Source organism: Streptomyces sp. NPDC023157 (assembly GCF_055560575.1).
Map to the genome: position 1 here is coordinate 1 of NZ_JBVHIL010000005.1, position 54,916 is coordinate 54,916.

Sequence of the window (54,916 nt, forward strand, 5' to 3'; positions counted from 1 at the left end):
GGCCTGACTCCCAGTCAGCGGGTTTTGTCTTCTCGGCTGTTGGGCCGTTCCGACGAGTGAGACTTTAGCGGATTCCTTGCCCCCGAAGCCAATCGGGGGGCTCGCGCTCAATCCTTCGAACGCGGATTCCTCATTTCGCAAAAACGCACGGAAAGCAATGACGGCGTCGACGAATCGACACCGTCTGGTGCTCAAGTGGTTCTTGCGGAATCGCTGTCCGGGGCCGACCGGGGTCGGTGCTCACGTCGGACAACTCGGAGAACACTACGGACCGGGTAATCCCGTGTCAACCCGGGTCCTCGGGCGTACCCTCCCCGTATGACGCATGCGCACACCACCCAGTGGTGGGCCGCCTGACCCGGCGGCCCTGACCTGACGCATGCAGACACACGGCCGCCGCCTCGGCGGCCGTTCGCGTATCCCTCCCGGGAGCCCGGCCGACGAGCCGGCGGCCCTCCTGAGAGAGAGGGACGGACGCGATGACGCGGATCTTCAGTGGGATCAAGCCGACCGGGCACCTGACGCTGGGCAACTACCTCGGGGCCGTACGGCGGTGGGTCGAGGTCGACCAGCACCGGGCCGACGCGCTGTTCAGCGTGGTGGACCTGCACGCGCTGACCGTGGAGCACGATCCGGCGCGGGTGCGGCGGCTCAGCCGGCAGGCGGCGACGCTGCTGCTCGCCTCGGGGCTCGATCCCGAGCGGTGCACCCTCTTCGTACAGAGTCATGTGGACGAGCACGCGCGGCTCTCGTACCTGATGGAGTGCACGGCCACCGACGGCGAGATGCGGCGGATGGTCCAGTACAAGGAGAAGAGCGTCCGGGCTCGGGCGGCCGGGCAGAGCGTGCGGCTGTCGCTGCTGACGTATCCGGCGCTGATGGCGGCGGACATCCTGGCGTACGGGACGGACGAGGTGCCGGTCGGTGAGGACCAGACGCAGCACGTGGAGCTGACCCGGGATCTCGCGGTGCGGTTCAACCAGCGGTACGGGCAGGTGTTCACCGTGCCCAAGGCGACGCACCCGGAGGTGGCCGCGCGGGTCATGGATCTGCAGGACCCCACGTCGAAGATGGGGAAGTCGCACGAGAACGGGGCCGGGATCGTCTATCTGCTCGACGAGGCGGAGACCGTGCGGCGGAAGGTCATGCGGGCCGTGACCGACAGCGGGCGTGAGGTCGTGTACGACCGGGCGGCGAGTCCGGGGGTGGCGAACCTGCTCGATCTGCTGGCCGCGGCGACCGGGGCGAGTCCGGCCGGGCTGGCCGGTGCGTACGACTCGTACGGGGCGCTGAAGAAGGACACGGCGGAGGCGGTCGTCGAGCTGCTGCGGCCGGTGCGGGAGCGGCATGCCGAGCTCGCGGCCGATCCCGGGTACGTCGACGGGGTGCTGCGCGCGGGCGCCGAGCGGGCGCGCGGGATGGCGCGGCCGCGGGTCGACGCGGCCTATCGGGCGGTCGGGCTGCTGCCGGCCGTGTGACGGAAGGCGTTGCGGTAGTCGCGCGGGCTGGTGCCGAGGTGCGAGGCGAAGTGCTGGCGCATCGTGACCTCGCTGCCGAAGCCCGCGCGGCGGGCCACCTCGGGGAGGGGGTGGTCGGTGCGTTCGAGGAGCTTCTGGGCGGCGGCCACCCGGCGGCCGATGAGCCAGTGGAGCGGGGTGGTGCCCGTGGTGGCCTGGAAGTGGCGGGCGAAGGAGCGCGGGGACATGCCGGCGTGGGCGGCGAGGCTCGCGACGGTGTGCGGCTGGTCGAGGTGGGCGAGCACGTGGGCGCGGACGGCGGCGAGGGCGTCGGCGTCGCGGTCGGCGCGCGGGGTGGGGTGCTCGATGAACTGGGCCTGGGTGCCGGTGCGGAAGGGGGCGGTGACCATGGAGCGGGCGATGGTGGCGGCGGTCTCGGCGCCGTGGGCGGTGCGGACGAGGTGGAGGCAGAGGTCGATGCCGGCGGCGGTGCCGGCGGAGGTCCAGATGCCGGTGTCCTCTACGTAGAGGGCCTCGGGTTCGACCCGGACCTCGGGGTGGCGGGCGGCCAGCTCCGGGGCGAGCTGCCAGTGGGTGACGGCGCGGCGGCCGTCGAGGAGGCCGGCGCGGGCGAGGACGAAGGCGCCGGCGCAGAGGGCGGCGACGGGGACGCCGGCGGCGTGGGCGTCGCGCAGGGCGTCGAGGACGGGGGCGGGGAGGTCGGCGTGCGGGTCCTCGATGCCGGGGACGACGACGAGGTCCGTGGGGGTGAGCCCGGTCAGCCAGGTGAGCGGGCGGTCGGGGGTGAGGGTGAGGCCGCCGCGCAGCGGGACGGGGACGGCGGGGTCGGCGGCGGCGCGGTGGAGGGCGAAGGGCGGGACGCCGCGGGTGGTGCGGTCGGTGCCCCAGACCTCGGTGATGACGGAGACGTCGAAGGCGCGGATGCCGGGGAAGGCGAGGAGGGCGACGCGCTGGGGGACCGTGGCTGTCATGGCTGGCAGTTAACCATCGATCGCTGGCTTTCCTCCCTCTGGGGTGGGAGGCGCGGGCGGGCCAGGATCGTCGGTATGGAGATCGAGGAGAACGCGGCGCTGGTGGTCATCGACGTACAGAAGGGGTTCGAGGACGAGGGGTTCTGGGGGCGGCGGGACAACCCGGACGCGGAGGAGAACATCGCGGCCCTGATCGACCTGTGGCAGGAGACGGGGCGGCCGGTGGTGTTCGTGCGGCACGACTCGGCGCGGGAGGGTTCGCCGCTGGCGGCGGGGTCCGCGGGCAACGCCTTCAAGGACTTCGTGGAGGAGCGGCGGGGGAAGGGGCGAGGGGCCGAGCTGCTGGTGACGAAGCACGTGAACTCGGCGTTCTACGGGGAGCCCTCGCTCGACGTCTGGCTCACCGGGGAGGACGTGGCGCAGATCGTGATCGTCGGGATCCAGACCAACATGTGCAACGAGACGACCGCGCGGATGGGCGGCAACCTGGGCTACGACGTGCTGTTCCCGCTGGACGCGATGCACACGTTCGACCTGGCGGGACCGTTCGGCTGGACGAGCACGGCGGAGGAGCTGACCCGGGCGACGGCGGTGTCGCTGCACGGCGGGCAGTTCGCCCGGGTGGTGCGCACGGAGGACGTGCTGAAGGGGGCGGCCGGCTGACCGCCCCCTGAGCGGGGCCGGTCAGCCGTTGCCGGAGGCGAGCTCGCGGCTGCGGTCGCGGGCGGCTTCCAGGGCGGCGATGAGGGCGGCGCGTACGCCGTGGTTCTCCAGCTCGCGGATGGCGCTGATGGTGGTGCCGGCCGGGGAGGTGACGGCCTCGCGCAGCTTGACCGGGTGCTCGCCGCTGTCGCGGAGCATCACGGCGGCGCCGATCGCGGCCTGGACGATGAGGTCGTGGGCCTGGGCGCGGGGCAGACCGAGGAGGATGCCGGCGTCGGTCATGGCCTCGACGAGGTAGTAGAAGTACGCCGGGCCGGAGCCGGACAGCGCGGTGGCGGCGTCCTGCTGGGACTCGGGGACGCGCAGGGTCTTGCCGACGCCGCCGAAGATCTCCTCGGTGTGGACGAGGTGGGCGTGGGTCGCGTGGCTGCCCGCGGAGATCACGGACATGCCCTCGTCGACGAGGACGGGCGTGTTGGGCATGACCCGGACGACCGGGGTGCCCGCGGCGAGGCGCTCCTCGATGAAGGCGGTGGGGATGCCGGCCGCGGCGCTGATGACCAGGCGGTCGGCGGCGACGTGGGGGGCGAGCTCGTCGAGGAGGCGGCCCATGTCCTGGGGCTTCACGGCGAGGATGAGGATGTCGGCGCGCTTGGCGGCGTCCGCGTTGCTGACGGCGTCGACGCCGTAGCGGGCGTGGAGCTCCTCGGCGCGTTCGGTGCGGCGGGCGGTGACCAGGAGGTTGGCGGGGCGCCAGCCGGCGCGGATCATCCCGCTGAGGAGTGCCTCGCCGATCTTGCCGGTACCGAGGACTGCGACGGTCTGGGTCATGGGTCTCTCACCTCGCCGGAGGGGCCTGTGCGTGCGTCTGCGGGACATCCTCGCACCGGGGGCGGGGTGGTGCGGCGGCTGTCCGAGGGGCGGTCACGCGGTGGCGGTCACGCCGTGCCCGTCACGCGGTGCGGCGGCGGAGGGTGGCCGCGCCGAGTCCGAGCACGAGGACGGCGCAGCCCGCGACGACCAGGGCGTCGCGGACGAAGGTGCCGGTGACGTCGGTGTGGCGCAGGACCTCGTTCATGCCGTCGACGGCGTACGACATCGGCAGGACGTCCGAGACCGCTTCGAGGGCGGGGGCCATGCGGTCGCGCGGGGTGAACAGGCCGCACAGCAGCAGCTGCGGGAAGATCACGGCCGGCATGAACTGGACGGCCTGGAACTCCGAGGCGGCGAACGCCGAGACGAAGAGGCCGAGGGCGGTGCCGAGCAGGGCGTCGAGCAGCGCGACCAGGAGCAGCAGCCAGGGCGAGCCGACGACGTCGAGGCCGAGGAACCAGACGGCGAGGCCGGTGGCGAGGACGGACTGGACGACGGCGACGAGGCCGAAGGCCAGCGCGTAGCCGGCGATGAGGTCGCCCTTGCCGAGGGGCATCGCGAGGAGGCGTTCCAGGGTGCCGGAGGTGCGTTCGCGCAGGGTGGCGATGGAGGTCACCAGGAACATGGTGATGAGCGGGAAGATGCCGAGCAGCGAGGCGCCGATGCCGTCGAACGTCGAAGGGCACGGGGTCTCCCCGCCGCAGGAGGGGGAAGCGTCGAAGACGTAGCGCAGCAGGAAGAGCATCACGCACGGCACGAGCAGCATGAGCGCGATCGAACGCGGGTCGTGGCGGAGCTGGCGCAGGACGCGGGCGGCGGTGGCGAGGGTGCGGGCGCTGCTCATGGGCGGGGCTCCTCGGCGGAGGCGGTGACGGTTCCCGCGGCTGCGGGGGCGGGGTGGTCGGCGGCGGTATCGCGGGCGGCGGCCGCGTCCACCAGGTGGAGGAAGGCCTCCTCGACCGTCGCCGTGTCGTTGCGGTGGCGGAGGGCCTCGGGGGTGTCCTCGGCCAGCAGTTCGCCCTCGCGGAGGAGGAGCAGCCGGTGGCAGCGTTCGGCCTCGTCCATGACGTGGGAGGAGACCAGGATCGTGGTGCCCCGGTCGTCGGCGATGTGGTGGAAGAGCTCCCACAGGTCGCGGCGCAGGACGGGGTCGAGGCCGACGGTGGGTTCGTCGAGGACGAGCAGGTCGGGCGTGCCGAGGAGGGCGACGGCGAGCGAGACGCGGCTGCGCTGGCCGCCGGAGAGGCGTCCGGCGAGGGCGTCGGCGTGTCCGGTGAGGGCGACGTCGGCGAGGGCCCGGTCGACGGCGGTGCGGCGGGCGGCGCGGTGGGCGCGGCCGGGCGTCAGGACGGCGGCGAAGTAGTCGAGGTTCTGCCGGACGGTGAGGTCGTCGTAGACGGAGGGCGCCTGGGTGACGTAGCCGATGCGGGGGCGCAGGGCGGGGTCTCCGGCGGGGTGGCCGAGGACGTCGAGGGTGCCGGTGACCTTGGCCTGGGTGCCGACGATCGCGCGCATCAGGGTGGTCTTGCCGCAGCCGGAGGGGCCGAGGAGGCCGGTGATACGGCCGGGCGGGACGGTGAAGTCGAGTCCGCGCAGGACGGTGCGGTCGCCGCGTACGACGGTGAGGCCGGAGGCGGTGATCGCACCGGTGCCGGTGGGGTCGCCGGCACCACCCGTCTTATTCATCATGTGATGAATAATGCGCCTGGGGCGGCCCCGTGGCCAGTCCCGTGGCGGACTTGGCGGCTAGCCCTTCTTCTTCTTGCGCGCGGACGGGTTGCCCGCGCTCCGCGAGCGGCGCTTCTCGAAGCGGGCGAGGGCCGTCTCGTACTCCGTGCGGCGCAGCTTCTCGCCGGGGGCCTCCGTGAAGGAGCGGAAGAAGTACGCGAGGAGGGAGCCGATGAAGCCGATGGCCTTCAGGCTGCGCAGCGACTGCTCGCGGGCCGGGTCGGCGGGGCGGCTGCCGAAGCCCTCCCAGGTCTTGCGGAAGGCGATGGCGCTGCAGACCGCGAACATCACGACGACCAGCAGGTTGACGAAGCCGCCGACCTGCGCGACCTCCAGGCCCTGGTACGCGAAGCGCAGCACGAAGCAGCCCGCGGCGGCGGCCAGCAGCGAGCCGGCGGCCACGCCGACGCGGCGCAGCGCGTACGGGCCGCTGTGGTCGACCCAGCTCGTGCCGAAGAAACGGATCTCCTCGGGCTGCGGTCCTGCGGGGGTGCGGTTCTCGTCGCTCACGGGATCGATTATCCCCGGTGGGCGACGAGAACCGGTGAGGCCGTACGCCCCTGATGGCCCCGGGAAAGCCCCGAGCCGGGTCCGGAAAGGCCCTGAGCCCGGCCCCGAAGGCCCTCGGCCTAGCCGCAGCGGCGGGTCACATAGCCGTCGGTGCCGGTGTGGACGTACGCGTCGGACGCGTACTCGCCCGGTGCGATGTTGTCCCAGAGGTTGGTGGTGCCGTACGGGCCGGTGACCCAGGTGCCCGGGGTCTGGCAGTAGATCGCCACCGTGCTGCCCGCGGCGAGCGAGCGGATGATCGGATACTGGGTGCCCGGGCCCGAACGGACGTTGAGCCGGGTGCCCGGGGCGACCGAGTAGCGGGTGGTGGCCGTCGTGGCCGATTCGGTGCTCATCGCAAACTCCCCGTTGACGCGAAAGCGCTCCGCCGAGATTCACTCTCCGCGACGCGCAGGCTAGCAAGCCCCACCGACTTCGGCCGCACCATCGACTAGGCTCCGTGCGTCGCGCACGCGCGCGATTCGGACGGGCAACCCACGGGGGTCGGCGATGCCGCCGTTGCGCAGTACCGGTGCGGACCGGGAAGCGGAAGGTCCCGAGTACGCGGGCGAGTACCGGCTCCAGGCCTGTCTCGGCGCCGGTGGCATGGGCGTGGTCCATCTCGCCACCTCCGCCTCCGGGCTGCGGCTCGCGGTCAAGGTGGTGCACGCACAGTACGCGGAGGACCCCGAGTTCAGGGCGCGTTTCCGCCAGGAGGTCGCCGCCGCGCGGCGGGTCAGTGGCGCGTTCACCGCGCCCGTCGTGGACGCCGACCCCGACGCCGTGCGCCCCTGGATGGCGACCCTCTACGTGCCCGGGCCCACGCTCGCCGACCAGGTGAAGCGGAGCGGCCCGCTGTCCCCCGCCGAGCTGCGGCGCCTGACCGCCGGGCTCGCCGAGGCGCTGCGCGACATCCACCGGGCCGGCGTGGTGCACCGGGACCTGAAGCCGAGCAACGTGCTGCTCACCGACTCCGGGCCCAAGGTCATCGACTTCGGGATCTCGCGGCCCGTCGACAGCGATCTGCGCACGGAGACCGGGAAGCTGATCGGCTCGCCGCCGTTCATGGCGCCCGAGCAGTTCCAACGCCCCCGGGAGGTCGGGCCCTCGGCGGACGTCTTCGCCCTCGGCTCGGTGCTCGTGCACGCGTCGACCGGGCACGGGCCGTTCGACTCGGACAGCCCGTACATCGTGGCGTACCAGGTCGTCCACGACGAGCCCGACCTGACCGGCGTCCCCGAGGAGCTCGCGCCGCTGGTGGCCCGCTGCCTCGCCAAGGAGCCGGCCGAGCGGCCCACTCCCGCCGAGATCATGGCGGCGCTCAAACCCCCCTCGTACGACGCCACCGCCTTCATACCGGCCCAGCGCCGCGCCGCCGCGCCACCCCTGCCGCCCGGGCCCGCCCCCTCCTGGGACGCCGCGACCCCCGTACGGGTCCCCGCTCCCCCGCGCCGCCGCCGCAAGCGGCTGCCGGTCGCCCTCGGGGTCGCGCTGCTGCTCGCCGCGGGCGGCACCGCCGTCGCCCTGTCGCAGGGGGATCCGGCCGCGCCCCGGCACCCGGCCGAGGCCGCCCAGACCTTCAGCGGCTGGCAGACCGTCCTGTGGAAGGGCACCGACCCCTCCGCGCCGTCCTGCACCCACAGCGCGGGCGCCCTGTACTGCGCGGGCCGCGGGGTCGCCGCCGCCCGGCTCGACCCCGCCACCGGCAAGGTCGCCTGGTCGCGGCCCGGCCCGGCCGACATGATCGGCCCGCAGGCCCCGGCGCCGCTCGCCGGCGGCCCGCTCGCCGCCGCCACCGCCACCGGCGAACTGCGCACGTACGCGGCCGCCGACGGCACCCCTGGCTGGCACCGCGAGGCCGCCGCCCGCCCCGAACGGTTCACCGCCGCCGGCGACGCCCTGGTGCTCTCCGACGGCAGCCCCACCCTGCGCGGCCTCGACGGCGCCGGCGGGCGGGAGCTGTGGCACCGGGCGCTGCCCGGCCACGCCTTCCCCGTACCGGGTCCGTACGACGCCGCCACCGGTCTGCTCACCGTCTCCGAGACGCTCGCCGACGGCACCCACACCCGGGTCAGCGCCGTCCGGCCGCGCACCGGCGAGGTCGTCTGGCAGAAGCGCCTGGCCGGGGTGCTGACCCCGGTCGGCACCGCGCCCGGCGGCACCGTGGTCCTGCTCTCCACCGACCGGGCCGGGCGCGCCGACGCCCTGGTCCGCTACGAACCCGCGCGGCAGGCCGTACGGCGGGTGCCCCTGGAGTACGTCCTCAACGAGCCGTTCCTCGTCCTGCACGGCGACACCGCCTATCTGCTGACCCCCGCCGGGCGGCTCACCGCCGTCGACACGTCCGCCGCGCGCGGGCGGGTGCTGTGGGAGCTGGAGACGGGCACCTCCAACGTCTCCCCGCCCGTCGTCGACGCCGACGGACGCCGGCTGTACCTGTCCTCCTCCGACGGGCGGCTGCTCGCCGTCGACGCCGTGCGCGGCACGCTGCTCGGCACGACCGCGCCCCGGCTGCGGAACGGGCGGCTCACCTACGCCCCGTCCGTCCCGGCGCCGGTCCCCGCCGGCGGCCGGGTCTTCGGGACGGCGCCCGACGGGTCGGTCTTCGCGGTCGACGCGAGGGACCCGGGGACGTGGTGACCCGGGCCCGCGGGGCGTACGGCCCGGCATGACGAAAGGGCGGGACCCCCTCGGGTCCCGCCCTTCCTCATGGGGTCGTTCAGCCCAGCTTCGACACGTCCCGGACCGCGCCCTTGTCCGCGCTCGTCGCCATCGCCGCGTACGCCCGCAGCGCCGCCGTGACCTTGCGCTCGCGGTTCTTCGGCGCGTACACGCCGTTCAAGGCCTCGCGGCGGGCGGCGAGGGTGGCCTCGTCGACGAGCAGGTCGATCGAGCGGCCGGGGATGTCGATGCGGATCCGGTCGCCGTCCTCGACGAGGGCGATCGTGCCGCCCGAGGCCGCCTCCGGGGAGGCGTGGCCGATGGACAGGCCCGAGGTGCCGCCGGAGAAGCGCCCGTCCGTCACCAGGGCGCAGGTCTTGCCCAGGCCGCGGCCCTTGAGGAAGGAGGTCGGGTAGAGCATCTCCTGCATGCCGGGGCCGCCCTTGGGGCCCTCGTAGCGGATGACGACGACGTCGCCGTCCTTGACCTGCTTGTTGAGGATCTTCTCGACGGCCTCCTCCTGCGACTCGCAGACGACCGCCGGGCCCTCGAAGGTCCAGATCGACTCGTCGACGCCGGCCGTCTTCACGACGCAGCCGTCGACGGCGATGTTGCCGCGCAGGACGGCGAGGCCGCCGTCCTTCGAGTACGCGTGGGCGGCGTCGCGGATGCAGCCGGCGGCCGCGTCCAGGTCGAGGGTGTCCCAGCGCTCGGACTGCGAGAAGGCCTCGGCGGAGCGCACGCAGCCGGGGGCCGCGTGGAACAGCTCGACGGCCTCCTCGGAGGCGGAGCCGCCGCGGACGTCCCAGGTGTCCAGCCACTCCTTGATGGAGCGGGAGTGGACCGAGTGGACGTCCTCGTCGAGCAGCCCGGCGCGGTACAGCTCGCCCAGGATCGCGGGGATGCCGCCGGCGCGGTGCACGTCCTCCATGTAGTACGTGCCGCCCGGGGCGACGTTCGGGGCGACCTTGGCCAGGCAGGGCACCCGGCGCGAGACCTCGTTCATGTCGCTCAGGCCGTACTCCAGCTCGGCCTCCTGGGCGGCGGCGAGCAGGTGCAGGATCGTGTTGGTGGAGCCGCCCATGGCGATGTCGAGGGCCATGGCGTTCTCGAAGGCCGCGCGGGTGGCGATGTTGCGCGGCAGGACCGAGGCGTCGTCCTCGTCGTAGTAGCGACGGGTGATGTCGACGACCGTGCGGGCCGCGTTCTCGTAGAGGGCGCGGCGGGCGGTGTGGGTGGCGAGGACGGAGCCGTTGCCGGGGAGGGAGAGGCCGATGGCCTCGGTCAGGCAGTTCATCGAGTTGGCGGTGAACATGCCGGAACAGGACCCGCAGGTCGGGCAGGCGTTCTCCTCGATGCGGAGGATGTCCTCGTCGGAGACCTTGTCGTTGACGGCCTCGGAGATCGCGTCGACCAGGTCGAGGGTGCGGACCGTGCCGTCGACGAGGGTCGCCCGGCCGGACTCCATGGGGCCGCCGGAGACGAAGACGGTCGGGATGTTGAGGCGCAGGGCGGCCATCAGCATGCCGGGGGTGATCTTGTCGCAGTTGGAGATGCAGATCAGGGCGTCGGCGCAGTGCGCCTCGACCATGTACTCCACGCTGTCGGCGATCAGGTCGCGGGAGGGCAGGCTGTAGAGCATGCCGCCGTGACCCATGGCGATGCCGTCGTCGACGGCGATCGTGTTGAACTCGCGGGCGATGCCGCCGGCGGCGGTGATGGCCTCGGAGACGATCCGGCCGACCGGCTGGAGGTGGGTGTGGCCGGGGACGAACTCGGTGAACGAGTTGGCGACGGCGATGATCGGCTTCCGGCCGATGTCGGCGCCCGGTACACCGGAGGCGCGCATAAGGGCACGTGCGCCCGCCATGTTGCGGCCGTGGGTGACTGTGCGGGACCTCAGCTCGGGCATCGTCGCTCGTTCCTCCGGTGACGGGTGTGCTTGCAGTCGAGCGTACGCTTCGACTCCAAGATCTGGACACGAGGTCCGGTATGCGAGACAGGTGTTCAGCCTTCGGGCGGGTGGAGCCCGGGCCGGGCCGGGGGCCCCGCGGGGCGCCGAACCCGGGCCGGGCCGGGCCGGGGTGCCCTGCGGGGGGCGCGCCTCACGCCTCCGTCAGATAGCGCTGGAGCGTCGGCGCCACCTGGGCCACGATCTCCTCCGGGTCCGCCGAGGCCAGCGGCTCGACCTGGATCACGTACCGCAGGATCGCGATCCCGATCATGTGCGAGGCCGCCAGCTCCGCCCGCAGCTTCGGCTCCGGTACGTCCAGGTCGGCGGCGATCCGCTCCAGGAGCCGCCGCAGCACGAAGCCGCGCAGTACCTTCGCCGCCGCCTCGTGGGTCAGCGCGGAGCGCACCACGGCGAGGAGCGGGGCGCGGGTCGCCGGGTTCTCCCACACCGAGAGGAAGAAGCGGGCGAGGCGCTCGCCGATCGCCTCGCGCGGGCCGCCGACGATCAGCGGGATCGCCGTCGCCGGCTCGAAGGAGACCTCGATCGCCGCGGCGAAGACCTCGTCCTTCGTACCGAAGTAGTGGTGCACGAGCGCCGGGTCGACCCCCGCCTCCTTGGCGATCCCGCGCACGGACGTCTTGTCGTAGCCGCGCTCGGCGAACCGGCTCCGGGCCGCCTCCAGGATCCGCTCGCGCGCGCCCGGCACGGAGTCGGCGGCGGTACGGGACGGGCGGCCGCGCCGCCGGGGGGAGGGCTCGGTCACGGGCCGGGGGCCTTGCCGCTCCGGGCGGCGGCCAGGTGGAGCCGGGTGAAGGCGAGGGCCTCGGCGAGGTCGGCCTCGCGTTCGGCGGAGGACATCGCGCGGCGGGTGTTGACCTCGATGACGACGTGCCCGTCGTAGCCGCGGCGCGCCAGGCCCTCCAGGAGTTCCGCGCACGGCTGGGTGCCGCGGCCCGGCACCAGGTGCTCGTCCTTGGCGGAGCCGCGCCCGTCGGCGAGGTGGACGTGGCCCAGCCGGTCGCCCATGCGGTCGACCATGGCGAGGGCGTCGGCGCGGGCGGTCGCCGTGTGCGAGAGGTCGACGGTGAAGTGCCGGTAGTCGTCCTTGGTGACGTCCCACTCGGGGGCGTACGCGAGCATCTCGCGGTCCTTGTACCGCCACGGGTACATGTTCTCGACGGCGAAGCGGACGTCGGTCTCGTCGGCCATGCGCCAGATGCCGGTCACGAAGTCGCGCGCGTACTGGCGCTGCCAGCGGAACGGCGGGTGGACGACGACCGTCGAGGCGCCCAGCTTCTCCGCGGCGGCGCGGGCGCGCTGCAGCTTGACCCACGGGTCGGTGGACCAGACCCGCTGGGTGATCAGCAGACAGGGGGCGTGGACGGCGAGGATCGGGACCTGGTGGTAGTCCGACAGGCGCCGCAGCGCCTCTATGTCCTGGCTGACCGGATCGGTCCACACCATGACCTCGACCCCGTCGTAACCGAGGCGCGCGGCGACCTCGAAGGCCGTCGCCGTCGACTCCGGATACACCGAGGCCGTCGACAGGGCGACCTTCGCATCCGGGACGCGCACCGCTGGTTCTGCCACGGGGACAGGGTACGGGGCGGGCCGCGGGGCCGGGGGGTGGTTCCGGTCACGCCCCGGCCCGGCGGCCGGCCCCGGCGCGGGTGCTACAGCTCGTCCGGCAGGTGGTCCAGGCGGCGCAGGATCACGCCCTCGCGCAGCGCCCAGGGGCAGATCTCCAGCTCCTCGACGCCGAACAGGTCCATCGCGCCCTCGGCGACCATGGCGCCCGCCAGGAGCTGGGCGGCCCGGCCCTCGGAGACGCCGGGGAGGGCGGACCGTTCGCCGACGGTCATGGCGGCGAGCCGCGGCACCCACTCCTCCAGGGACTTGCGGGACAGCGTCCGCTGCACGTACAGGCCGAAGCCCGAGCCGGGGGCGCCGGCGATCCGGGCCAGCTGCTTGAAGGTCTTCGAGGTGGCGACCACGTGGTCGGGGCGGCCGAAGCGGCTGAACTCGCCGACCGTCCGGGCGATCTGCGCCCGCACATGGCGGCGCAGCGCCTTCACGTCGGCCGCGTCCGCCGGGTCGCCCGGCAGCCAGCCCGAGGTGAGGCGGCCCGCGCCGAGCGGCAGGGAGACCGCCGTGTCGGGCTCCTCGTCGATGCCGAAGGCGACCTCCAGGGAGCCGCCGCCGATGTCCAGGAGGAACAGCTTGCCCGCGGACCAGCCGAACCAGCGGCGGGCCGCCAGGAAGGTGAGCCGGGCCTCCTCCTCGCCGGTGAGGACCTGGAGCGCGATCCCGGTCTCCGCTTCGACGCGGGCGAGGACGTCGTCGGCGTTGCTGGCCTCGCGCACCGCCGAGGTCGCGAACGGCAGCACCTCCTCGCAGCCCTTGTCCTCCGCGGCCACGAGCGCGTCGCGGACGGTGGCGACGAGCCGCTCGACGCCCGCGTCCGCGATGGCGCCGCGCTCGTCGAGGAGCTCGGCCAGGCGCAGCTCCGCCTTGTGGGAGTGGGCGGGCAGCGGGCGGGCGCCGGGGTGGGCGTCCACCACCAGCAGGTGCACTGTGTTCGAACCGACGTCGAGGACTCCGAGTCTCATGGACGGAACGCTACTGCGCGGACCCGCATACGCTTGTCGTTGTGCCAAAGACGAAAAAGGCGAAGCCGGGCAAAGACAGCACCGGGGACCACGCCAGCCGGGGCGACGACGCCGTGAAGTCGGCCAGGACCGCGCACGCGGCCAAGGCCGTGAAAGCCGTGAAGGCCGGGAAGTCCGGCAAGAAGGGCGCCAAGGACGACGAGCCCGACGAGAAGGGCCTCGACTTCCCGCGCGCCTGGGTGGAGTTCCCTGACCCGGACGACGAGGAGCAGGTCTACCGCTGTGACCTGACCTGGCTCACCTCCCGCTGGACCTGCATCTTCGGCAACGGCTGCCAGGGCATCCAGGAAGGCCGGGCCGACGACGGCTGCTGCACGCTCGGCGCGCACTTCTCCGACGAGGACGACGAGAAGCGGGTCGCCGGGTTCGTGGACCGGCTGACGCCCGACGTGTGGCAGTTCCACGACGTCGGCGCGGAGACGGGCTGGGTGCAGCTCGACGACGACGGCGACCGGCAGACCCGCCGCTGGCAGGGGTCCTGCATCTTCCAGAACCGTCCCGGCTTCGCCGGCGGCGCCGGCTGCTCGCTGCACATCCTGGCCCTGAAGGAGGGCCGGGAGCCGCTGGAGACCAAGCCGGACGTGTGCTGGCAGCTGCCGGTGCGGCGGACGTACGACTGGATCGAGCGCCCCGACGACACCAAGGTCCTCCAGGTGTCGATCGGCGAGTACGACCGGCGCGGCTGGGGCCCGGGCGGCCACGACCTGCACTGGTACTGCACGACGGCCAGCTCCGCGCACGTCGGTGGTGAGCCGGTCTACGTCTCGTACCGGCCGGAGCTCGTCGAGATGATGGGCGAGGCGGCGTACGAGGTCCTCGTCGGCCTGTGCGAGGCGCGGCTGGCCTCCCAGCTGCCGCTGGTGGCGCCGCACCCCGCCGACCCGGCCGGCTAGCGCGCGCGGACGGAAACCGCTCAGGACGGGCCCGGGCCCGGGTCCTGGCTCGGGGTCCCGCCGTCCGAGGCGGTGGGCCCGGGCGTGGGCTCCGTCGTCGGCTCCGTCGTCGGGGGCGTGGTGGTCGGCTCGGCCGTGGGCTCCGTCGTCGGGGGTGTGGTGGTCGGCTCCGTCGTCGGCGTGGTCGGCTCGGGCGTGGCCGGGGTGCCGGGTCCGGTCGTGGTGGGCGGGGTCGCGCCGTAGCCGTCGATGCGCAGCACCGCGCCCGAGGGGTCGACGCCGACCCGGGCGCTCCAGGCGCCGGCCGGTTCGCGGGAGCGGTCGACGGAGATCCGGACCGTGACCGACCCGCCCGGGCGCAGGGTGCCGGAGGCCTGGCTCACGTACAGCCAGGGGGCGTCCGACCACAGCGACCAGACGGCGGGCGAGCCGCCCTCGTTGGTGAGGGTGAGCAGGGTCGTCGCCCCGCTGCCCCGTGCGGCGACCGTGATCCGCGCGGGCGCCGGCTGCCCGGGCAGCGTCGGGGTGGCGGGCGCGCCGGGGCTGATCACCTCGACGGAGACGTCCGGGGAGCGGCTGCCGTGGGTGAAGCGGGGGTCGGGGGTGGTGCGGGCGTTGCCCGCGTTCTCGTAGCGCTCGTACGGGCGGCCGCCGGTGCCCGCGCCCTGCGAGCCCTCCGGCCCGTCCGCCTCGCGCGCGCTGATCCTGGCCCCGTCCTGGCCCTCCCCCACCTCGGGCGTGCCGCGGTACGACGCCCACAGGGCGAGCACCGGGGCGGCGACGACCGCGGCGACCACCGTGGTGGTGACGGCGCGGGCGCGCATCCGGTCGCGGCGGGCCGCGTGGTCCTTGGGGTCCATGGGGAATCCGGTCGGCCCGAAGCGCGGGGCGCCGGCCCGGGCGCGCGGCACGTGCAGCATCGCCACGTACGCGGCGGCCCGCGGCGCCTCCACCAGCGGCAGGCGGCCCGGCGGGCCGGCCGTCGCGCCCGGCCACGGCCCGCCCGCGCCCGCCCGCTCGGCGGCCCGGCGGCAGCGCGGGCAGTCGTCTACGTGCCGGACCAGCTCCGCGCGCAGCGCCGCGGAGAGCAGCACCTGGTGGTCGCCGGTCAGCCCGGCCACGGTCGGGCAGTCGCCCGTCTCGACGACGGCGAGGGCGGCCCGGGTGCGTTCCACCTCGCAGGCGGCGGAGGAGAGCAGGTCGCGGGCGGCGGACGGGTCGAGCGAGAGCACGGCGGCCAGCTCCCGGTGGCCGAGCCCGTGCCGGACGGCCAGCTCCAGGGCCTCGCGCTGCTCCGGGGTGGTGCCGGCGGCCTCGGGCCAGGCGAGCGCGGCCAGTTCGAGCCGGCGGCGCTCGGCGACCTCAGGGGAGAGCCGGGGCGGCGCGGGCGCGGCGACCGCGGGCCGCCCGGTGTGGGCGCCCTGCCGCCTGCGCCGCTGCTCGCCGAGGCTGCGCAGACAGGCCCAGCGGGCCAGGGCGTAGAGCCAGGCCCGGCGCCCGCCCTCGTCGGAGGGGCAGCGGCCGTGGTGGCGCTCGGCGATGGCGAGGACGTCGCCGAGGACGGCGGTGGCCGTGTCGTGGTCGCACAGCACCGAGAGGCAGTAGGTGAACAGCCCGTCCAGGTACTCCTCGTAGCGCGCGGGCGGGCGCTGACCGAGGGTGCGGGGGCCGTCGGTGGTTCGGGCGGAGGAATCCAGCCTGCTGCTCGTCACTGGGTGACCGTAGGCAAGGGGACGGGGGCTCTTCGTACCGCTTGCACACTTTTAATCCGTACGGGTGAAGCTATCGCTCGAAGGGGGACAGGAAACCGGCCGCTTGACCGGGTTCCGAGTGGTCCCCGCTGTGCTGTCGGGCCCGTTGTCAGTGGCGGCCGATACGGTGTGGCGCATGGCTGCCCGTACGAAAACCGCCAAGGACCGTCCGTCCTACCGCTGCACCGAGTGCGGCTGGCAGACGGCCAAGTGGCTCGGCCGCTGCCCCGAATGCCAGGCCTGGGGGACGGTCGAGGAGTACGGCGCGCCCGCCGTGCGGACCACCGCCGCCGGGCGGGTGTCCACCTCGGCGCTGCCCATCGCCCAGGTCGACGGCCGGCAGGCCACCGCCCGCACCACCGGCGTCGACGAACTGGACCGGGTGCTCGGCGGCGGGCTCGTGCCCGGGGCGGTCGTGCTGCTCGCCGGGGAGCCGGGCGTCGGCAAGTCCACGCTGCTGCTCGACGTCGCCGCCAAGGCCGCCAGCGAGGAGCACCGCACGCTGTACGTGACGGGCGAGGAGTCGGCGAGCCAGGTCCGGCTCCGCGCGGACCGGATCCACGCCCTCAGCGACCATCTGTACCTGACGGCCGAGACCGACCTCTCCGCCGTCCTCGGGCACCTGGACGAGGTCAAGCCCTCGCTGCTGGTCCTCGACTCGGTGCAGACCGTCGCCTCCCCCGAGATCGACGGCGCCCCCGGCGGCATGGCGCAGGTCCGCGAGGTCGCCGGGGCGCTGATCCGGGCGTCCAAGGAGCGGGGCATGTCCACCCTGCTCGTCGGCCACGTCACCAAGGACGGCGCCATCGCCGGACCCCGCCTCCTGGAGCACCTGGTCGACGTGGTGCTGCACTTCGAGGGCGACCGGCACGCCCGGCTCCGCCTGGTCCGCGGCGTGAAGAACCGGTACGGGGCGACCGACGAGGTCGGCTGCTTCGAGCTGCACGACGAGGGCATCACCGGCCTCACCGACCCCTCGGGCCTCTTCCTGACCCGCCGTGACGTCGCCGTCCCCGGCACCTGCCTGACCGTCACCCTGGAGGGCCGCAGGCCGCTGGTCGCCGAGGTGCAGGCGCTGACCGTGGACTCCCAGATCCCCTCGCCGCGCCGCACCACCTCCGGCCTGGAGACCTCCCGCGTCTCGATGATGCTGGCGGTCCTGGAGCAGCGGGGCCGGATCAGCGCCCTGGGCAAGCGGGACATCTACAGCGCGACCGTGGGCGGCGTGAAGCTGTCCGAGCCCGCCGCCGACCTGGCCATCGCCCTCGCGCTGGCCTCCGCCGCCAGCGACACCCCGCTGCCGAAGAACCTGGTCGCGATCGGCGAGGTCGGACTCGCGGGCGAGGTCCGCCGGGTCACCGGCGTCCAGCGCCGACTCGCCGAGGCGCACCGGTTGGGCTTCACCCACGCCCTGGTCCCGACCGATCCGGGCAGGATCCCGGCCGGCATGCAGGTGACCGAGGTCGCCAACGTGGGCGACGCCCTGCGCGTCCTGCCCCGCGGCCGCCGCACGCGGACGCCCGAGGAGGGGCAGGGAGCGGGGTAGCGGGCGGGGTGCCGGGCGGGGCCGGAGGCGGGGGCAGGGCCCCTCCCGGGCCGCGTCCTCGGCGCGCGGCGGAGGGCGGCGGGGCGGTGTCGCTAGACTTTGCCCTGGTCTCGCCCATCCGTACGAGCCGGAGGAGTGCAGTGGCAGCCAAGGACAACGAGGCACTGATGCGTGCGTCGCTCAGCGCCGTCGCCCCCGGCACCGCGCTCCGCGACGGTCTCGAACGCATCCTCCGCGGCAACACCGGCGGCCTGATCGTCCTCGGGATGGACAAGACCGTCGAGTCGATGTGCACCGGCGGCTTCGTCATCGACGTCGACTTCACCGCGACCCGGCTGCGCGAGCTGTGCAAGCTGGACGGGGCGATCGTCCTCGACAAGGACATCTCCAAGATCCTGCGGGCCGGCGTGCAGCTGGTGCCCGACGCGTCCATCCACACCGAGGAGACCGGCACCCGGCACCGCACCGCGGACCGGGTCTCCAAGCAGTGCGGCTTCCCGGTGGTCTCGGTCTCCCAGTCGATGCGGCTGATCGCCCTGTACGTCAACGGCGAGCGGCGCGTCCTGGAGGAGTCCGCGGCGATCCTGTCCCGCGCGAACCAGGCACTCGCCACCCTGGAGCGGTACAAGCTGCGCCTCGACGAGGTGGCCGGCACGCTCTCCGCGCTGGAGATCGAGGACCTGGTGACCGTCCGGGACGTCACCGCCGTCGCCCAGCGCCTGGAGATGGTCCGCCGGATCGCCACCGAGATCGCCGAGTACGTGGTGGAGCTCGGCACCGACGGCCGGCTGCTCTCCCTCCAGCTCGACGAGCTGATCGCCGGCGTCGAGCCGGAGCGCGAGCTGGTCGTCCGGGACTACGTGCCCGAGCCCACCGCCAAGCGTTCGCGCACGGTCGCCGAGGCGCTCACCGAGCTGGACGCGCTGACCCACCCCGAGCTCCTGGAGCTGCCCATAGTGGCGCGGGCCCTCGGCTACACCGGCTCCCCCGAGACGCTGGACTCGGCGGTCTCGCCGCGCGGCTACCGGCTGCTCGCCAAGGTGCCGCGGCTGCCGGGCGCGATCATCGAGCGGCTCGTGGAGCACTTCGGCGGACTGCAGAAGCTGCTCGCGGCGAGCGTGGACGACCTCCAGACCGTGGACGGCGTCGGCGAGGCCCGGGCCCGCAGCGTCCGCGAGGGGCTGTCCCGGCTCGCGGAGTCCTCGATCCTGGAGCGGTACGTCTAGGGGTCACTCGGCGGCGGTACGGCCGACGGTCGCTCGGCGGCGGTACGGCCGGCGGGGCCTCCGCGTGTGGTGCCGCTCAGCGGGCCCCCTCGCGCGTACCGCTCAGTCCTTGGCCAGCGTGAACGACGCCGGCAGCACCTTCACGCCCGGCATCGCGGCCTCCACCAGGTAGGTGCCCGGGCCGACCTGGCCCGCCGGGGCGGTCGCGCAGCGCGGGGCGCTCTGCTTGCGGTCCCACTCCACGGTGTGCGTGATCGTCGCCTGCGCGGGGACCTTCAGGAACAGCGGACCGGCCGGGCGCGGGCAGTCCTTCGACGACCAGATCTCGGCGCTCTTGGTGTCACTGATCGTCAACACCGCGTTGGCCGGGCCGAGATCGGCCTTGCAGGCCGCCGCCGAGGTGTTCTTGACGACCAGGTGGAAGCGGGGCTTCTCGCCGGGTTCGTAGCTGACCTTGGTGCTGCGCAGCGTCAACTGCAGGGCTCCCGGGGCGCAGTTCGGCAGCGGAGAATTGGCCGGAACCTGCTGTCCCGCACCCGTCCCCGCGCCGCCGTCGCCGCCGGCTCCGTCGGTGTCGCCGTTCTTGCCGCCGGTCGCCGCCCCCGTGTCCGCACCCGTGCCGGGGTCCGTACCCGCGTCGCCGCCCGTGCCGTCACCGCCCGCGGTGTCGGTGCCGCCGTCCGACTCGTCACGTCCGCCCGGCCGTTGGCTGATCACCGGACCGGTGCCCGAGGGCCCGGGGGTGATCGAGGGCGCGGGAGAAGAGCCGTTGGCGGAGTCGTTCGGCTTCTTCCCTTGCCCACCACCGGAGGTGACGGCCCATAGGGCGATCAGCGCGAGGAGGGCGGCCAGGCACAGCGCCACGGCCCTCCGACGCCAGTAGATGGAGGAGGGAAGCGGCCCGACCGGATTGCGCAGAGATCCCACGCCACGAACCTTACGAGAGATCGCGGCCGACTCCCGCCCCACCCGCCGCCCCGGGCACCAAGTTTTGCCGATGATCACATCCCGGCCGGGGCGGGAACCGTCGGGCGGCCGTGTCCGTTCTCTCCGGTCTCCCCGGCTCTCTCCGGCCCGCTACCCGGGCTCCTCCGCGCACCCCCTACTTTCGTCGAGGGCGGTCCTGGCCCTTGGTGTGGAGCGGAGCGCTCCGAATGCCGGTTAACGTCGACGACCATGGACAACCTCCCTTCCCTCTCCGACGGCCTGTATCTCGACATCGCGGACTTCGCCCACTCCACCCCGCACTGGTTCCAGCAACTGGCGGAGGTGTGGACGGAGCTCGGGCTGCTGCTCTTCGGGGTGCTGTTCGCGGCCGGCTGGTGGCGGGCCCGCCGGGGCTCGGACGACGCGATGGCGCTGGCGCTGCTCGCGCCGCTCGCGACGGCCTTCGGCTATGTGGTGAGCGAGGGGCTGAAGTCGCTGGTGGACGAGGAGCGTCCGTGCCGCGCGGTCGCCGGGGCGCCCGCCTCGCTGGTCGCGTGCCCGCCGCACGGCGACTGGTCCTTCCCGTCCAACCACTCGGCCATCGCGGGCGCCGCGGCCGTCGCGCTCGCCCTGTCCTGGCGCGGCATCGTCTGGCTGACCGCGCCGATGGCGCTGCTCATGGCCTTCTCGCGGGTCTTCGTCGGTGTCCACTACCCGCACGACGTGACGGTCGGCCTGCTGGCCGGCGCGGTGATCGCGTTCGTCGTCGTGAAGGCGGCGAAGCGGCCCGTCCGCTCCCTCGTACAGGCGGCGCGGTCCAGCCGGAACGGCGCAGTGGTGTGGTGTGCGGGGCGCGGGCTCCCCGCACACGCCTCCGCGCGCCCCGGGGGCGTGCGCCACGGCGCGTACTGATCGTCCGGCGGACGTGCCAGGATCGGGGGTGACATGACTTCGACTCTCCCCGGTGCCCCCGGGACCTCCGCCGTCGCCCCCGCCGCCCCCGCCGAGCTGCACGGGCCCGTCCTCGCCTGGTTCGACCGGCACGCCCGCGACCTGCCCTGGCGCCGCCCCGAGGCGGGGGCGTGGGGCGTGATGGTCAGCGAGTTCATGCTTCAGCAGACGCCCGTGGTGCGGGTGCTGCCCGTCTACGAGCAGTGGCTGGCGCGCTGGCCGCGCCCCGCCGACCTGGCCGCCGAGCCGCCCGGCGAGGCCGTCCGCGCCTGGGGCCGGCTCGGCTACCCGCGGCGCGCGCTGCGGCTGCACGCGGCGGCCCTGGCCATAACGGAGCGGCACGGCGGCGACGTGCCGAGCGACCACGGGCAGCTCCTCGCGCTGCCCGGGATCGGCGAGTACACGGCCGCCGCCGTGGCCTCGTTCGCGTACGGGCAGCGGCACGCGGTCCTCGACACCAATGTGCGCCGGGTCTTCGCGCGGGCGGCGACCGGCGTGCAGTACCCGCCGAACGCCACCACGGCCGCCGAGCGCCGGCTCGCCCGCGCCCTGCTGCCCGAGGAGGAGGCGACGGCGGCCCGCTGGGCTGCGGCCTCCATGGAGCTGGGCGCGCTCGTCTGCACCGCGAAGAACGAGGACTGCGGGCGCTGCCCGCTGGCCGACCGCTGCTCCTGGCTGCTGTCCGGCAAGCCCGCCCACACCGGTCCGCCGCGGCGCGGCCAGACGTACGCGGGCACCGACCGGCAGGTCCGGGGCAAGCTGCTCGCCGTCCTGCGGGAGGCCGCGGACCCGGTGGAGCAGGCCGCGCTGGACGCGGTCTGGGACGAGCCGGTGCAGCGGGCCCGCGCCCTGGACGGACTGGTCGCCGACGGCCTGGTCGAGCCCCTGGACGACGGCCGCTACCGCCTGCCGCTCTCCTGACGGCGCCGCCGGCCCCGCACGCCGGGGCCGGCGGGACACCCGTACGCCGGCCTGCCCGTACACGCGCAGGCTCCACACCCGCGAGCCCGTACGCCCCCGCGGGCGTCCCAAACCCCGGTCCGGAACCTCGTACCGCCGCTGTTACACAACCGATGGACAGCCGTGCGTCCGCCGACGGCTGCCACGCACAACCCCGTGACAAGCGCTCCGTAGCGTCATCGACGTAAGCAGACAGGGCTGGTCACGGGGATCGGAGGCGGTTCGGCATGGCGCACGGCGAGGTGCTCGATTTCGAGGAGTACGTACGCACGCGGCAGGACGCGCTGCTGCGCAGCGCACGTCGGCTCGTGCCCGATCCGGTGGATGCCCAGGACCTCCTCCAGACCGCGCTGGTACGGACGTACGGCCGCTGGGACGGCATCGCGGACAAGTCGCTGGCCGACGCCTACCTCCGCCGGGTGATGATCAACACCCGGACCGAGTGGTGGCGCGCCCGCAAGCTGGAAGAGGTGCCCACCGAGCAGCTGCCCGACGCCCGCGTCGAGGACGCCACCGAGCAGCACGCCGACCGGGCCCTGCTCATGGACATCCTGAAGGTGCTCGCGCCCAAGCAGCGCAGCGTGGTCGTGCTGCGCCACTGGGAGCAGATGAGCACGGAGGAGACCGCGGCCGCGCTCGGCATGTCGACCGGTACGGTGAAGAGCACGCTCCACCGCGCGCTGGCCCGGCTGCGGCAGGAACTGGAGAGCCGGGCCGCCGAGGGGGACACCCGCGCCCTGGACGCGGGGGTCCTGGAGCGGTCGACGAACGGACGAGGCGAACGGGAGCAGGTGCGTTGCGCGGCCTAGGTGCCAGAGATCGGGCGGCGGGCTTCACGGCGGTGGCCGGGCTCGCCGCCATCGGCGTGCTCGCGGCCGGCTGCTCGACCGGGGGGACGGGCTCGCGCGACGAGGGCGCGGCCCGGTCCGACGAGGTCGCCTCGACGGCCCCGGCCACCTCGCCGCCCCCCGCCGCCCTGGAGAGCGGCGCGGCGCCGGCCGCCGAGCGGGTGGACCCGATCGCGCTGCTGAAGGCCGACCCGAAGATCGGCGAGCGGCTCAAGGCGGATCTGAAGCCGTGCACCGCGGACGCGTACCCGGTGGACACCTCGTACGGGAACCTGACGAACTCGACCGCGCCCGACGTCGTCGTCAACGTGATGACCTGCGGCGACGCCGTCGGCATCGGCACGTACGTGTACCGCGAGGAGAACAACAAGTACACGAACGTCTTCATGGCCGAGGACGCCGCCGTCTACGGCACGATCGACCGCGGCGACCTGATCGTCACCAAGCAGGTGTACGCGAAGGGCGACCCGGTGGCGTACCCCTCGGGTGAGGACGTCATCACCTATCGCTGGTCGGGGAACAAGTTCACCCAGCACGACTGGGTGCACAACGACTACAGCAAGGCCGTCGGCGACGGCGGTATCGACGGTACCGAGCCCTCGCCCAGCGAGCCCGGCGCTAACTGAAGGGCGGCGAGGCGCACCATGGCCGAGACCCATGTCCTGTTCGTCGAGGACGACGACGTCATCCGTGAGGCCACCCAGCTCGCCCTGGAGCGGGACGGCTTCACGGTGACCGCCATGCCCGACGGCCTGTCGGGCCTGGACGCCTTCCGGGCGAACCGCCCCGACATCGCGCTCCTGGACGTGATGCTGCCGGGGATGGACGGCGTCAGCCTGTGCCGGCGGATCCGCGACGAGTCGACCGTGCCGGTGATCATGCTGTCGGCGCGGGCCGACTCCATCGACGTCGTCCTCGGCCTGGAGGCCGGAGCCGACGACTACGTGACCAAGCCCTTCGACGGCTCCGTGCTGATGGCCCGGATCCGCGCCGTGCTGCGCCGCTTCGGCCACGCGGGCGGCCCGGGCGCCGGGGACGGCGGGCGCGAGGACGCCGCCGAGGGCGGACTGCTCGCCTTCGGCGACCTGGAGGTCGACACCGAGGGCATGGAGGTGCGCAGGGCCGGGGTGCCGGTCGCGCTCACCCCGACCGAGATGCGGCTGCTCCTGGAGTTCTCCACGGCGCCCGGCACGGTGCTCTCCCGCGACAAGCTGCTCGAACGGGTCTGGGACTACGGCTGGGGCGGCGACACCCGCGTGGTGGACGTCCATGTGCAGCGGCTGCGCACGAAGATCGGCCAGGACCGGATCGAGACGGTCCGCGGCTTCGGCTACAAGCTCAAGGGGTGACCCGGACCGAAACCGGCAGGGTCACCGAGGACGCACAGGATGAAGCAGGTCAGCAGGTGGTGAAGGGGCTCGCCCTCCGTACGGGGGTCCGCTGGAAGATCGCCGTCGCCATCGCGGCGGTCGGCGCTCTCATCGCGGTCACCCTCAGCCTCGTCGTCCACAACGCGGCCCGCGTCTCCATGCTCGACAACGCGCGCGACGTGCAGATGTGGCGGCTGCTCTTCGCCCAGCGGGTGTACGAGACGTCCAAGCCGAAGGAACCGCGCTTCGGCACCAAGATCAACGACCCGGCGCTGCCGGCCCAGCTCGACCAGCTGATGCGCGACAAGCGGCGCGGCACCTACGTCCAGGAGCACCGCCAGGGCCCGCCGGACGTATGGGCGGCCGTACCGCTCGCCAACGGCGACGTCCTCTCGCTGCACGTCCCCTTCGCCGACCGCAGCGCCACGATCATGAAGGACCTGGACCGGGCCCTGATCATCGGCTCCGTGTCGGTGGTCTTCGGCGGCTGCGCCCTCGGCGTGCTCATCGGCGGGCAGCTCTCCCGGCGGCTGCGCAAGGCGGCCGCGGCGGCCGGCCGGGTCGCCCAGGGCAACACCGACGTGCGGGTACGGGACGCCATCGGCGGTGTCGTACGGGACGAGACCGACGAACTGGCCCGGGCCGTCGACGCCCTCACCGACGCCCTGAACGAGCGCATCGAGGCCGAACGGCGGGTCACCGCGGACATCGCCCACGAACTGCGCACCCCCGTCACCGGGCTGCTCACGGCGGCCGAGCTGCTGCCGCCGGGACGGCCCAGCGAACTCGTACGCGACCGGGCGCAGGCCATGCGGACCCTGGTCGAGGACGTCCTGGAGGTGGCCCGGCTCGACAGCGCGTCCGAACGGGCCGAGCTGCAGGAGGTCGCGCTCGGCGAGTTCGTGGAGCGGCGGGTGCGGGTGCTCGACCCGGAGGCGGTCGTACGGGTCGTCCACGAGTCCTGGGTGAGCACCGATCCGCGCCGCCTGGAACGCATCCTGGGCAACCTCCTCGCCAACGCGGCCAAGCACGGCAAGGGCCCGGTCGAGGTCACCGTCGAGGGCCGGGTGGTCCGCGTCAGGGACCACGGCCCCGGATTCCCCGAGGCCCTGCTCCAGGACGGCCCGAGCCGCTTCCGTACGGGCAGCAGCGACCGCGCGGGCCAGGGCCACGGCCTGGGCCTGACCATCGCGGCCGGCCAGGCCCGGGTCCTCGGCGCCCGGCTGACCTTCCGCAACGCGGCCCCCGAGGGCACCGCCCCGGAGGGCGCCGGCGGCGCGATCGCGGTGCTGTGGCTCCCGGAACACGCCCCGACCGCCACGGGCAGCTTCCCCATCCTGCGGCTGGCCGACTAGCGGGAGCGGTCCGAGAGGGCTAAGGCCGGTCCGGGAGCCCGAAGTCCTTCGAGAAGTCGAGCTCCTCGCTGCGCTGGGTCAGCGAGTACCAGTTGCCGTTGTCGTCGCGGAAGATCGCCTCGATCCCGTACGGCCGTTCCACCGGCTCCTGGAGGAACTCCACCCCCTTCGCCTTGAACTCCTCGTAGTCCCGTCGGCAGTCGTCGGTGCGGAAGGCCCCGGCGCCCAGGACGCCCTTGCTGACGAGCGCCTTCAGTGCGGTCGCGGACTCCTCGTCCATGGCCGGTCCCTCGGGGCTCATCAGGGCCAGCTCGACATCCGGCTGCGCCTTGGCGCCGACGGTGATCCAGCGCATGGCGCCCATGCTGACGTCGTCCCGCACCTCGAAGCCCAGCTTCTCGGTGAAGAACCTCTTGGTGCGCTCCTGATCGAGCGTCCAGACGGTGGTGATGCCCAGTCCTTTGATCATGCGTCCACCGTAGGCAGCCGCCGGGTCAGGGCGCTTCTTTGGAATTGCGGTGTTCCCGGCCGGGGAATCCGCCCGCGTACAGCAGCGCGAAGCAGCCGGGTATGAGCGCGGCGCCACGGCCCACGTGCCGGGCCCGGTAGGCACTCGGAGTGAGGCCGGTCTGGCGCTTGAAGCGGGCGGAGAAGGTCCCGAGGCTGCTGAAGCCGACCAGGGCGCAGATCTCGGTGACCGTCAGATCCGCCGTGCGGAGCATCTCCTCGGCCCGCTCCACGCGGCGGCGCGACAGGTACTGGCCGGGAGTCTCCCCGTACGCCGCCTTGAAGACGCGGACGAAGTGGTAGCGCGAATAGCCGGCATGGGCGGCCACCGCGTCCAGGTCGAGCGGCTCGGCCCAGTCGCGGTCCATGGCGTCCTTGGCGAGGCGCAACCGGCGGAGCAGGGCCGGCCGCGCACCCACGGGGGTGCTGGTCTCCACGTACAGAAGGCTGCCACGGACCACTGACAACGGCCCCCGCCGTCCGCGGGTGCGGACGACGGGGGCCGTAAGTCGGGGCCGTGCGATGAGGGCCCTGCGACGGGTCTCAGCGACCCCGGCGCGGGATCAGACGGTCTCGGCGACCTCGGCCGACTTGCCGGTCCCGGCCGGCTCGGACGACTCGGACGTCTCCGGCTTGGCCGGGCCGGTGCCGCGGAGCGCCACCTCCTTGACGAAGAAGGCGAGGGCGAAGCCGAGGACGGCGACGGTCGCGCCGACCAGGAAGGCGGAGTGGGTGCCGGCCGCCACCGCGTGCTGGTAGGCCTCGCGGACCGCTTCCGGCAGCCGGGCCAGGCTGGCGGCGTCGAGCTGCGCCGAGTGGGCGGTCGCCGCGCCGCCGCCGCTGGCGGCCATCTCGTCCTGGACCTTGTTGGTGAACAGGGCGCCCATGATGGCGACGCCGAAGGAGGAGCCGAGGGTCCGGAACAGGGTGGTGGAGGAGGACGCGACGCCCATGTCCTTCATCTCGACGCTGTTCTGCGCGACGAGCATCGTGATCTGCATCAGGAAGCCCATGCCGGCGCCGAGGAGGGCCATGTACACGCCGGAGACGAACCGGGTGGTGTCGGTGTCCATCGTGGAGAGCAGGTACAGGCCGACGACCATGAGCGCGCCGCCGACGATCGGGAAGATCTTGTACTTGCCGCTGTTGGTGGTGACCCGGCCGACGACCAGCGAGACGACCATCATCGACAGGAGCATCGGCAGGAGCAGCAGGCCCGAGTTGGTGGCCGAGGCGCCCTGGACGGACTGCTGGAACAGCGGCAGGAAGAGCACCGCGCCGAACATCACGAAGCCGGTGATGAAGCCGATCAGGGACATCAGGGTGAAGTTGCGGCTGCGGAAGATGTGCAGCGGCATGATCGGGTCGCTGGCGCGGGTCTCGGTGAAGAGGAAGGCCGCGAGGGCCAGGACGCCGCCGACCGCGAGGCCGACGATGGTGGCCGAGCCCCAGGCGTACTCCGTGCCGCCCCAGGTGGTGACCAGCACGATCGCGGTGATGCCGAGGGTCAGCAGGCCCGCGCCGAGGAAGTCGATCCGGGTGCCGGTGGCGCGCTGCTTCTTCGGCAGGTGCAGCACGGTGGTGATCATGGCGAGGGCCACGACGCCGAGCGGCAGGTTGATGTAGAAGGACCAGCGCCAGCCCCAGTGGTCGGTGATGGAGCCGCCGACGAGCGGTCCGCCGATCATGGCGAGGGCCATCACGCCGGCCATCATGCCCTGGTACTTGCCGCGCTCACGGGGCGGGATCAGGTCGCCGATGATCGCCATCACGCCGACCATCAGACCGCCGGCGCCCAAACCCTGGACGGCGCGGAAGCCGATGAGCTGACCCATGTCCTGCGCCATGCCGCTGAGCGCGGAGCCGATGAGGAAGATGACGATCGAGGTGAGGAAGACGCCCTTGCGCCCGAACATGTCGCCCAGCTTGCCCCAGATCGGGGTCGAGGCGGCGGTGGCCAGGGTGTAGGCGGTGACGACCCAGGAGAGGTGCTCCAGGCCGCCGAGCTCACCGACGATGGTCGGCATCGCGGTGCCGACGATCATGTTGTCCAGCATCGCGAGCAGCATCGCGATCATGAGGGCGAGCAGGACGACGCGGACACTGCGCGGCTGCTTGGCCTCCTCCGTTGCCACGTCCTGACCAGTCTGTTTCGTCGCCATGTCGCGCTCCCCGTTCCCTTACTTGCCGCCCGGCTAGTTACTACACTGGGGAAGGTAGACCCCGCACTTGCCGGTCGTCAAGTAAGTATCTGTGGAAGCGAGAGACCATGGCCCAGGCCCGAGGCAACACCCGCCAGCGCATCCAGGACGTGGCCCTCGAACTCTTCGCCGAGCAGGGATACGAGAAGACCTCGCTACGGGAGATCGCGGAACGCCTCGATGTCACGAAGGCCGCGCTCTACTACCACTTCAAGACCAAGGAAGACATCCTGATCGGCATCTTCGAGGACCTCACCCGTCCCATGGACGAGCTGATCGCCTGGGGCGGCGGGCAGCCCCGCACCCTGGAGAACAAGCAGGAGATCCTGCGCCGCTACCAGGAGGCACTGCTCGCCGCAGCCCCCCTCTTCCGCTTCATGCAGGAGAACCAGGCCACCGTGCGCGAGCTGAGCATCGGCCTCACCTTCAAGGAGCGCATGATCGCGGTGGTCGGCCTCATCCAGGAGCCGGACTTCTCCATGACGGACAAGGTCCGCTCGGTCAGCGCGATCTTCACGATGCACGCCGGGACGTTCTTCATGGAAAACATCGAGGGCGACGCCGAGGAGAAGCACGAAGCCGTCCTCGAGGTCGCCCTCGATCTCATCGGCCAGGCCCACCAGGGGACCTGACCACTCTCACCTCAGCGTCAGATGGAGACGCCGTGGGACCGCAGGAAGGCGGCCGGGTTCACGGCGGAGCCGTAGTTCGGGGTGGTGCGGATCTCGAAGTGCAGGTGCGGGCCGGAGGAGTTGCCGGTGTTGCCCGAGAGGGCGATCTGCTGACCGGCGGCGACCTGCTGGCCGATGTTCACCTTGATCTTCGACAGGTGGGCGTACTGCGAGTACGTGCCGTTGGCGTGCTTCACGACGATCGCGTTGCCGTACGCCGGGCCGTCGCCGCCACCGTTGGGGCCGGCCTTCACGACGGTGCCGGCCGCGGCGGCCTTGACCGGGGTGCCGACCGGGACGGCGAAGTCCTGGCCGGAGTGCTTGTGGGCCCACATGGCGCCGCCCTGGTTGAAGCTGGCGCTCAGCGTGTAGGAGCTGACGGGCTTGACCCAGGAGGCCGACTTCTGGGCGGCCACGGCCTTGACCTGCGCCTTGGCGGCAGCGGCCTTCACCTGCGCGGCCTTGACCTGCGCGGCCTTCACCTGGGTGGCGGCCTTGGCCTGGACGGCGGCCTGGTTCGCGATCGCGGCGGACGTGGCGGTCGCGGTCGACGCGACGGCGGCCGTGCCCTCGGCGGCGAAGGCGGACCCGGCTCCGGCCACCAGCGACGCTCCCAGACCCGCGGTGGCGAGGGTGGCGACGGCGGCGATACGGATGCTGGGCTTCATGACGCGCTTCGACATACGGGGGAGAACCTCCGGACAGAACGGGACCCGACGCGACAGCGGTCTGCGCCGGGCTTGCTCATCCTTGGTAACCCGGACCCCCATCCATCCCAAAACACCCCATCTACGACATCACGTCGTAGCGATCTCCGGAGAAGATCGACCCTTGACGCCCGGAAACCGGGCGTACGAAATCGGACATACCCTCCCTGATCGATCGGTTTAACCCCACGTCGCGAGCGCCCCGAACCGCCCGAAAGGCTGCGCGATGTCCCCTTCGGGGCCTCCGGGACCAAAGTCCCGGAGGTTGATACCGAAACGTCCCTCTTTCCGGCGAGAACGCACGACTATTCCACTTAGTACCCTCCGAAACCCCTGTGCGGCTTGTCACCACGACGACGCCCCCAATGGGACCTGGGTCACTCGACCGAACCCTCCGGAACCCCCTCCACCGCCCTCCGGACGGCACTAACTTCCGAGGCATGACCCAGGACATCTCCAAGATCGAACTCGCCGACGCGATCGCCTCCGTACGCGACCAGCTCGTCGACGCCGCCGCCCGCGCCACCGGGCAGCCCGTCGGATTCGAGGTCGGCGACATCCAGATGGAGTTCACGATCGAACTCCGCAAGGAGCTCAAGGGCGGCACGAAGGTCAAGGCCTGGGTCGTCGAAGCCGGCGCCGACGCGTCCCGCACCCGCGGCGAGACCCACCGCGTCGCCTTCACCCTGAAGCCGCGGAACGCGGCGACGGGCGGGGCGTGGCTGGTGGGGAACGGGGAGGAGGCGGATCTTTCCGGGTTCGGGACTTCCCAGGACGGGGCTGAGGGACGGTGACAGCGGCCGACAGCGTGTTCGCCGTCTTCGGGCGGCAGCAGGGCACCGGCGTGCTCGTCGCCCCGCGGCTGGTCCTGACCAGCGCCCACGTGGTGGGCGGGGCCCACAGCGCGAGCATCGCGACCCCCGGTCTCTCCGGGCTCAGGCTCTTACAAGTGGTCTGGTCCGACGACCGTCTCGACGCGGCCCTGCTGTCGAGCCCCGAGGATCTCGGCTCCGCTCCCCGGATCAGCTCGGTCGCCACAGACCGCCCGGTACCGGGCTGCGAGGTCCGGGGCTTCCCCCATATCCAGCGCTACGACGGGCGGAAACCGGACCTCGACCAGTACACCGGAACCGTCCTGCCCATGGCGGGGCTGCTTCGCCGGACCCTGACCGTGGAACTGGACCACCCGCCCGTCACCGCCGACGAGGACGGTCCCTCCCCGCTCGCCGGCCTCTCCGGAGCCCCCGTCCTCGTCGAAGGCAGCCTGCTCGGCATCGTCCGCGCCGTCCCGCGCGGGCGGGGCCACCGACGTATGGAGTGCGTTCCGCTCACCGCTCTCCTCGCGGACGAGGAGGCGAGCCGATGGCTCGGTGCCGTCTCCGGCTTCGTCACCCCCCACACCCGGGACCAGCCCTACGAGGAGGAGTACGGCGAAGCCCTCGGCGCCGCCTACCGCCGGACCAAGATCTTCGGGCTCGACGAGCTCGGCAAGCGCGCCTCCGAGTGGGACCTCGACACCGCCTACCTCTCCCTGGAGGCCACCTCCCGCGACCAGGAGGCCGTCCCCCGCCGCATCGACGACCTGCTCGCCGCCCGCCCCCGCGTGCTGCTGCGCGGCGACGCGGGCGCCGGCAAGACCACCCTCATGTGGTGGCTGGCCGCCCACGCCGCCGCCGGGACGCTGGGCCCGGAGCTCGCCGAGCTCAACGGCCTCGTCCCCTTCTTCGTCCCCCTGCGCTCCCTGCGGGCGCGCGGCAACGGCTTCCCCGGGCCGGCCGAGCTGCCCGGAGTCGCCGGGCTGATGATCGACGCGGCCCCCGAGGGCTGGGCGGGGCGGGTCCTCGCCGCCGGGCGGGGGCTGCTCCTCGTCGACGGCCTGGACGAGGTCACCCAGTCCGACCGGGAGGACACCCACACCTGGCTCAGCGGCCTGCTCGCCCGCTACCCCGGCACACGCTGCGTGGCGACCGTACGCCCCCACGCCGTGGCCGCCGACTGGCTGGGCGCCGAGGGCTTCGAGGAGCTGACCCTCCTCCCCCTCCGGGGCGACGACATCCAGGCCTTCGTCGCGGCCTGGCACGAGGCGGCCCGCTTCGACGCGGCCCCCGGCGAGAACCTGGCCGACCTCGAACAGGACCTGGCCCAGCAGTTCCGCCACAACCCGAACCTCGCCGAACTGGCCCGGACCCCGCTCCTCTGCGCGGTGATCTGCGCCCTCCACCGCCAACGGGAGGGCTTCCTCCCCGAGAACCGCTGGGCGCTGTACGACTCCGCGCTCACGATGCTGCTCGGCAGCCGCGACGAACGGCGCCGCATCGACGCCCCGGACGGCATCCGGATGACGGTGGAGGAGCACACCCAGCTCCTCCAGCGCCTGGCCGCGTGGCTGGTCCGCGTCGGGCACACCGAGTTCACCCGGGAACAGGCCCTGCAACGCCTGGAGCGCGACCTGCCGGGTATGCCCCGCGTCCAGGAGCAGGGGAGCACGGCGGAGATACTCACCCACCTCGTCAATCGCAGCGGCCTTCTCCAGGAGCGCACGGACGACGTCTTCCAGTTCGCCCACCGCACCTTCCAGGACTTCCTCGCCGCGAAGGAGTTCGTCGAGGACGATCTCCTCCCGGAACTCCTCCGCCACGCCCACGACCAGCAGTGGCACGACGTCCTGCTGCTCGCCGCCGGTCACTGCAAGCGCCGTGACCTGCCCGTCCTGGTGACGGGTCTCCTGGAAGCGGGCTCCACGACGCGCAAGCGGGACCTGAAGACGACGCTGTACGTCCTGGCGGCGCTGGCCTCCCAACACGCGGCCTGGCTGGACGAGACGGTGCGGCGGCGGGTGCGGAAGTCGGTGAAGGCGGTGATTCCGCCGAGAAACCCCGTGCAGGTCACCCAGCTGGCCCGGCTGGGCTCGTACGTGCTGCCGCTGCTGCCGGGGCCCGCAGAGGTGTCCAAGGAGACCGTGGACATGGTCACCGGCCTCCTTGCGAAGATCGGTGGGTCAGCGGGGCTCCCCTACGTACGAGCTTTCGCCGAGGCCGGTGAGGCGGGCCGCTTCACCACCTCATGGCCCTCGTTCCCGGCGGAGGCCTTTGCCCGAGAGGTCGTCGGACGTCTCGATCCCGACGAATCGATCATGGCCTTCACCGGCGAGCACCTGCGACTCCTCCAGGCCCACGAGGCGGCCCGGGACAACATCACGGTCGTGGGGGACTTCGAGCCGGACGAGATCGTCCGGGCCTTCGACGGACGGGCGCTGCGGATCCTGGGCATCGCGAACAACGACCAGCTGACCGACCTCTCCTTCCTGCAGGCCTTGGACCACTCCCGGCTGCAGGGGCTGGTCGTGGCCGGCTGCCCCCAGCTGGCGGACTTCGAGACCGTGGCCGGACTGCCGTCGCTGCTCCTCTTCCGGGTCACCGGCCCCTTCGCCAAGGCGATGGACCTCACTGCGTTCACCGCACGTCCCGACACACGGGTCATTGTCTCCGGTCACGCACGCAAGAACATCCTCGGCGCAGCCGCCCTCGGCTCCCGCCTCACCGTCGAATGACAAAAGGGGCGGCCCCGGAACCCAAAGGTTCCGGGGCCGCCCCTCAGCGACTCAGCCGCTCAGCGCGACGTCACGCTTCCTTGGACAGGTTCGGGCCCGCCCCGCCCGCCGCCTCGATCGGAGGCACGTCCGGCAGGGCCGACTTCTCCTCGCCGCGGAAGGTGAAGGTGCGCTCCTCGCCCTCGCCCTCCGTGTCGACGACCACGATGTGACCGGGACGCAGCTCGCCGAAGAGGATCTTCTCCGACAGCGTGTCCTCGATCTCGCGCTGGATCGTCCGGCGCAGCGGCCGGGCGCCCATCACCGGGTCGTAACCCTTCTTGGCGAGCAGCTCCTTCGCGGACTGGGAGAGCTCGATGCCCATGTCCCGGTCCTTGAGGCGCTCGTCGACGCGGCCCACCATGAGGTCGACGATCTGGAGGATGTCGTCCTGGGTCAGCTGCGGGAAGACGATGATGTCGTCCACACGGTTGAGGAACTCCGGGCGGAAGTGCTGCTTCAGCTCGTCGCTGACCTTCGCCTTCATCCGCTCGTAGTTGGACTTCGTGTCGCCCTGGGCGGCGAAGCCCAGGTTGAAGCCCTTCGAGATGTCCCTGGTCCCGAGGTTGGTCGTCATGATGATGACCGTGTTCTTGAAGTCCACGACCCGGCCCTGGGAGTCGGTCAGGCGACCGTCCTCCAGGATCTGGAGAAGGGAATTGAAGATATCGGGGTGGGCCTTCTCGACCTCGTCGAAGAGGACCACGGAGAACGGCTTGCGGCGCACCTTCTCGGTGAGCTGGCCGCCCTCTTCGTAGCCGACGTATCCGGGCGGAGAACCGAAGAGCCGGGAAACCGTGTGCTTCTCGCTGAACTCCGACATGTCGAGGGAGATCATCGCGTCCTCGTCGCCGAAGAGGAATTCGGCGAGCGCCTTGGACAGCTCGGTCTTACCGACGCCGGACGGGCCGGCGAAGATGAACGAGCCACCGGGGCGCTTCGGGTCCTTCAGACCCGCGCGGGTGCGGCGGATGGCACGCGAGAGACCCTTGACGGCGTCCTTCTGGCCGATGACGCGCTTGTGGAGCTCGTCCTCCATGCGGAGCAGACGCGAGGACTCCTCCTCGGTCAGCTTGAAGACCGGGATGCCGGTGGCGGTCGCGAGGACCTCGGCGATCAGCTCGCCGTCGACCTCGGCGACGACGTCCATGTCGCCGGCCTTCCACTCCTTCTCCCGCTTGGTCTTCGCGGCGAGGAGCTGCTTCTCCTTGTCGCGCAGGGAGGCGGCCTTCTCGAAGTCCTGCGAGTCGATCGCGGACTCCTTGTCCCGGCGGACGGAGGCGATCTTCTCGTCGAACTCGCGGAGGTCCGGCGGCGCGGTCATCCGGCGGATGCGCATCCGGGAGCCGGCCTCGTCGATCAGGTCGATCGCCTTGTCCGGGAGGAAGCGGTCCGAGATGTACCGGTCGGCCAGCGTGGCGGCCTGGACCAGCGCCTCGTCGGTGATGGAGACGCGGTGGTGGGCCTCGTACCGGTCGCGCAGACCCTTGAGGATCTCGATGGTGTGCGGCAGCGACGGCTCGGCGACCTGGATGGGCTGGAAGCGGCGCTCGAGGGCGGCGTCCTTCTCCAGGTACTTGCGGTACTCGTCGAGCGTGGTGGCACCGATGGTCTGGAGCTCACCGCGGGCCAGCATCGGCTTGAGGATGCTCGCGGCGTCGATCGCGCCCTCGGCGGCGCCCGCACCCACCAGGGTGTGGAGCTCGTCGATGAACAGGATGATGTCGCCGCGGGTGCGGATCTCCTTGAGGACCTTCTTCAGGCGCTCCTCGAAGTCACCGCGGTAGCGGGAGCCGGCGACCAGCGCGCCGAGGTCGAGGGTGTAGAGGTGCTTGTCCTTGAGGGTCTCGGGCACCTCGCCCTTGACGATGGCCTGCGCCAGGCCTTCGACGACGGCGGTCTTGCCGACGCCGGGCTCGCCGATGAGGACCGGGTTGTTCTTGGTGCGGCGGGACAGCACCTGCATGACCCGCTCGATCTCCTTCTCGCGCCCGATGACCGGGTCGAGCTTGGATTCGCGCGCCGCCTGGGTGAGGTTGCGGCCGAACTGGTCGAGGACCAGGGACGTCGAGGGGGTGCCCTCGGCAGGACCGCCGGCGGTGGCGGCTTCCTTGCCCTGGTAGCCGGAGAGCAGCTGGATGACCTGCTGCCGCACCCGGTTGAGATCGGCGCCCAGCTTGACGAGGACCTGGGCGGCGACGCCCTCGCCCTCGCGGATCAGGCCGAGCAGGATGTGCTCGGTGCCGATGTAGTTGTGGCCGAGCTGGAGGGCCTCGCGGAGCGACAGCTCCAGGACCTTCTTGGCACGAGGGGTGAAGGGGATGTGGCCGGACGGGGCCTGCTGGCCCTGGCCGATGATCTCCTCCACCTGCTGGCGGACCGCCTCGAGCGAAATCCCGAGGCTCTCCAGGGCCTTAGCGGCGACACCCTCACCCTCGTGGATAAGGCCCAGGAGGATGTGCTCGGTGCCGATGTAGTTGTGGTTGAGCATCCGGGCTTCTTCCTGAGCCAGGACGACAACCCGCCGCGCGCGGTCGGTGAACCTCTCGAACATCGTTAATCGCTCCTCAGAGCGGTCAGTCAGTTAGGGGTCGATCCCCTCCCTGTCCTTCCGCAGCTTAGTCCCGCAAGCGGGGACCGCTCATTCCAACTGCCGACATCCGTCCGGATCACCCCCTTACTTCTTGGGGGGACCTGCTGCCGAACAGCCGACAAATGCTCCAACTCGATGGTGCGAGACGATGTTCCCGCAGGCCAAGCAGTTACCCGCACCTCCAGTACGCCGATGGCGAACGTGAGACGCGGAAGCCCGCGAGTCACCCCTCCTCACATGGAATGTCTTACCCGTAAGGACTGACAGTCCATGCGGCGCACCCCGGTTCCCTCCGCTACGGGCGAACACCCTTGCGCTCTCGAATGCACCCGTACGCCCCCATCATGGACACTCCGTGCGGCGGATCAAGGACCTTCCGTCACCGGTGCGGTCGTGGCACGTAACCAAGGAGCACCCGGAGGCGTTCCCCCGGTATGGCTCCCACCGTCCCGTTCCCCCGCTCGCCGCTCGACGGCGGTTCGGCCCGGTGGTACGAGCACGAGCTCGGCTGGGCGGCCGTGGCCGGCCCACCGGTGCAGCTGGTGACGGGGCTGCGTTTCGATGTCCTCGACCTGCCGGCCGTGGCCGGTCGAGGGGTCCTGCGCCGGGTGGGCGCGGGCACCGGACCGGTGGCCCTCATGGGGCGGAGGATGCGGCTGCTCGTGGCGGCGGGGACGGCGGAGGAGCTGCCCGGCCTGCTCGAGTGGCTGGAGTGGGGCGGGATCTCACTGGATCTCGCGGCCCTGGGCACCGACGGCCGGATGGCCGCGCCCGTTCCCCCTGGGTGGAGCCGTAGTGGCACGCCGGGCGCCCCGGTATGGCTGAGGGCCCCGGAGCCCGGACGCGAGGTGGAGTCCTCGCTGCCGGCCCTGCGGCCCTCGGCGGTGCGGGGCGGTGCGGCCGCCCCCTGTCTGGCCCGGCTGGTGGCCGCGGCCGCCGCGGAGTGCCACCGGGTGCGGCTGCTGGGCGCCGTCCGGAACCACCCGCGGGGGGCGGGCCCGGCGGCCCGGCAGCCGGCGCCTCAGCGGTTCGCGTCCTCGTAGGCCGCCTTGATCTCGGCCGGCACGCGGCCGCGGTCGTTCACGTTGTAACCGTTCTCCTTGGCCCACGCGCGGATCTTCGCGGTGTCCGGGCTGCCGCCGGAGGCGACGACGCGGCCCTTGCCCCGGGTGCCGGCGCTGCGGCCACCGGTACGACGACCGCTCTTGGCGTACGGCTCGAGGAGGCCGCGGAGCTTGTCCGCGTTGGCGGTGGTGAGGTCGATCTCGTAGGACTTGCCGTCGAGCGCGAACGTCACGGTCTCGTCCGCCTCGCCGCCGTCGAGGTCATCGACAAGAAGGACCTGAACCTTCTGTGCCACCGGATTTCCTTTCATCGAAAATGCAGTACGCGGAAAGGAAACCGCTTTTCCCGGAAAAACACAAACCCCTGGCAGAGGTTCAGAACCCCGGCAACGCGGGAAACGTGCGCGATTCGGACATAGGCACCGGCTCACAGGTGCAGAAGCATCCGGCTGTTGCCCAAGGTGTTCGGCTTCACTCGTTCGAGACCGAGGAACTCCGCGACGCCCTCGTCATAGGAACGCAGGAGCTCGCTGTAGACATCTCCGTCGACCGGAGTCTCCCCGATCTCGACGAAGCCGTGCTTCGCGAAGAAGTCGACTTCGAAGGTGAGGCAGAAAACCCTGCGGACACCGAGCCACCGGGCGGTGTGGAGCAACTTGTCCAGCACCTGATGTCCCACACCGGCGCCCTTGAAGTCGGGATCGACGGCGAGAGTACGGACTTCGGCGAGGTCTTCCCACATCACGTGCAGCGCTCCGCAGCCGACGACCGTGGCGTCGTCGTCGCGTTCGGCGACCCAGAACTCCTGGATGGCCTCGTAAAGCGTCACGGTCGCTTTGTCGAGCAGGATGCCGCGGCGTACGAAGGGGTCGACGAGACGGCGCACGGCGGCGACATCGGAGGTGCGGGCCCGACGTACGGTGACGGCATTGGCGGAAGGCATGGGGGGGACGTTATCGCCCCTGGTCCCCCGGTTCCGCGCCGCCCTGCTCGGGGGCTGTCCGCGCCGCGGGCGCCGTCTGCGCCGTGTTCTGCTCGGGACTGTCCCGCTGGACGATACGCACGGCGTCGTTGAGGGCCTCGCGCTGTTCGGGCGACATCATGCCGAAGAACGCGACCAGAGCGGCGGCGGGGTTGTCGCTCTGGGCCCAGGCTTCGTTCATCAGTGCGGCCGAGTAGGCGGCGCGGGTCGAGACCGACGTATATCGATAGGCGCGGCCTTCGACTTCCCTGCGGACCCAGCCCTTCTGATGGAGATTGTCCAATACGGTCATGACGGTGGTGTAGGCGATGGACCGTTCCTGCTGGAGATCCTCCAGGACTTCCCGGACGGTCACCGGGCGGTTCCATTGCCAGACGCGGGTCATGACCGCGTCTTCCAGCTCTCCCAATTGGCGGGGCACAGCGCCACCCTAGTGCGCGGCGAGCGAATAATCCCCCATTGGCGCACATTCACGAAGAAAACCCCCGTTAAGAGCGCAAAAAGGACGTACGACCTGACGGCGGTCGTACGTCCTCGGGGCGTGCGGGCCCGTTACGGGGCGGTGCCGCCCTGCTGCCGGGCGGACTCGGCGCGGGCCAGGGCGGCGTCCACGATCGCGTCCTCCTTGGCCTTGTTCGGGCCGCCCTGGCTCTTCACGATCGTGACGACCAGGCCGATGAAGAAGACGGCCATCACGACGGGGGGCAGGAGCGCGGATACGTAGTCCATGGCGTCCAGACTAGCTAGCCCGCGACGCGTTCCTCGGGCGGGGGCGGGGGTACCGGCCTTCGGCGTGGCGGGAAGGCCTCGGAGGGCTTGGGCACCGGGCGCTCACCGGGCGCCGGCGGCTTGGGCACGGGCTTCCCCGGCGTTCCGGCGCCGGTGCCGGCGCCGGCACCGGCACCGGCGCCGCCGTCGTCCGAGGCGCGGCCGCCGGGCAGGGCGAGGAGGCGGGCGCGGGGGGCGGCGGCGAGGGTGCGGGACGGGGACTGGGCCTGGGAGACGCGGGCCAGCCGGGTGCGGACGGATCGTTCCGCCAGCACCTGGCAGCGGGCGAGGAGCGCGCCCGCGGCGGGGTGGTGGCGCAGCGCCCGCAGGGCCGCGAGGTCGTCGGCGGCGGGGTCGTAGCCGGCCGCCAGGGCGTCCTGGAGGAGCTCCAGGTAGCCCGTCAGCGAGCCGGGGAGGGCCTGGCGGTAGCGGACCAGGTCGGCGAGGAGGAAGGCGCGCAGCCGGCCGGCCTCGGCCACCGACTCGTCCACGGACTCGGCCAGGCGCAGGCAGTCCTGGACGTCGTCGTCCTGAAGGGGGGCGGGGTTGAGGGCGGTGGCGAGGGCGCGGCGGAGGACACGCAGCTCGTCCGCGCTGAACGCCATGCCGCCGCGGGATCCGTAGGGCGTGGGCATGGACCGACGATACGCGCTAATCGGACAAATCTCCCGCTTTTCGATCTTCCCGGCGGGTCGGTCCCGCCGGGAGGATCAGAGCCGCGAGACGTTGCGCTCGTACACCAGCCGCAGGCCGATCAGGGTCAGCCACGGCTCGTGGGCGGCGATCTCCTTGGAGTCGGCGAGCACCATCGGCGCGAGGCCGCCGGTGGCGATCACGTTGACCTTGGAGGGGTCCCCGTCCGGGCCGGCCAGCTCGCGCCGCATCCGCCCGACGACACCGTCGACCTGGCCCGCGTACCCGAAGACGATGCCCGACTGCATGGCCTCGACCGTGTTCTTGCCGATCACGCTGCGCGGCCGGGCCAGCTCGATCTTGCGGAGCATGGCGCCCTTGACGCCCAGCGCCTCCACCGAGATCTCTATGCCCGGGGCGATGGCGCCGCCCGCGTACTCGCCGCGCGCGGTGACCGCGTCGTACGTCGTCGCCGTGCCGAAGTCGACGACGATCGCCGGGCCGCCGTACAGCTCGACGGCCGCGACCGCGTTGATGACCCGGTCGGCGCCGACCTCCTTCGGGTTGTCCGTGAGGACCGGGACGCCCGTCTTGACGCCCGGCTCCACCAGGACCGCGGGGACGTCCCCGTAGTAGCGGCGCGTCACCTCGCGCAGCTCGTGCAGCACCGAGGGGACGGTCGCGCAGATCGCGATCCCCCCGATGCCGTCGCTCAGCTCGACGCCGAGCAGCGGATGCATGCCCATCAGGCCCTGCAGCAGGACCGCCCACTCGTCGGCGGTGCGGCGCGGGTCCGTGGAGATGCGCCAGTGCTCCACGATCTCGTCGCCGTCGAAGAGGCCGAGGACCGTCTGGGTGTTGCCGACGTCGATCGTGAGCAGCATCAGACGGCCGCCTCACGCAGGTCGAGACCGATGTCGAGGATCGGGGACGAGTGGGTGAGGCCGCCCACCGCCAGGTAGTCCACACCGGTGGCCGCGTACGCCGCCGCGTTCTCCAGGGTGAGGCGGCCCGAGGACTCCAGGACGGCCCGCCCGGCGACCAGCGCCACGGCCTCCTCGGTCTCGCCCGGGGTGAAGTTGTCCAGCAGGATCAGGTCGGCGCCCGCGTCCAGGACCTCGCGGACCTGGTGCATCGTGTCGACCTCGACCTCGATCGGGAGCTCCGGGAACAGCTCGCGCACGGCCTTGAAGGCCTCCGCGACGCCCCCGGCCGCCACCACGTGGTTGTCCTTCACCAGGGCCGCGTCCGACAGCGACATGCGGTGGTTGACGCCGCCGCCGCAGCGCACCGCGTACTTCTCCAGGGCGCGCAGGCCCGGGGTCGTCTTGCGGGTGTCGCGGACCTTGGCCCGGGTGCCCTCCAGGGCGTCCGCCCAGGCGCGGGTGGCGGTGGCGATGCCGGACAGGCGGCACAGGATGTTCAGCGCGCTGCGCTCGCCGGTGAGCAGGTCACGGGTGCGGGCGGTGACGCTCAGCAGCTTGTCGCCGGCCTCGACCCGCTCGCCGTCCTCGACGTGCCGCTCGACCTCGAACTCGTCGGTGCACACGATCGACAGCACCGCCTCGGCCACCCGCAGACCGGCCACGACACCGGCCTCGCGGGCGGTGAAGTCGCCGGTCGCGACGGCGTCCTCGGGGACGGTCGCCACGGTCGTCACGTCCACGCCGCCGTCGAGGTCCTCGGCGATGGCCAGGTGCGCGATGTCCTCGACCTGGACCGGGTCGAGCCCCGCGTCGGCGAGCAGCTCGGCGAGCGCCGGGTCGAGCCCGCACTCGAACTCCTCCGCCTCGCCGCAGCCGCAGCCGTCGCCGCAGCCACCGCTCTCGGCGGGCGCGTTGATCTGGATGAGGGGGACGTCCACGGGCTGCGGACGTGCTTCTTCGGGCGTGCTCACGGCTGCGGCTCCCTGGTTGCGTCGGGGGTTACGGGCGGAAAGTCTGCGGTGGCGGTACGGCGGACCACCAGCCGGCGGTCGGACGTCAGGCGTACGACCAGGTGACGGCGCCAGTGCGCGTCGTCCCGGTCGGGCCGGTCCTCGCGCCAGTGGCAGCCGCGGGTCTCCTCGCGCTCCTGCGCGGCGGCCACCAGGACCCGGGCGACGCACAGCAGGTTGGTGGTCTCCCAGGAGTCGACGCCGGGCTCGGCCGCCTTGCGCTCCCCCTCGGCGTCCAGCCGCAGCCCTTCGAGGGCGTCGGCCGCGTCGGAGAGGCTCTGGGCGGACCGCAGCACGCCCGCGCCCTCGGTCATGGTCCGCTGGATGTCCCGGCGGACCTCGGGGCCGAGCAGGGTCAGCACCGTGGAGCCGTCCTCGACGACCGGCACGCCCTCGCGGTGCGGGCCGTGCGCGATGACGTCGTCGGCGATCCGCTCGGCGAAGACCAGGCCCTCCAGGAGCGAGTTCGACGCGAGCCGGTTGGCACCGTGCACGCCCGTGCAGGCGACCTCGCCGCACGCGTACAGGCCCGGCACCGTCGTCCGGCCGTGCAGGTCGGTGCGGACGCCGCCGGAGGCGTAGTGGGCGGCCGGGGCGACCGGGATCGGCTCGGTGACCGGGTCGATGCCGTGCGCCCGGCAGGCGGCCAGGATCGTCGGGAAGCGCTGCTCCCACATCTCGGCGCCGAAGTGGCGGGCGTCGAGGTACATGTGCGCGGCGCCCTGCTCCAGCATCCGGCGCGTGATCGCCTTGGCGACGATGTCCCGGGGCGCCAGCTCGGCCAGCTCGTGCTGCCCCAGCATGAAGCGCACCCCGTCGGCGTCGACGAGGTGGGCGCCCTCGCCGCGTACCGCCTCGGAGACCAGCGGCTGCTGGCCCTCCGAGCCGACGCCCAGGAACAGCACCGTCGGGTGGAACTGCACGAACTCCAGGTCGGAGATCTCCGCGCCCGCGCGCAGCGCCAGCGCGACGCCGTCGCCGGTGGAGACCGGCGGGTTGGTGGTGGCGGAGAAGACCTGGCCCATGCCGCCGGTGGCGAGCACCACGGCGGGGGCGCGGACGGCGCCGACGCCGTCGTGCTGCCCCTCGCCCATCACGTGCAGGGTCACGCCCGCCGTCCGGCCCTCGGCGTCCTTCAGGAGGTCCAGGACGAGCGCGTGCTCGATGGTGCGCACGCCCCGGTCGCGTATCGCCTCGACCAGGGCGCGGGAGATCTCGGCGCCGGTCGCGTCGCCGCCGGCGTGCGCGATCCGGCGGCGGTGGTGGCCGCCCTCGCGGGTCAGCGCGATCTCGCCGGCCTCCGTGCGGTCGAAGTCGGCGCCCGTCGCGATCAGCCGGCGCACCGCGCCGGGGCCCTCGGTGACCAGGGCCCGCACGGCCTGCGCGTCGCAGAGCCCGGCGCCCGCCACCAGGGTGTCGTCCAGGTGCTGCTCGGGGGTGTCGCCGTCGCCGAGGGCGGCGGCGATGCCGCCCTGGGCCCAGCGGGTCGAGCCGTCGTCGAGCAGGGCCTTGGTGACGACGACCGTGCTCAGCCCGGCGGCGGTGCAGCGCAGGGCCGCGGTCAGGCCGGCGACACCGGAGCCGACCACGACGACGTCGGCGTCGATGGACCAGCCGGGGGCGGGCGCCTGTAGCCGTATTCCGTTCACTTCACGGCTCCGAAGGTGAGGGGGATGTTGTCGATGAGGCGCGTGTTCCCCACCCGCGCGGCGACGGCGAGGATGGCCTCCCCGTCGTGGCCGTCCTCGACCTCGGTGAAGTCGGCCGGGTCGACCAGGGCGAGGTAGTCCAGGGTGAGCGGCGGCTCGGCCCGCGCCGCGTCGTCCAGGAAGCCCTGGGCGGCGCACCGCACGGCCTCGGCGCCCCCGCCCTCGGCCGCCTGGGCGACCGCGTGGGCGTCGGCGGCGGCCCGGGCCTCGCCGATCCGGGACAGCGCCTGGGCGCGGGCGTCGCCCCGGCCCTGGGCCCCCGGCAGCGCCTCGGCGCGGGCGCGCAGCGCCTCCTGGGCGGCGAGCCGGTCGCGGGCGGCGAACAGCGCGCGGGACAGCGCGAGGGCCGTGTGCCGCTCCTCGGCCGACAGGTAGCGGTTGCGGCTGGACAGGGCGAGGCCGTCGGACTCGCGGACGGTCGGCACGCCGACGATCTCGACGGGGAAGTTCAGGTCGCGGACCATGCGGCGGATCAGGGCCAGCTGCTGGGCGTCCTTCTGGCCGAAGAAGGCCAGGTCGGGGCCGGTGAGGTGGAGCAGCTTGGCGACGACGGTGAGCATGCCGTCGAAGTGGCCGGGCCGGGAGGCGCCTTCGAGGCGCTCGCCCATGGGCCCCGCGGTGATCCGCACCTGCGGCTCGCCGCCCGGGTAGACCTCGTCGACCGCCGGGGCGAAGACGGCGTCGGCGCCGGCCGTCTCGGCGAGCGCCAGGTCGGCGTCGAGGGTGCGCGGATAGCGCTCCAGGTCCTCGCCCGCGCCGAACTGGAGCGGGTTGACGAAGACGGTGACGACGACGGTGCCGTCGGCCCCGACCCGCTCCCTGGCCGCCCGCACCAGGCTCGCGTGGCCCTCGTGGAGGGCCCCCATGGTCATGACGACGGCCCGCTGCCCGGCGCCCTTCAGCGCCCGCAGCTCCCCGCCCGTACGCACCAGGGTGAAGGTCATCGGTGGTCATCCCCCTCGGCGAGCACGCCCAGCAGGTCCTCGGCCAGCTCGGGCTTGAGCAGTCCGTGCGCGAGCGCCCGGTCGGCGGTCGCGCGGGCCATCGCGAGATAGCCGGCGACGGTGCCGGGCGCGTGCTTGTGCAGCTCGGCGACGTGCGCCGCGACCGTCCCGGCGTCGCCGCGGGCGACCGGCCCGGTCAGGGCGGCGTCGCCGGACCGCAACGCGTTGTCCAGGGCGGCGCCGAGCAGCGGGCCGAGCATCCGGTCGGGCGCGGAGACCCCGGCCGCCCGGAGCAGCTCCATGGCCTGGGCGACCAGGGTGACCAGGTGGTTCGCGCCGAGGGCGAGGGCCGCGTGGTACAGCGGCCGGTTCTCCTCGGCGATCCACTCGGGCTCGCCGCCCATCTCGATGACCAGCGCCTCGGCGGCGAGCCGCAGCTGGTCGGGGGCGGTGACGCCGAACGAGCAGCCGGCCAGCCGCTGGACGTCCACGGAGGTGCCGGTGAAGGTCATGGCGGGGTGCAGGGCGAGCGGCAGCGCGCCGGCCCGGCGGGCGGGGTCGAGCACGTGGACGCCGTACCGCCCGGAGGTGTGCACGATCAGCTGGCCCGGCCGGATCGCCCCGGTGTCGGCGAGCCCCTCGACGAGCCCCGGCAGGGCGTCGTCGGGGACGGTGAGGAGCACCAGGTCCGCGAGGGCGAGGACCCGGGCGGGCTCCACGACGGGCACGTCGGGCAGCAGGACGGAGGCCCGGCGGCGGGACGCGTCGGAGACCGCCGAGACGGCGACGGGCCGGTGTCCGGCGAGCTGCAGCGCGGCGGCGAGGACGGGTCCCACCCGTCCCGCTCCCACGACGCCGACGGTCAGCCGGGCGGGCCGGTCCTCGGCCCGGTCGGCGTGCTGACCGGGTTGCCGGGCTGCTGCTGCACGCTCTGGTGGTGCGTTCACGATCGGGGCGGCCTTCCGTTCCAGTCCGCGGGGGGTACCGGACGATTTCTGGTCATGCTACGCCAGCGTTTCGCGCGGACCCGTGGCTGTCCACAGGGTGTGGGTGGCGGTGTGATGATCTGCTCATGGAGACAGACCGCGAGACCCACACCGGCGTCCCGGACGCCACCGAGGACGAGACGACCGCCCTGCGCCGGGCCCTGCGCGAGGCCCCCCGCAAGCTGTGGGACGCCTCCCCCGACGGCACGGTCGCCGCGCGCCTGCGCGAGCTGGCCGACTGGGCGGAGACCAGCCCGCACGCGGACGCCCCGCTGGACGTGTACGGCGACGGCGTCGTCGCCGAGGTCGAGGACCGGGTCGCCCGCGCGCTGGGCTTCCCCGCCGCGGCCTTCTTCCCCACCGGGACGATGGCCCAGCAGGTGACCCTGCGCTGCTGGGCCGGACGGACCGCCAACCCGGTGGTGGCCCTCCACCCGCTCGCCCACCCCGAGGTCCACGAGGACCAGGCCTTCACGACGGTCGGCGCGCTGCGCACCACCCACCCCACGGGCGCCCCCCGGCTGCCGACGGCGGACGAGGTACGGGACCACCCGGAGCCCTTCGGGACGCTGATGCTGGAGCTCCCGCTGCGGGACGCCGGCTTCGTGCTGCCCACCTGGGACGAGCTGGCCGCCGTGGTCGAGGCGGCCCGCGAGCGGGACGCCGTGGTCCACTTCGACGGCGCCCGGATCTGGGAGACGCCGACGCGGTTCGGCCGCGAGCTCCCCGAGATCGCGGGGCTGGCCGACAGCGTCTACGTGTCCTTCTACAAGTCGCTCGGCGGCATGTCGGGCGCCGCCGTCGCCGGCCCCGAGGACCTGATCGCCGAGGCCCGCCTGTGGCGCCACCGGTACGGCGGCGACGTCTTCCAGCAGTACCCGGCCGCGATGTCGGCCCTGCGCGGCCTGGAGACGGAGCTGCCCCGGCTGCCCGCGTACGTGGCCCACGCCCGGATGGTGGCGACCGTGCTGCGGGAGGTCTTCGAGGAGGCGGGCGAAGGCTGGTTCCGCGTCCACCCGGAGCCGCCGCACACCCACCAGTTCCAGGTCTGGCTCCCGTACGCCCCCGAAGCCCTCACGGCGGCCTCGCTGGCCCTGGCGGAGCGGGGCACGGCCCTGTTCCGCCGCTGGTTCCCGGGCCCGGCGGGCGGCCCGCCCGGCGTGTCGACGACCGAGGTGACGATCAGCGCGCCCGGCCTGGAGTGGACGGCGGAGGACGTACGGACGGCCGCCCGCGACTTCCTGGCGAAGCTGAACCGGTAGGCCCCTGCCGCTGCGGCAGGGGGCCTACCCCCGCCGCAGCAGCCGCCGCAGGACCGCCCGCAGCACGGCCAGGTCATGCGTCCCGGGCTGCGGCGGCGCGGGCTCCCTGCGCTGGGCGGCCCGGTAGCTGTCGAAGAGGTACTGGTGAAGGGCGTTCATGGGCTCACCGTGCGCCCGGGCCGCCCGCCACCGCCCGCCGATTGACGCCCCTGGTCAAATGGCGGGACAGCACCCCCACCCGCCCGCGCACCATAGGGGGGTGAGCGTGACGATCGACATCACCGGACTGCCGCACGAGCGGATCGCCTTCTGCCCCTCGCCCCTGGCCGAGCTGGGCAACGCCCTGCACGCCCTGGCCGAGCCGGCCCACCACGCGAGGCTGCACGCCTGGACGACGACGACCTCCGCCGGGCTCAAGCCCGAGCTGGCGGACCGGCTCCACGAGGCCGACTTCATGTGGCGGTCCACCCGCTCCGACTTCCTGCTGCCCGCGCAGCCGCGCGAGACGCTCCAGGAGGAGCTGGACGACCTCGACCGCCTGGACGACGAGAAGTTCGTGGGCGCCGCCCTGGAGATCTCGTGCAGCAGCCGCTACACCCAGGGCATCCCGTCCCCGCTGGTCGACGAGCAGAGCCGCCGCCGCGCCCTCGACCTGGCCGCCGCGCGGGGCCCGCGCCAGGCCGCGTTCGTGGAGCGGATGCTGGCCGAGCCCACCACGGTCCGCGCCTGGATACGGCGCCTCCTGGAGGACTGCGACGACGCGTTCTTCGCCGACACCTGGCGGCGCGTCCGCGTGCAGCTCGCCGCCGACGCCCGCCACAAGACGGAGCTGCTGCGCCGCAAGGGCCTCGCGGAGGCGCTGACGGCGGCCTCCCCGGCGCTCGGCCTGGAGGAGGGCCCGCGGGGCAGCAGGATCGTCGTGGACAAGCTGGTGCACGGCAGGACGGAGGCCCGGGGCACCGGGGTGACGCTGGTGCCGACGGCCTTCGGCTGGCCGCACCTGTTCGCGACGAGCGCGCCCGGCTGGCAGCCGGTCATCCAGTACCCGGCCGCCACCCGGGACGTCGGCGGCGTCGAGCCGACCGAGACGGTCAAGGCGCGCCTGGAGGCGATCGCCCACCCGATGCGGATGCGGCTGTGCCGGAACCTGGCGCGCGGCCCGTACTCGACGAGCGAGCTGGCCGACGCGTACGGCATCACGGCGCCGGAGGTCTCCCGCCACCTCTCCGTCCTGAAGAAGGCGGGCCTGCTGACGACCCAGCGCCGGGGCCGCTACGTCCTGCACCAGCTGGACTTCTCGGTGGTGGCCAGGCTGGGCAGCGACTTCCTGGAGTCGGTCCTGCGCTGAGCGGCGCGGGTCCCGGCCGGCGCGGGTCCCGCACCGAGCGGCGCGAGGCCGCTCAGAGGGCCCCGCCGCCGGCCCGGACCAGACCGGTCTCGTACGCGAGGACGACGACCTGCACCCGGTCGCGCAGGTCCAGCTTGGTGAGGATCCGCCCCACGTGGGTCTTCACCGTCGCCTCGGACAGCACGAGCCGCGCCGCGATCTCGCCGTTGGACAGCCCCTGGGCGACCAGGAGCATGACCTCGCGCTCGCGGTCGGTGAGCCGGTCGAGGCCGCTGGCGGCGGCGCGGCTCTCCCGCCCGGTGGACGGCAGCATCGGCGAGAAGCGGTCGAGGAGCCGCCGGGTGGTGGAGGGGGCGACGACCGCGTCGCCGCTGTGCACGGACCGGATGGCGGCGAGCAGCTCGGCCGGCGGCACGTCCTTCAGCATGAAGCCGCTGGCGCCCGCCTTGAGCCCGGAGAACGCGTACTCGTCCAGGTCGAAGGTGGTGAGGATCAGCACCTTGGGCGCGTCGGCCTGGGAGCAGATCCGCCGGGTGGCCTCCACCCCGTCCAGCTTGGGCATGCGCACGTCCATCAGCACGACGTCGACCTCGGCTCCCCGCAACACCTCCAGGGCCTCCACGCCGTCGCCCGCCTCGGCCACGACCTCCATGTCCGGCTGGGCGGCGAGCACCATGCGGAAGCCGGTGCGCAGCAGCACCTGGTCGTCGACGAGCATCACGCGGATGGACATGCTGTTCCTTCGGGTCAGTGAGCGGGCTTGAGCGGAAGCAGGGCACTGATGCGGAAGCCTCCGCCGGGGCGCGGCCCCGCGTCCAGGGTGCCGCCCACCATGCCGACCCGCTCCCGCATGCCGATCAGGCCGTGGCCGCGCCCGTCGGCGCCGCCGTCCTCGTACATCTCCTGCGGCGCGCCCCGCCCGTCGTCCTCGACGAGCAGTCCGAGCCCGTCGTCGAAGTAGACCAGGCGGACGCTGGCGCCGACGTCGGGGCCGCCGTGCTTGCGGCTGTTGGTGAGCGCTTCCTGGACGATCCGGTACGCGGTGAGCTCGACGCCGCTGGGCAGCGGGCGCGGGGTGCCCTCGACCTTGAAGTCGACGGCGAGGCCGGCCCCGCGGACCTGCTCGACGAGGTCCTCGATCTGCCGGACGTCCGGCTGGGGGACGTACTCCCCGGCCTCCTGGTGCTCGCCCGTGCGCAGGATGCCAAGGAGCCGCCGCATCTCGGCGAGGGCCTGGCGGCCGGTGCCGGCGATGGTCTCCAGGGCCTGCTTGGCGGTCTCGGGCGAGGAGTCCATGACGTACGCGGCGCCGTCGGCCTGGACGACCATGACGGACACGTTGTGGGCGACGACGTCGTGCAGCTCGCGGGCGATCCGGGCGCGCTCGGCGGCGACGGCGACCTTGGCCTGGGCCTCGCGTTCCTTCTCCAGGCGGGTGGCCCGTTCCTCCAGCTGCGCGAAGTAGGCGCGGCGGGTGCGCAGGGAGTCGCCGAGCACCCAGGCGAGGGCGAACGGCACGGTCATGATGATCGTGAAGAAGACGGTGGCGGCGGAGGACCGGGACTCCTCCAGCGGCCAGCGCAGCTGGGAGAGGGTCGCGGCGGCGAGGCCGCCGGCCAGGGCGAGCCGGGACGCCCAGCGGGGCCCGTCGTGCGCGGCGACCGTGTAGATGATCACGAGCATGGCGAAGTCGGCCATGAACGGGACGATCCCGAAGGCGAGCTGGGCCAGGCCGAGGAGGACCGTGAGGACCAGCATCTTCTCGGGTGCGCGCCGGCGCAGGGCGATGACCAGCGAGTAGAGCGCGCCGACGGCGAGATACCCGGCGACGTTGGTGCCCGCCGGGGAGCCGGAGCCCACCCACAGCAAGGAGAACCCGAAGAGGACGACGGCCCAGAAGGTGTCGACGCCCGTCGGGTGTCTGCGGATGAAGTCGTAGAGGCGCTGCACGTGACCCAGCGTAGGGAAAGGCGACAGGTGCACGGGTCAACCGTGGGGTCGATCCTTCCCGTGAGGCCCGTACTCCCCAAGGTGGAGACTGGGGCACGTGACGGATGAGACGTGTCAGTGGCAGGGGTGGCGTGAGGCCGCGGAACGGGCGCTGTACGGGCCCGGGGGCTTCTTCCTGCGCCCGGAGGGACCCGCCGGGCACTTCCGTACGTCGGTGCACGCCTCGCCGCTCTTCGCGGGCGCCGTGGCCCGGCTGCTCGCCCGCGTGGCCGGGGAACTCGGCACGGACGAGCTCGCGCTCGTGGACGTGGGCGCGGGGCGGGGCGAACTGCTGACGGGAGTGCTGGCCGCGCTCCCGCCGGGGCTGCGGGTGCGCCCGTACGGGGTGGAGCGCGCCGCCCGGCCGGCGGGCCTCGACCCGCGGATCGTGTGGACGGACCGGGTGCCGGACGGGGAGCGGGGGCTGCTCTTCGCCAACGAGTGGCTGGACAACGTGCCGGTGGACGTGGCGCAGGCCGACGAGGACGGCGCCGTCCGCCGGGTCGAGGTGCGGGCGGACGGCACGGAGCGGCTGGGCGCGGTGGTGACCGGGCCGGACGCGGAGTGGCTGGAGCGGTGGTGGCCGCTGCGGGAGCCCGGGGAGCGGGCGGAGATCGGGCGCCCGCGCGACGAGGCGTGGGCGGGGGCGGTGGGGGCGCTCGCCGCGGGGACGGCGGTGGCCGTCGACTACGCGCACCTGCGGGACGCCCGCCCGCCCTTCGGGACGCTCGCCGCGTTCCGGGAGGGGCGGGAGGTGGCGCCCGTACCGGACGGGAGCCGTGATCTGACCGCGCACGTGGCGCTGGACGCGTGCGCGGCGGCGGTGCCCGGTCCCGCGGCCTCGATCGTCACGCAGCGGGAGGCGCTGCGGGAGCTCGGGGTGAGCGGCGACCGGCCGCCGCTGGCGCTCGCGTCGAGCGACCCGGCCGGGTACGTACGGGCCCTCGCGGCGGCGGGCGAGGCGGCGGAGCTCACCGCGCCCGGGGGCCTCGGCGACTTCCTCTGGCTGCTCCAGCGGGTGCCCGGCGGCGCGTGACGGTCCGCTGCGGGCGCCCGGCCCGGGGCGGCCGCCGGTCGGGGGGATACTGGTCCGCATGACGGAGACGACGGTCGGTATCGGGGGCGCGGCGGAGAGCACCGACATGGTGCTGAACATCGGGCCGCAGCATCCCTCCACCCATGGCGTGCTCCGCCTGAAGCTGGTCCTCGACGGCGAAGTGGTGCGCGAGGCCGAGCCCGTGGTCGGGTACATGCACCGCGGCGCCGAGAAGCTGTTCGAGGCGCGGGACTACCGGCAGATCATCATGCTGGCCAACCGGCACGACTGGCTCTCCGCGTTCTCCAACGAGCTCGGCGTCGTCATGGCCGTCGAGCGGATGCTGGGCATGGAGGTCCCGGAGCGGGCCGTCTGGACCCGCACCCTGCTCGCCGAGCTGAACCGGGTCCTGAACCACCTGATGTTCCTCGGCTCGTACCCCCTCGAACTGGGCGGCATCACCCCCGTCTTCCACGCCTTCCGCGAGCGCGAGGAGCTCCAGGCCGTCATGGAGGAGGTCTCCGGCGGCCGGATGCACTACATGTTCAACCGGGTCGGCGGCCTCAAGGAGGACCTCCCGGCCGGCTGGCTGGGCCGGGCACGCCAGGCCGTCGCGGACGTGCGCTCCCGGATGGACGTCTACGACCGGCTGGTCCTCGGCAACGAGATCTTCCGGGGCCGGACCCGCGGCGTCGGAGTGCTGTCGCAGGAGGCCGTGCACGCGTACGGGGTGTCCGGGCCGATCGCCCGCGCCTCGGGCGTCGACTTCGACCTGCGCCGGGACGAGCCGTACCTCGGGTACGGGGAACTCCAGGACGTCCTGCGGGTGGTGACCCGCACGGAGGGCGACTGCCTGGCCCGCTTCGAGTGCCTCCTCGACCAGACGCACAACGCGCTGGAGCTCGCCGACGCCTGCCTCGACCGGATCGAGGACCTGCCGCGGGGGCCGATCAACCAGCGGCTGCCGAAGGTCCTCAAGGCGCCGGAGGGGCACACGTACGCCTGGACCGAGAACCCGCTCGGCATCAACGGCTACTACCTGGTCTCCAAGGGCGAGAAGACCCCGTACCGGCTCAAGCTGCGCTCGGCGTCGTACAACAACATCCAGGCGCTGACCGAGCTGCTGCCGGGGACGCTGGTCGCCGACATGGTGGCGATCCTGGGCTCGCTCTTCTTCGTCGTGGGCGACATCGACAAGTAGGGCGCGCGGGGCGCGGGGCGGACTCCGTCAGGAGTTGACCGCTCCGCGCAGCACCGCCACGTCGATCTGCTCGGTCTCGTCGTGCGCGGTCAGGTCGATGACCTGGCCGATGGCCCGCTGCTCCGGGGTGCGCTGCGTGACGGCCGCGAGGACCTCCTCGCCCACGACGTCCGCGAGGTCGGCGTGCTGCACGGCCTCGATCGCGGCGGCGGCCTTCTGCGTGCCGAAGTAGTCGAAGCCGCCCGCGGGACGCGGGACGGGACGACGGGCGGCGTACGGGACGATCGCGGCGGCGGCGGGCACGTGCCGCATCGCGGGGGCCTTGGTGTGCTCGTCGGACGCGGGGGCGGTGGGAGTGGCGACCTGGGTGTCCGCCGCGGTGGCCGCGTCGGCCTCGGGAGCCGTCTCGGGCTCGGTCTCGGGCTTCGTCTCGGCGACGGTCTCGTCCAGGGCCGTGACCTCGTCCGGGGCCGCGGCCTCGCCGTCGGCCTTCGTCTCGGGAGCCGTCTCGGCCTCCGCCTCGTCCGTGTGCTCGCCCCGCGCTTCGAGGTTGCGCAGTGCCTCCGCCGCCCTGCGGTAGGCGTCCGGGGTCGGGGTGGAGCCGCCGGCGGGCAGGGCCTTCGTCTCGGGGACGGTCGCCTCCAGGGCGAGCACGCGGCGGCCTTCCAGGGCGCTGGCGCGCTCGGTCTCGGCGGTGGCGTAGCGGCGCAGGAGTTCGGCGTGCTCGGTGCGGAGCCCGGCGAGCTCGACCCGCTTGGCGCGCAGCTTGGCGTCGAGGCGGGCGCGCAGCTCGCGCGACTCCTCCAGGTCGGACTCCAGCTCGGCGACGCGCTCGTCGTGCTTCCACTGGTCCGCCGTGCGGGCGCGGTTCAGTTCGGCGACCGTGCGGCCGGCGCCCTGGTCCCAACTGCGCATGAGGACGGCGCCGGTGACGGCGGCGGCCGCCGCGGCGGCCACGAGCAGCCGGAGCACCAGCGGGTCGCCGAGCAGCCAGGCGCCCGCGGCACAGACGACCGACGCCCCGGCGACCGCCGAGGGCGGCAGGAGCTTGTGCAGGGGCTGGGAATGGCGGTGGCGTCCACGTGGCATGGCCTGAAATTTACCGTGCGTAGGCACCGTATGGGGCGTCACCCCGGCAATCTCTTGGCGAGTTCTCGCCGTCGTGGGGCGGACCGGAGCGATTCCGGAGGGAATCGCTCCGATTTCCCTCGTGCCGTGCCTACTTCTTGAGCAGCCCCTTCGACTCCAGATAGGTCTTCGCCACGTCCTCCGGCTTCGCCCGCTCGGCGTCGACCTTGCGGTTCAGTTCGGCGAGATCCGCCGTCGTCAGCACCTTGGTCAGCTTGTCGAGAGCGGCGGCGATCTCGGGAGATCCGGCGTCCTTGGCATTGACCACGGGCAGCACGTTGTCCGCGTTCTGCAGCTTCCTGTCGTCCTCCAGGAAGACCAGTCCGAAGGATTCGACGGTCGCGTCCGTCGTGGTGGTGAGGACCAGTTGGTCCACCCCGTCCTTGACCGCCTGCTTGGCCTGCGGAGTGCCGACGCCCTTGGGGTCGACGCCGGTGACGTCGATCCCGTACGTCTTCTTCAGACCCGGCGCGCAGAACGGGCGGATCTCGCATTCGTCACCGGCCGCGATCTTCACCTTCAGCTTGGCGCGGCCGAGGTCGGAAAGGGTCTTCAGCTTGTTCTTCTCGGCGAATTCCCTGCTCACCGCGAACGCGTTCTGGTCGACGGCCTCGCCGACGGCGAGCACCTTCAGTCCGCGCGGCTCGGCCAGCTTCCTCAGCGCCGCCGTGGTGGCGGCCGGGTCACCGGAGGCGACCGGCTTCTCCTCGGGCGCCTTCGGCCCGTTCACCTTGGCGTTGAGGAATTCCGCGAGCGTCGCCGCGTATTCCGGCACGACGTCGATCTCGCCCTTCTCCAGGGAGGGCTCGTACAGCTCGCGGTTCTTCACCGTGGTGACGCTCGCGTCGTATCCGGCGGCGTCGAGCACCTGGGCGTACAGCTCGCCGAGGACCTTCGCCTCGGTGAACGCGGCCGCGCCGACGACCAGGGAGCCCTTGGCCCCGCCGCCGCCCGCCGAGGCGCCGCCGCCGGCCTGCGACTTCTCCAGGCTGTCGCCGCCGCACGCGGCCAGCGACACCGTCAGCGCCGCCGTGCCGAGTACCGCACCCGCGATACGCGAGGTCCTGCTCACAAGATCACCCATCCCAGTCGTTTGTCCGTCACCGACGCGTCCGTCACCGGCGCAGCAGCCGGTCCGCGGCCACCAGCAGCGCCTCCACCAGGAGCGCGAGCAGGGCCACGAGCACGGCGCCGGCGACCACCTGCGGCGTGTTGTACGTGTTGAATCCGGCGGTGATGATCCGCCCGAGGCCGCCCTGGCCGACCATCGCGGCGATGGTCGCGGTGGCGACCACCTGCACGGCGGCCGAGCGCAGACCCGTCATCAGCATCGGGCGGGCCAGAGGAAGTTCGACCCCGCGGAAGAGCTGCCCGCCGGACATGCCCATCCCGCGGGCGGCCTCGACCACCGCGCGGTCCACCTCGCGCACGCCCACGTACGCGTGGGTGAGCAGCGGCGGTATCGCGAAGAGCACGAGCGCGATGACCGTCGGCACGTAGCCGGCGTTGCGCAGCGGCGAGACCATGAAGAGGGCCAGGACGGCGAAGACGGGGATCGCCCGGCCCACGTTGGAGAGGTTGACGGCGAGCGTGCCGCCCTTGCCGAGGTGCCCGAGCCACAGGCCCAGGGGCAGTGCCACGGCGCAGGCGAGGAGCAGCGCGGCCCCGCTCACGTACAGGTGCTCGGCGAGCCGGTGCCAGACGCCGCTCTCGCCCGACCAGTTGGCGCCGGTGGTCAGCCAGGACCAGGCGTCCGCGACGACCCCCATCTCAGGCACCCCCCGCCTGCTCGGCCCGTATCCGGCTCCAGGGCGTCAGGAGCCGCTGGAGGCCGAGGAGCAGCAGGTCGGCGGCGACGGCGAGGAGCACGCACAGCACGGAGGCGGTGAGCACCTGGGCCTTGAAGAAGGTGGGCAGCGCGTCCTCGATCAGGTTGCCGAGGCCGCCGCGGCCGACGATGGAGCCGACCGTGGTGAGCGCGATCGTGGAGACCGTCGCCATCCGGATGCCGGCCATCAACGCGGGCAGCGCGAGCGGGAGTTCGACCTCCCACAGCAGCCGGCCCGGGCCGTACCCCATGCCGCGCGCGGCCTCCTTGGTCTCGGCGGGCACGGCCGCGAGGCCGGCCAGGACGCCGCGCACCAGGATGGTCAGTGAGTAGAGCACCAGGCCCGTGACGACCAGCGCCGAGGAGAGCCCGAGGACGGGCAGCAGCAGCGAGAACATCGCGAGCGACGGGACCGTGTAGAGCAGGGTGGTGAGACCGAGGACGGCTCCGGCCAGCCGGGG

Annotated in this window: 54 protein-coding genes (1 of these 54 cut by a window edge); 20 read left to right on the forward strand and 34 right to left on the reverse strand. The window is 73.0% G+C overall.

Annotation, left to right across the window (positions count from 1 at the left end; genetic code table 11):
• The first annotated feature begins 479 nt into the window (after positions 1 to 479).
• A complete protein-coding gene (gene trpS / locus ACZ3ZE_RS18620) occupies positions 480 to 1,478 on the forward strand; it encodes a tryptophan--tRNA ligase (RefSeq protein ID WP_361176565.1) in 999 nt (332 codons plus the stop codon).
• Here the strand turns inward: trpS and ACZ3ZE_RS18625 are convergent.
• Positions 1,445 to 2,449, reverse strand: coding sequence for a GlxA family transcriptional regulator (locus ACZ3ZE_RS18625; protein WP_467259833.1), 1,005 nt, complete (start codon positions 2,447 to 2,449; stop codon positions 1,445 to 1,447). The genes trpS and ACZ3ZE_RS18625 overlap by 34 nt on opposite strands.
• Positions 2,450 to 2,524: 75 nt before the next feature.
• Between ACZ3ZE_RS18625 and ACZ3ZE_RS18630 the strand changes: the two genes are divergently transcribed.
• On the forward strand, positions 2,525 to 3,112 hold the full coding sequence (locus ACZ3ZE_RS18630) for a cysteine hydrolase family protein (RefSeq protein WP_363293244.1): 588 nt from the start codon (positions 2,525 to 2,527) through the stop codon (positions 3,110 to 3,112).
• Between the two features lie 21 nt (positions 3,113 to 3,133).
• Here ACZ3ZE_RS18630 and proC read toward each other — a convergent pair whose 3' ends face one another.
• The 5 genes from proC to ACZ3ZE_RS18655 form a co-directional block, all read right to left on the reverse strand.
• Positions 3,134 to 3,943: a pyrroline-5-carboxylate reductase gene (proC, locus tag ACZ3ZE_RS18635; RefSeq protein ID WP_361176571.1), complete on the reverse strand. Its 810-nt coding sequence runs from the start codon at positions 3,941 to 3,943 to the stop codon at positions 3,134 to 3,136.
• A 121-nt stretch (positions 3,944 to 4,064) separates the two neighbouring features.
• Positions 4,065 to 4,829 carry an ABC transporter permease gene (locus tag ACZ3ZE_RS18640; protein ID WP_361620776.1) on the reverse strand — a complete coding sequence of 255 codons (765 nt, stop codon included), beginning with the start codon at positions 4,827 to 4,829 and terminating at the stop codon, positions 4,065 to 4,067.
• Positions 4,826 to 5,674 carry an ABC transporter ATP-binding protein gene (locus ACZ3ZE_RS18645; protein ID WP_467259836.1) on the reverse strand — a complete coding sequence of 283 codons (849 nt, stop codon included), beginning with the start codon at positions 5,672 to 5,674 and terminating at the stop codon, positions 4,826 to 4,828. Before ACZ3ZE_RS18645 ends, ACZ3ZE_RS18640 begins: the two co-directional genes overlap by 4 nt.
• Before the next feature lie 57 nt (positions 5,675 to 5,731).
• A complete protein-coding gene (locus ACZ3ZE_RS18650; RefSeq protein WP_442306189.1) occupies positions 5,732 to 6,232 on the reverse strand; it encodes a hypothetical protein in 501 nt (166 codons plus the stop codon).
• 110 nt (positions 6,233 to 6,342) lie between these two features.
• Positions 6,343 to 6,618, reverse strand: a complete 276-nt coding sequence (locus ACZ3ZE_RS18655; RefSeq protein WP_361176577.1) for an SH3 domain-containing protein — start codon at positions 6,616 to 6,618, stop codon at positions 6,343 to 6,345.
• Positions 6,619 to 6,772: 154 nt separating this feature from the next.
• Between ACZ3ZE_RS18655 and ACZ3ZE_RS18660 the strand changes: the two genes are divergently transcribed.
• Positions 6,773 to 8,902 carry a serine/threonine-protein kinase gene (locus ACZ3ZE_RS18660; protein ID WP_467259839.1) on the forward strand — a complete coding sequence of 710 codons (2,130 nt, stop codon included), beginning with the start codon at positions 6,773 to 6,775 and terminating at the stop codon, positions 8,900 to 8,902.
• Positions 8,903 to 8,981: 79 nt separating this feature from the next.
• Here the strand turns inward: ACZ3ZE_RS18660 and ilvD are convergent, their stop codons facing one another.
• The 4 genes from ilvD to ACZ3ZE_RS18680 form a co-directional block, all read right to left on the reverse strand.
• Positions 8,982 to 10,835 carry a dihydroxy-acid dehydratase gene (gene ilvD, locus ACZ3ZE_RS18665; RefSeq protein ID WP_361176581.1) on the reverse strand — a complete coding sequence of 618 codons (1,854 nt, stop codon included), beginning with the start codon at positions 10,833 to 10,835 and terminating at the stop codon, positions 8,982 to 8,984.
• Between the two features lie 193 nt (positions 10,836 to 11,028).
• Positions 11,029 to 11,640, reverse strand: coding sequence for a TetR/AcrR family transcriptional regulator (locus ACZ3ZE_RS18670; protein WP_361176583.1), 612 nt, complete (start codon positions 11,638 to 11,640; stop codon positions 11,029 to 11,031).
• Positions 11,637 to 12,467: a sugar phosphate isomerase/epimerase family protein gene (locus ACZ3ZE_RS18675; RefSeq protein WP_361176585.1), complete on the reverse strand. Its 831-nt coding sequence runs from the start codon at positions 12,465 to 12,467 to the stop codon at positions 11,637 to 11,639. Before ACZ3ZE_RS18675 ends, ACZ3ZE_RS18670 begins: the two co-directional genes overlap by 4 nt.
• A gap of 83 nt (positions 12,468 to 12,550) precedes the next feature.
• Positions 12,551 to 13,486, reverse strand: a complete 936-nt coding sequence (locus tag ACZ3ZE_RS18680) for a Ppx/GppA family phosphatase (RefSeq protein WP_361176587.1) — start codon at positions 13,484 to 13,486, stop codon at positions 12,551 to 12,553.
• A gap of 41 nt (positions 13,487 to 13,527) precedes the next feature.
• On the opposite strand from ACZ3ZE_RS18680, the gene ACZ3ZE_RS18685 reads away from it, so the two are divergent.
• Positions 13,528 to 14,439, forward strand: coding sequence for a DUF3109 family protein (locus ACZ3ZE_RS18685; RefSeq protein ID WP_467259841.1), 912 nt, complete (start codon positions 13,528 to 13,530; stop codon positions 14,437 to 14,439).
• Positions 14,440 to 14,459: 20 nt separating this feature from the next.
• Here the strand turns inward: ACZ3ZE_RS18685 and ACZ3ZE_RS18690 are convergent, their stop codons facing one another.
• Entirely contained in the window at positions 14,460 to 16,151 is a 1,692-nt protein-coding gene (locus tag ACZ3ZE_RS18690; protein ID WP_361176589.1) for a BACON domain-containing protein, read from the reverse strand.
• 175 nt (positions 16,152 to 16,326) lie between these two features.
• On the opposite strand from ACZ3ZE_RS18690, the gene radA reads away from it, so the two are divergent.
• Positions 16,327 to 17,736: a DNA repair protein RadA gene (radA, locus tag ACZ3ZE_RS18695; RefSeq protein WP_361176591.1), complete on the forward strand. Its 1,410-nt coding sequence runs from the start codon at positions 16,327 to 16,329 to the stop codon at positions 17,734 to 17,736.
• Between the two features lie 167 nt (positions 17,737 to 17,903).
• Positions 17,904 to 18,962, forward strand: coding sequence for a DNA integrity scanning diadenylate cyclase DisA (disA, locus tag ACZ3ZE_RS18700; protein WP_361176852.1), 1,059 nt, complete (start codon positions 17,904 to 17,906; stop codon positions 18,960 to 18,962).
• A gap of 102 nt (positions 18,963 to 19,064) precedes the next feature.
• Here the strand turns inward: disA and ACZ3ZE_RS18705 are convergent, their stop codons facing one another.
• The gene (locus ACZ3ZE_RS18705; protein WP_467259844.1) at positions 19,065 to 19,889 is read right to left on the reverse strand and encodes a hypothetical protein; all 825 of its coding nucleotides are present in this window, start codon (positions 19,887 to 19,889) and stop codon (positions 19,065 to 19,067) included.
• Between the two features lie 249 nt (positions 19,890 to 20,138).
• On the opposite strand from ACZ3ZE_RS18705, the gene ACZ3ZE_RS18710 reads away from it, so the two are divergent.
• From ACZ3ZE_RS18710 to cseC, 6 genes are all read left to right on the forward strand, one after another.
• On the forward strand, positions 20,139 to 20,801 hold the full coding sequence (locus tag ACZ3ZE_RS18710; RefSeq protein WP_361176595.1) for a phosphatase PAP2 family protein: 663 nt from the start codon (positions 20,139 to 20,141) through the stop codon (positions 20,799 to 20,801).
• A gap of 33 nt (positions 20,802 to 20,834) precedes the next feature.
• Positions 20,835 to 21,761: an HhH-GPD family protein gene (locus tag ACZ3ZE_RS18715; RefSeq protein ID WP_361176597.1), complete on the forward strand. Its 927-nt coding sequence runs from the start codon at positions 20,835 to 20,837 to the stop codon at positions 21,759 to 21,761.
• A gap of 266 nt (positions 21,762 to 22,027) precedes the next feature.
• Positions 22,028 to 22,609: a SigE family RNA polymerase sigma factor gene (locus tag ACZ3ZE_RS18720; protein WP_361176599.1), complete on the forward strand. Its 582-nt coding sequence runs from the start codon at positions 22,028 to 22,030 to the stop codon at positions 22,607 to 22,609.
• Positions 22,597 to 23,274 (forward strand): hypothetical protein, encoded by a 678-nt coding sequence (locus tag ACZ3ZE_RS18725; RefSeq protein WP_361176601.1) that lies wholly within the window; start codon positions 22,597 to 22,599, stop codon positions 23,272 to 23,274. The genes ACZ3ZE_RS18720 and ACZ3ZE_RS18725 overlap by 13 nt, the downstream gene beginning before the upstream one ends.
• 18 nt (positions 23,275 to 23,292) lie before the next feature.
• The gene (cseB, locus tag ACZ3ZE_RS18730; protein ID WP_361176603.1) at positions 23,293 to 23,997 is read left to right on the forward strand and encodes a two-component system response regulator CseB; all 705 of its coding nucleotides are present in this window, start codon (positions 23,293 to 23,295) and stop codon (positions 23,995 to 23,997) included.
• Positions 23,994 to 25,373, forward strand: a complete 1,380-nt coding sequence (gene cseC / locus ACZ3ZE_RS18735; protein WP_442303681.1) for a two-component system sensor histidine kinase CseC — start codon at positions 23,994 to 23,996, stop codon at positions 25,371 to 25,373. Before cseB ends, cseC begins: the two co-directional genes overlap by 4 nt.
• Before the next feature lie 19 nt (positions 25,374 to 25,392).
• On the opposite strand, the gene ACZ3ZE_RS18740 is transcribed toward cseC, so the two are convergent.
• The 3 genes from ACZ3ZE_RS18740 to ACZ3ZE_RS18750 all read right to left on the reverse strand — a co-directional run bounded on the left by ACZ3ZE_RS18740 (position 25,393) and on the right by ACZ3ZE_RS18750 (position 28,042).
• Entirely contained in the window at positions 25,393 to 25,842 is a 450-nt protein-coding gene (locus ACZ3ZE_RS18740) for a VOC family protein (protein WP_361176605.1), read from the reverse strand.
• Positions 25,843 to 25,867: 25 nt separating this feature from the next.
• Positions 25,868 to 26,248, reverse strand: a complete 381-nt coding sequence (locus tag ACZ3ZE_RS18745; RefSeq protein ID WP_361176856.1) for a helix-turn-helix transcriptional regulator — start codon at positions 26,246 to 26,248, stop codon at positions 25,868 to 25,870.
• A gap of 195 nt (positions 26,249 to 26,443) precedes the next feature.
• A complete protein-coding gene (locus ACZ3ZE_RS18750) occupies positions 26,444 to 28,042 on the reverse strand; it encodes an MDR family MFS transporter (protein ID WP_361176607.1) in 1,599 nt (532 codons plus the stop codon).
• 107 nt (positions 28,043 to 28,149) lie between these two features.
• Between ACZ3ZE_RS18750 and ACZ3ZE_RS18755 the strand changes: the two genes are divergently transcribed.
• Entirely contained in the window at positions 28,150 to 28,713 is a 564-nt protein-coding gene (locus ACZ3ZE_RS18755) for a TetR/AcrR family transcriptional regulator (RefSeq protein WP_361176609.1), read from the forward strand.
• 17 nt (positions 28,714 to 28,730) lie between these two features.
• On the opposite strand, the gene ACZ3ZE_RS18760 is transcribed toward ACZ3ZE_RS18755, so the two are convergent.
• Positions 28,731 to 29,435 (reverse strand): M23 family metallopeptidase, encoded by a 705-nt coding sequence (locus ACZ3ZE_RS18760; protein WP_361176611.1) that lies wholly within the window; start codon positions 29,433 to 29,435, stop codon positions 28,731 to 28,733.
• Positions 29,436 to 29,899: 464 nt separating this feature from the next.
• On the opposite strand from ACZ3ZE_RS18760, the gene ACZ3ZE_RS18765 reads away from it, so the two are divergent.
• Together ACZ3ZE_RS18765 and ACZ3ZE_RS18770 are read left to right on the forward strand one after the other, a co-directional pair.
• Positions 29,900 to 30,253 carry a trypco2 family protein gene (locus tag ACZ3ZE_RS18765; protein WP_361176613.1) on the forward strand — a complete coding sequence of 118 codons (354 nt, stop codon included), beginning with the start codon at positions 29,900 to 29,902 and terminating at the stop codon, positions 30,251 to 30,253.
• Positions 30,250 to 33,009 carry an NACHT domain-containing protein gene (locus ACZ3ZE_RS18770; RefSeq protein ID WP_467259847.1) on the forward strand — a complete coding sequence of 920 codons (2,760 nt, stop codon included), beginning with the start codon at positions 30,250 to 30,252 and terminating at the stop codon, positions 33,007 to 33,009. Before ACZ3ZE_RS18765 ends, ACZ3ZE_RS18770 begins: the two co-directional genes overlap by 4 nt.
• 70 nt (positions 33,010 to 33,079) lie before the next feature.
• On the opposite strand, the gene ACZ3ZE_RS18775 is transcribed toward ACZ3ZE_RS18770, so the two are convergent.
• The gene (locus ACZ3ZE_RS18775) at positions 33,080 to 35,602 is read right to left on the reverse strand and encodes an ATP-dependent Clp protease ATP-binding subunit (RefSeq protein WP_361176617.1); all 2,523 of its coding nucleotides are present in this window, start codon (positions 35,600 to 35,602) and stop codon (positions 33,080 to 33,082) included.
• Positions 35,603 to 36,075: 473 nt separating this feature from the next.
• On the opposite strand from ACZ3ZE_RS18775, the gene ACZ3ZE_RS18780 reads away from it, so the two are divergent.
• Complete coding sequence (locus ACZ3ZE_RS18780) at positions 36,076 to 36,684, forward strand: SCO3374 family protein (RefSeq protein WP_361176619.1); 609 nt, start codon at positions 36,076 to 36,078, stop codon at positions 36,682 to 36,684.
• Here the strand turns inward: ACZ3ZE_RS18780 and ACZ3ZE_RS18785 are convergent.
• The 10 genes from ACZ3ZE_RS18785 to ACZ3ZE_RS18830 form a co-directional block, all read right to left on the reverse strand.
• Entirely contained in the window at positions 36,663 to 37,001 is a 339-nt protein-coding gene (locus ACZ3ZE_RS18785) for a histone-like nucleoid-structuring protein Lsr2 (RefSeq protein ID WP_361176621.1), read from the reverse strand. The genes ACZ3ZE_RS18780 and ACZ3ZE_RS18785 overlap by 22 nt on opposite strands.
• 131 nt (positions 37,002 to 37,132) lie before the next feature.
• Positions 37,133 to 37,648 (reverse strand): amino-acid N-acetyltransferase, encoded by a 516-nt coding sequence (locus ACZ3ZE_RS18790; RefSeq protein WP_361176623.1) that lies wholly within the window; start codon positions 37,646 to 37,648, stop codon positions 37,133 to 37,135.
• Positions 37,649 to 37,658: 10 nt separating this feature from the next.
• Entirely contained in the window at positions 37,659 to 38,108 is a 450-nt protein-coding gene (locus tag ACZ3ZE_RS18795) for a BlaI/MecI/CopY family transcriptional regulator (RefSeq protein WP_361176625.1), read from the reverse strand.
• Between the two features lie 131 nt (positions 38,109 to 38,239).
• Positions 38,240 to 38,416, reverse strand: coding sequence for a hypothetical protein (locus tag ACZ3ZE_RS18800; RefSeq protein ID WP_361176627.1), 177 nt, complete (start codon positions 38,414 to 38,416; stop codon positions 38,240 to 38,242).
• Between the two features lie 14 nt (positions 38,417 to 38,430).
• Positions 38,431 to 39,060: a hypothetical protein gene (locus tag ACZ3ZE_RS18805; protein WP_467260212.1), complete on the reverse strand. Its 630-nt coding sequence runs from the start codon at positions 39,058 to 39,060 to the stop codon at positions 38,431 to 38,433.
• 105 nt (positions 39,061 to 39,165) lie between these two features.
• Positions 39,166 to 39,972 carry a type III pantothenate kinase gene (locus ACZ3ZE_RS18810; protein ID WP_132917744.1) on the reverse strand — a complete coding sequence of 269 codons (807 nt, stop codon included), beginning with the start codon at positions 39,970 to 39,972 and terminating at the stop codon, positions 39,166 to 39,168.
• Positions 39,972 to 40,985 carry a carboxylating nicotinate-nucleotide diphosphorylase gene (gene nadC / locus ACZ3ZE_RS18815; protein ID WP_361176629.1) on the reverse strand — a complete coding sequence of 338 codons (1,014 nt, stop codon included), beginning with the start codon at positions 40,983 to 40,985 and terminating at the stop codon, positions 39,972 to 39,974. Before nadC ends, ACZ3ZE_RS18810 begins: the two co-directional genes overlap by 1 nt.
• Positions 40,982 to 42,673: an L-aspartate oxidase gene (locus tag ACZ3ZE_RS18820; protein ID WP_467259849.1), complete on the reverse strand. Its 1,692-nt coding sequence runs from the start codon at positions 42,671 to 42,673 to the stop codon at positions 40,982 to 40,984. Before ACZ3ZE_RS18820 ends, nadC begins: the two co-directional genes overlap by 4 nt.
• On the reverse strand, positions 42,670 to 43,677 hold the full coding sequence (gene panC, locus ACZ3ZE_RS18825) for a pantoate--beta-alanine ligase (RefSeq protein ID WP_361176633.1): 1,008 nt from the start codon (positions 43,675 to 43,677) through the stop codon (positions 42,670 to 42,672). Before panC ends, ACZ3ZE_RS18820 begins: the two co-directional genes overlap by 4 nt.
• A complete protein-coding gene (locus ACZ3ZE_RS18830; RefSeq protein WP_361176860.1) occupies positions 43,674 to 44,543 on the reverse strand; it encodes a Rossmann-like and DUF2520 domain-containing protein in 870 nt (289 codons plus the stop codon). Before ACZ3ZE_RS18830 ends, panC begins: the two co-directional genes overlap by 4 nt.
• Positions 44,544 to 44,749: 206 nt before the next feature.
• On the opposite strand from ACZ3ZE_RS18830, the gene ACZ3ZE_RS18835 reads away from it, so the two are divergent.
• On the forward strand, positions 44,750 to 45,925 hold the full coding sequence (locus ACZ3ZE_RS18835; protein ID WP_467259851.1) for a threonine aldolase family protein: 1,176 nt from the start codon (positions 44,750 to 44,752) through the stop codon (positions 45,923 to 45,925).
• A 24-nt stretch (positions 45,926 to 45,949) separates the two neighbouring features.
• Here ACZ3ZE_RS18835 and ACZ3ZE_RS18840 read toward each other — a convergent pair whose 3' ends face one another.
• Positions 45,950 to 46,084, reverse strand: coding sequence for a hypothetical protein (locus tag ACZ3ZE_RS18840; RefSeq protein WP_361176637.1), 135 nt, complete (start codon positions 46,082 to 46,084; stop codon positions 45,950 to 45,952).
• 100 nt (positions 46,085 to 46,184) lie between these two features.
• Here ACZ3ZE_RS18840 and ACZ3ZE_RS18845 point away from each other — a divergent pair, with 100 nt between their 5' ends.
• Positions 46,185 to 47,273 carry a DUF5937 family protein gene (locus ACZ3ZE_RS18845; RefSeq protein WP_361176639.1) on the forward strand — a complete coding sequence of 363 codons (1,089 nt, stop codon included), beginning with the start codon at positions 46,185 to 46,187 and terminating at the stop codon, positions 47,271 to 47,273.
• Between the two features lie 52 nt (positions 47,274 to 47,325).
• On the opposite strand, the gene ACZ3ZE_RS18850 is transcribed toward ACZ3ZE_RS18845, so the two are convergent.
• Both ACZ3ZE_RS18850 and ACZ3ZE_RS18855 read right to left on the reverse strand, forming a co-directional pair.
• The gene (locus ACZ3ZE_RS18850) at positions 47,326 to 48,006 is read right to left on the reverse strand and encodes a response regulator transcription factor (RefSeq protein WP_361176641.1); all 681 of its coding nucleotides are present in this window, start codon (positions 48,004 to 48,006) and stop codon (positions 47,326 to 47,328) included.
• 14 nt (positions 48,007 to 48,020) lie between these two features.
• The gene (locus tag ACZ3ZE_RS18855; protein WP_361176643.1) at positions 48,021 to 49,223 is read right to left on the reverse strand and encodes a sensor histidine kinase; all 1,203 of its coding nucleotides are present in this window, start codon (positions 49,221 to 49,223) and stop codon (positions 48,021 to 48,023) included.
• 97 nt (positions 49,224 to 49,320) lie between these two features.
• Here ACZ3ZE_RS18855 and ACZ3ZE_RS18860 point away from each other — a divergent pair, with 97 nt between their 5' ends.
• Both ACZ3ZE_RS18860 and ACZ3ZE_RS18865 read left to right on the forward strand, forming a co-directional pair.
• Positions 49,321 to 50,298: an SAM-dependent methyltransferase gene (locus ACZ3ZE_RS18860; RefSeq protein WP_467259854.1), complete on the forward strand. Its 978-nt coding sequence runs from the start codon at positions 49,321 to 49,323 to the stop codon at positions 50,296 to 50,298.
• A 58-nt stretch (positions 50,299 to 50,356) separates the two neighbouring features.
• Positions 50,357 to 51,499 (forward strand): NADH-quinone oxidoreductase subunit D, encoded by a 1,143-nt coding sequence (locus ACZ3ZE_RS18865; protein ID WP_361176647.1) that lies wholly within the window; start codon positions 50,357 to 50,359, stop codon positions 51,497 to 51,499.
• Positions 51,500 to 51,526: 27 nt separating this feature from the next.
• On the opposite strand, the gene ACZ3ZE_RS18870 is transcribed toward ACZ3ZE_RS18865, so the two are convergent.
• The 4 genes from ACZ3ZE_RS18870 to ACZ3ZE_RS18885 all read right to left on the reverse strand — a co-directional run.
• Positions 51,527 to 52,588: a hypothetical protein gene (locus tag ACZ3ZE_RS18870; RefSeq protein WP_467259857.1), complete on the reverse strand. Its 1,062-nt coding sequence runs from the start codon at positions 52,586 to 52,588 to the stop codon at positions 51,527 to 51,529.
• A 130-nt stretch (positions 52,589 to 52,718) separates the two neighbouring features.
• Complete coding sequence (locus tag ACZ3ZE_RS18875) at positions 52,719 to 53,711, reverse strand: ABC transporter substrate-binding protein (protein WP_363293296.1); 993 nt, start codon at positions 53,709 to 53,711, stop codon at positions 52,719 to 52,721.
• A 31-nt stretch (positions 53,712 to 53,742) separates the two neighbouring features.
• Entirely contained in the window at positions 53,743 to 54,396 is a 654-nt protein-coding gene (locus ACZ3ZE_RS18880; RefSeq protein ID WP_361176652.1) for an ABC transporter permease, read from the reverse strand.
• 1 nt (position 54,397) lies between these two features.
• Positions 54,398 to 54,916, reverse strand: partial view of an ABC transporter permease gene (locus tag ACZ3ZE_RS18885; RefSeq protein WP_361620782.1) — the 3' portion only. The gene runs 171 nt beyond the window's last position; the window shows 519 of its 690 coding nt (coding positions 172-690); its start codon lies off the right edge, out of view; it ends in the stop codon at positions 54,398 to 54,400.

Bases quoted from the DNA above. Each gene is read 5' to 3' on its own strand.
- trpS (WP_361176565.1), top strand. From the start codon at position 480: ATGACGCGGATCTTCAGTGGGATCAAGCCGACCGGGCACCTGACGCTG.
- ACZ3ZE_RS18625 (WP_467259833.1), bottom strand. From the start codon at position 2,449: ATGACAGCCACGGTCCCCCAGCGCGTCGCCCTCCTCGCCTTCCCCGGC.
- ACZ3ZE_RS18630 (WP_363293244.1), top strand. From the start codon at position 2,525: ATGGAGATCGAGGAGAACGCGGCGCTGGTGGTCATCGACGTACAGAAG.
- proC (WP_361176571.1), bottom strand. From the start codon at position 3,943: ATGACCCAGACCGTCGCAGTCCTCGGTACCGGCAAGATCGGCGAGGCA.
- ACZ3ZE_RS18640 (WP_361620776.1), bottom strand. From the start codon at position 4,829: ATGAGCAGCGCCCGCACCCTCGCCACCGCCGCCCGCGTCCTGCGCCAG.
- ACZ3ZE_RS18645 (WP_467259836.1), bottom strand. From the start codon at position 5,674: ATGATGAATAAGACGGGTGGTGCCGGCGACCCCACCGGCACCGGTGCG.
- ACZ3ZE_RS18655 (WP_361176577.1), bottom strand. From the start codon at position 6,618: ATGAGCACCGAATCGGCCACGACGGCCACCACCCGCTACTCGGTCGCC.
- ACZ3ZE_RS18660 (WP_467259839.1), top strand. From the start codon at position 6,773: ATGCCGCCGTTGCGCAGTACCGGTGCGGACCGGGAAGCGGAAGGTCCC.
- ilvD (WP_361176581.1), bottom strand. From the start codon at position 10,835: ATGCCCGAGCTGAGGTCCCGCACAGTCACCCACGGCCGCAACATGGCG.
- ACZ3ZE_RS18680 (WP_361176587.1), bottom strand. From the start codon at position 13,486: ATGAGACTCGGAGTCCTCGACGTCGGTTCGAACACAGTGCACCTGCTG.
- radA (WP_361176591.1), top strand. From the start codon at position 16,327: ATGGCTGCCCGTACGAAAACCGCCAAGGACCGTCCGTCCTACCGCTGC.
- disA (WP_361176852.1), top strand. From the start codon at position 17,904: ATGCGTGCGTCGCTCAGCGCCGTCGCCCCCGGCACCGCGCTCCGCGAC.
- ACZ3ZE_RS18710 (WP_361176595.1), top strand. From the start codon at position 20,139: ATGGACAACCTCCCTTCCCTCTCCGACGGCCTGTATCTCGACATCGCG.
- ACZ3ZE_RS18715 (WP_361176597.1), top strand. From the start codon at position 20,835: ATGACTTCGACTCTCCCCGGTGCCCCCGGGACCTCCGCCGTCGCCCCC.
- ACZ3ZE_RS18720 (WP_361176599.1), top strand. From the start codon at position 22,028: ATGGCGCACGGCGAGGTGCTCGATTTCGAGGAGTACGTACGCACGCGG.
- cseB (WP_361176603.1), top strand. From the start codon at position 23,293: ATGGCCGAGACCCATGTCCTGTTCGTCGAGGACGACGACGTCATCCGT.
- ACZ3ZE_RS18740 (WP_361176605.1), bottom strand. From the start codon at position 25,842: ATGATCAAAGGACTGGGCATCACCACCGTCTGGACGCTCGATCAGGAG.
- ACZ3ZE_RS18745 (WP_361176856.1), bottom strand. From the start codon at position 26,248: ATGGACCGCGACTGGGCCGAGCCGCTCGACCTGGACGCGGTGGCCGCC.
- ACZ3ZE_RS18750 (WP_361176607.1), bottom strand. From the start codon at position 28,042: ATGGCGACGAAACAGACTGGTCAGGACGTGGCAACGGAGGAGGCCAAG.
- ACZ3ZE_RS18755 (WP_361176609.1), top strand. From the start codon at position 28,150: ATGGCCCAGGCCCGAGGCAACACCCGCCAGCGCATCCAGGACGTGGCC.
- ACZ3ZE_RS18760 (WP_361176611.1), bottom strand. From the start codon at position 29,435: ATGTCGAAGCGCGTCATGAAGCCCAGCATCCGTATCGCCGCCGTCGCC.
- ACZ3ZE_RS18765 (WP_361176613.1), top strand. From the start codon at position 29,900: ATGACCCAGGACATCTCCAAGATCGAACTCGCCGACGCGATCGCCTCC.
- ACZ3ZE_RS18775 (WP_361176617.1), bottom strand. From the start codon at position 35,602: ATGTTCGAGAGGTTCACCGACCGCGCGCGGCGGGTTGTCGTCCTGGCT.
- ACZ3ZE_RS18780 (WP_361176619.1), top strand. From the start codon at position 36,076: ATGGCTCCCACCGTCCCGTTCCCCCGCTCGCCGCTCGACGGCGGTTCG.
- ACZ3ZE_RS18790 (WP_361176623.1), bottom strand. From the start codon at position 37,648: ATGCCTTCCGCCAATGCCGTCACCGTACGTCGGGCCCGCACCTCCGAT.
- ACZ3ZE_RS18800 (WP_361176627.1), bottom strand. From the start codon at position 38,416: ATGGACTACGTATCCGCGCTCCTGCCCCCCGTCGTGATGGCCGTCTTC.
- ACZ3ZE_RS18805 (WP_467260212.1), bottom strand. From the start codon at position 39,060: ATGGCGTTCAGCGCGGACGAGCTGCGTGTCCTCCGCCGCGCCCTCGCC.
- ACZ3ZE_RS18810 (WP_132917744.1), bottom strand. From the start codon at position 39,972: ATGCTGCTCACGATCGACGTCGGCAACACCCAGACGGTCCTCGGCCTC.
- panC (WP_361176633.1), bottom strand. From the start codon at position 43,677: ATGACCTTCACCCTGGTGCGTACGGGCGGGGAGCTGCGGGCGCTGAAG.
- ACZ3ZE_RS18835 (WP_467259851.1), top strand. From the start codon at position 44,750: ATGGAGACAGACCGCGAGACCCACACCGGCGTCCCGGACGCCACCGAG.
- ACZ3ZE_RS18840 (WP_361176637.1), bottom strand. From the start codon at position 46,084: ATGAACGCCCTTCACCAGTACCTCTTCGACAGCTACCGGGCCGCCCAG.
- ACZ3ZE_RS18850 (WP_361176641.1), bottom strand. From the start codon at position 48,006: ATGTCCATCCGCGTGATGCTCGTCGACGACCAGGTGCTGCTGCGCACC.
- ACZ3ZE_RS18865 (WP_361176647.1), top strand. From the start codon at position 50,357: ATGACGGAGACGACGGTCGGTATCGGGGGCGCGGCGGAGAGCACCGAC.
- ACZ3ZE_RS18870 (WP_467259857.1), bottom strand. From the start codon at position 52,588: ATGCCACGTGGACGCCACCGCCATTCCCAGCCCCTGCACAAGCTCCTG.
- ACZ3ZE_RS18875 (WP_363293296.1), bottom strand. From the start codon at position 53,711: ATGGGTGATCTTGTGAGCAGGACCTCGCGTATCGCGGGTGCGGTACTC.
- ACZ3ZE_RS18880 (WP_361176652.1), bottom strand. From the start codon at position 54,396: ATGGGGGTCGTCGCGGACGCCTGGTCCTGGCTGACCACCGGCGCCAAC.